Genomic DNA, 57,671 nt, shown 5'->3' on the forward strand with positions numbered 1-57,671 from the left:
CGAATTGTGATCTGCTCGACCACCGGCGTGCCTTGCCAATATAGACGGCTGGCCACAGAGCCGGCCAACTGGATGTAAGCCTGTGCCTGCTCAGAGTCAGGGGATGCCGCAACTGTTGGCTTACCGTTGTCGATATCTTCGCGAATTTTGATATGCAATGGTAACTGGGCAAGCAATGGAACCGCATATTCCTGCGCCATGCGCTCAGCCCCGCCGGTACCAAAAATAGGCTCGTGGTGGCCACAGTTACTACAGATGTGGTAGCTCATGTTCTCGACCACACCCAAAACAGGCACATCGACCTTATTGAACATGCTGACCCCTTTGATAGCATCAGCCAGTGCCAGATCTTGCGGTGTGGTCACTACGACCGCGCCGGTAACTGGGATCTGCTGGGCCAGTGTCAACTGGATATCACCTGTGCCCGGCGGCATATCGATAACCAGATAATCCAGCTCTGGCCACCAGGTCTCAGCGATGATCTGGGATAGCGCTTTCGAGGCCATCGGACCGCGCCAAATGGTCGCACTATCAGCAGGCACCAAGTACCCGACAGAGTTGGTGAACAGGCCGCATGACTCAATCGGCATCATCATCTTGCCATCCGGAGACTGGGGTTTCTCATCGACTGTACCCAGCATCATAGGCACTGATGGGCCGTAGATATCGGCATCGAGTAAGCCGACTTTGGCCCCTTGGGCTTGCAAACCCAACGCAAGGTTAACTGACGTGGTCGATTTGCCGACCCCGCCTTTGGCCGAGCTCACCACAATAATGTTCTTAACGCCATTGAGTGGCTGCTTGTCACCTGCGGCCAACGGTGCCACACGGCAGGAAATATCGAAATGAATGTCACTGGCAATATGATGGAGTTTTTGCTGGGTAATGATCCACTGCTCCAAAAGCTCTGCAACTTGGCTGGCGGCAAAAGGAAACGTCACCGATATTTTACCGTCAGCCGACACCGACACCACATTGGTCGTCTCGGCCCACTCCTCGTGTAGCCAAGGGTGCTCAAACTGGTTCAACCAACGGCAAATATCTGCCACGCTTTCGAAACGGGTAATTGAGTCATTGCTCATGATCTTTTAGCGCTCCACATTTATTGTTTACCTACATCCTAACACCGATGCTTATTTAGCGCCCCATTTTACGGTGATTTACAGCAGATCCTCCTAGGCAAGGTGCTATCCATCAGGTAGTATTTACAGCTACGTTTTTATTACCCATCACGAGCGAAATAAGACATTATGGCTGCAAATCCAAGAAAAATTCTGGTGACCTGCGCCCTACCGTACGCTAACGGTTCTATCCACTTGGGCCACATGCTTGAGCATGTACAAGCGGATATCTGGGTGCGCTATCAGCGCCTTCGCGGCAACGAAGTTCATTTCATCTGTGCAGACGATGCACACGGTACTCCAATCATGCTTAAGGCCCAGCAGATGGGTATGGAACCTGAGCAGATGATTGCCGAAGTGAGCAAAGAGCACCAGGCTGACTTTGCTGGCTTCGATATTAGCTTCGACAACTACCACAGCACGCACTCTGAAGAGAACCGCGAGCTGGCGTCATACGTTTACACCCAGCTGAAAGAAAACGGCTACATCACCAACCGTACTATTTCTCAGCTGTTTGACCCTGAGAAAGAAATGTTCCTGCCGGACCGTTTCGTAAAAGGTACTTGTCCTAAGTGTAAGTCTGAAGATCAGTACGGCGACAACTGTGACAACTGTGGTGAAACCTACAGCCCAACAGAGTTGATCAACCCGAAATCTGCTGTATCTGGCGCAACACCTGTTATGAAGGACTCTGAGCACTTCTTCTTCGACCTGCCTCAGTTCGAAGGCATGCTCAAAGAGTGGACCAAGTCTGGTGCCCTTCAGGATGAAACTGCCAACAAGATGCAGGAGTGGTTCGAGTCTGGCCTACAGCAGTGGGACATCTCTCGTGACGCACCTTACTTTGGTTTTGAAATCCCAGGTGAAACTGGCAAGTACTTCTACGTATGGCTGGACGCACCTATCGGTTACATGGGCTCATTCAAGAACCTGTGTGACAAGCGCGATGACCTGAACTTCGACGAGTTCTGGAACAAAGACAGCTCTACCGAGCTTTACCACTTCATCGGTAAAGACATCGTTTACTTCCACAGCCTATTCTGGCCTGCCATGCTAGAAGGCGCCGGTTTCCGCAAGCCGAACAACGTCTTCGTTCACGGCTACGTCACCGTAAACGGTGCCAAAATGTCCAAGTCTAAAGGTACCTTCATCAAGGCCGGTACTTACCTGGAACACCTAGACCCAGAATGCCTACGCTACTACTACGCAGCGAAGCTGAACAGCCGTATCGATGATCTGGATCTTAACCTTGAAGATTTCACCCAGCGCGTTAACAGCGACGTGGTGAACAAGATTGTTAACCTGGCATCGCGTAACGCAGGCTTCATCGCCAAGCGCTTCGACGGCAAGCTGTCTGACAACTTCGCCGAGCCTGAGCTATACGCAGAGTTCGTTGCTGCTGCAGATCGTATCGCAGAGCTATACGAAACCCGTGAATTCAGCCGTGCAATTCGTGAAATCACGGCACTGGCTGACAAAGCTAACCAGTATGTTGACGAAAAAGCCCCTTGGGTTGTGGCTAAGCAAGAAGGCAAAGATCAGGAACTACAGGAAATCTGCTCGGTGGGTATCAACCTGTTCCGCGTACTGATGACTTACCTGAAACCTGTTATGCCTCAGCTGGCTGAGCGCACAGAAGGCTTCCTGAACGAAACGTTGACTTGGGATGGTATTGCCCAGCCGCTAACTGGCCACGAAGTGACTAAGTTCAAGGCGCTGTTCAACCGTATCGATGCTAAGAAAATTGAAGCTATGGTTGAATCTTCAAAAGAAGATGCGGCAGCTGAAATGGCAGCAAAAGAAAAAGCAGAAGCGGCCAAGACTGAAACTGAGCTAAGCAAAGAGCCTATCGCAGACGAAATCGAATTCGATGACTTTGCCAAGGTTGACTTGCGTATTGCCAAGATCGTGTCTTGCGAATCTGTACCAAAGGCTAACAAGCTACTGAAGCTTGAGCTGGACCTAGGCGGCGAAACTCGCCAGGTATTTGCGGGTATCAAGTCGGCTTACAGCCCTGAAGACCTGATCGGTAAGCACACTGTCATGGTGGCAAACCTGAAGCCGCGCAAGATGAAGTTCGGCATGTCTGAAGGTATGGTGCTGGCAGCTGGCCCGGGTGGCGAAGATCTGTGGATCCTTGAGCCACACGAAGGTGCCAAGCCGGGTATGCGCGTCATGTAAACCGCCTGTCTTAACAGACAGCAAAAACTAAACCAGCTCAATCGAGCTGGTTTTTTTATGTCTTAACCATTACTGCGTGCCTAATTGGGGCAGTTGGCGGCATGATGTCTGGTGGTATCTTGGGCATGTTTACCGGTGCAGCTTTTCTTTCTGCCGGATACCAAGTCTTCATGAAGTGGGTGGATTCGGAAAGTGATAGCGTTGTTTGACCAAAAAAACACCAACCAACGGTTTTCCCCCCTGCAAAATCCATTAACTTTTTTTACATGTGTTAAAAGACAAAATATTGGTGATATCTAATTTTTCAGTTTTGAAAACTGCCAAGTAGATCGCAAAAAGAAAAAACAATTACTGGTGGGTATTTTCACAGTGATATTCACAACAAAGACATAAACCAATAAAATCAAAATCTTAAACAAAATCCTCTCAATTTCATACCTATATCGCCCTCACCAACACCCATGATTAATCCGATAGATAGACTCGAATATCCCGATGTGACAGAAATCATTAGTTACAATTTGACATCAATTGATACAACAGTTTTGTACCAAATAAGCTACATAAGCCTAACCTAGGTAACTGTGCTTTGGATTTTCTCCCTGCCTTGGATGGGCAGGTAATTCACAAGCGGGCCAAAAAATGAGCGCAAGAAATTCATGGCTCTCATTGAAACACTCATCCCCCAGGCAGTTATCAAGGTATTGTGATGCCACAGAGTCTATTACGTTACACCAACATACTCAGTATCGTTGGTGATTTGATCAGGGTAGAAGTACCCAATCTCTCCTCTAGCAATGCAAAGGCCAAGTACGGCGATCTTGCGATGATTGAGCAAAACGGTGAAAACTACTCGCTTGCCCAGATCATCAAAATCGACAACGAAGAAGTCTCCCTTCAGGTTTTTGCCGGCTGTAAAGGTCTATCGACCAATGCCGCCGTGTGCTTCCTCGACCAACCGATGCAGGTCACCTATTCACCGAATATTTTAGGTCGCATCTTCAACGGCGCCGGCCAACCCATTGACCATGGCCCAGAGCTTGAAACCGATCCCAAGGTAGAAATCGACGGCCCTTCGGTCAACCCGGTTCGCCGTACACTGGCAACCCGTATGGTACGAACCAACGTACCAATGATTGATGTCTTCAACACCTTGGTAGAATCACAGAAAATCCCAATCTTCTCTGTTGCCGGTGAGCCGTACAACAAATTCCTTGCCCGTATCGCGATCCAGGCCGAAGCCGATGTCGTGGTCTTCGCCGGCATGGGGCTTATCTATGATGACTACCACTTTTTCAAAACCCAATTTGAAGAAGCCGGTGTGTCATCGCGTACCGTCATGTTCGTCAACCAAGCCTCGGACCCTACCGTAGAACGTTTGCTTGCACCGGACATGGCACTGTCAGTGGCCGAGCATTTCGCCGTTGACGAAAGCAAGAAGGTGTTGGTGCTGCTGACCGACATGACCTCTTATGCCGACGCCATGAAGGAAATCGGCGTATCAATGGACAAGATCCCAGCCAACCGAGGTTACATGGGCGATCTTTACTCCCAGCTGGCCAAACGCTACGAAAAAGCCTGTGACTACAAAGGGGCAGGCTCTGTCACCCTGCTGGCAGTGACCACCATGCCAGGCAATGACGTGACCCACCCGGTTCCGGATAACACCGGTTATATCACCGAAGGCCAGTTCTACCTTCATGATGGTGTGCTTGACCCATTCGGCTCCCTGTCCCGTCTTAAGCAGATGGTAGTCGGCAAGGAAACCCGTGAAGACCACAGCGCCATCATGAGCGTGATGATCCGCTTCTACTCAGACTCTGTCGAAGCCCAGCAGAAACAAGCCATGGCATTCGAACTGTCAGAGTATGACAAGAAGACGCTGAAGTTCGGCAAGTACTTCAAGGACAACTTCATGACGCTGGATGTCGACATGAGCCTGGAAGATGCGCTGGACTTCAGCTGGAAAATCCTCGCGGAGTGTTTTGATCCGGAAGAAACCCTGATCAAAGACAGCCTGCTGGAAATGTACTGGCCTTATCCAGAGCAGTTGGATCTGGATACAGAAGCAGTAGAGGGTTAACCAATGGCAAAGGTAGCACTGAACAAAAGCTCGCTAAACAAGCAAAAGCGGAGTTTAAAAACTTACAACCGCTACCTGCCTGCGTTGGAACTGAAGCGTCAACAATTAATGCTGGAGCGAAAGAAAGCCGAGAAAGCTTTGCACCAAGCCAAACAGCGCGTCGCCGATTTACGCGCCGTGGTTGAAGAAGCGATCCCGATGCTCGCGTGCAAGGAAATCAACGTCAACAACCTAGTCAAGGTCACTGACGTTAAGCTTGCCACCCAGAATATTGTTGGCTGCCGGGTCCCGGTCGTCGAGTCTATCGATGTCGAAGTGACCCCATACAGTTATCTTGCCCGTCCGCACTGGGTCGATAGTGTGGTGCGTCAGCTGAAGGAAATGGTTCGTTTGCGTGTAGAGCTGGCCGTCTACCAGCAGCGCTACGAATTGATCAGCGACGCCACGCGGATCACCAGCCAGCGTGTGAACTTGTTCTCGAAAGTGCTGATCCCTGATACCCAAGAAAGTATCAAGCGGATCGGTATCTACCTGTCAGACCAAGAGCGCGCGGCGGTAATGAACGCCAAGCTATCGAAACAAAAAGTGTTGGCTCAGCAAGAGAAAACGCAGGGAGGCCAATCATGAGTATCAAACAGTTAAAACGCTTAACACTCGGTGGCCAAGCCTCTCGCCGGGATGAGATCCTGATGGCGTTGCAAGCATTGGGGTGTATGCATCTTATTCCTCTCAGTCAGGATGATGCCGACGCCAATCATGCGATTGCAATGCAGCAGCCGACAGATGCCAGCGAGGCCCTTGCCTGGCTGAGCCGCGTCGAGCGCAGACGCCGTCCGGTCAAGGACAAGGATTTGGTGGATGTCGATGAATTGGTAGCCCAAATTCTCGAGAACAAGCGCCATATCCGCCAGCAGCAGGACAAACGTGACTTGCTCAAAGAGCGCCTGCAACTGCTGCGCCCTTGGGGGGAGTTTGAACTGCCTGACATCAGCACCATTAACAACTTGCGTTTCTGGTTTTATCTTCTGCCGTTGAAAAAGCTGTCTGCCATGGCCGACATCGATCTTCCTTGGCAAGAAGTTCACCGCGATCAGAAAAATGCTTATGTCGTCATTGTGTCTGAGTCCGAGCCCGATCCAGCGTTGCTTCCGGTCGATCGTTCGCACATTGGCGGCAGCAGCCTGTCCAAAGTAGAAGAGTATCTCGAGATTGCCGAACAGCACCTTGAGGATCTCATCGCAGAACGTGAAGCCCTCACTCGCTGGATATATCCGCTGAGTCAGTCACTGGCGGCAAGCCAGGACAAGGCCGAACTGCTACTTGCCTCTTCGGGCGTTCAGGACGAAGGCGAATTCTTCCTGATCCAGGGGTGGATGCCTGCCGATGCCCAGGACGCGGTGATTGAACTGGCTGATGTCTATGGCTCTGCGGTGTTGTTCGAAGATCCCAAAGATGATGACCAGCCACCGACGCTGCTGGAAAACTCCGAGCTAACCGGTGGCGGCGCTGAAGCCATGGGCTTCTTCCAAACGCCTAACTATCGAGCATGGGACCCGGGTAACCTGGTGTTCTATTCATTCTCGTTGTTCTTCGCAATGATCATGAATGATGCCATGTACAGTGCAATCCTCGGCCTGATCATCTTGTTCTTCCGTGAAAAGTTCGATGCCTCCGAAGAAGGCAAACGCCTGAAGAACATGGGCTTGTTCATGTCTGGACTGGGGATTTTCTGGGGGGTGTTAGCCGGTAGCTACTTTGGTATCACGCCAAGCGAAGGCAGCTTCTGGGACTTCTTCCACATCATCGACATGAACGATTACAACGCCATGATGCGGCTTTCGGTCTTTATCGGTGTGATGCACCTGATCATCGCCAACGTGATGACGGCTTATATCAACCGCACCCACAAGCGGGCGTTCGCGCCACTTGGCTGGGCGGCGCTGATGTTTGGCGGCATGTTGGTATGGTTCGGTGTGACTGGCGCGGTCTGGAGTTGGTTCGGTAAAGGGCTTGGCGGCCTTTTGATGCTCGGCGGTGCCGGTCTGGTCTGTGTATATAGCAGCGATCGTCCAATCAACAGCCGCAAGGACATGGCACTTCGGGTACTCGATGGCGCCAAGGCGATTTACAACATCACCAGCGCCTTCGGTGACATCCTGAGCTACATGCGTTTGTTTGCGCTTGGCCTGTCAGGTGCATCGCTGGCAATGACCTTTAACTCACTAGCCGGCCAAGTTGTCGAAGCCCAGCCTGTCTCTGGGGTGCTGTTTGGCGGCCTGATCTTATTGCTTGGCCATATTTTGAACTTCGCACTCTGTGTCATGAGTGGCGTGGTTCACGGTATGCGCCTGAACGTTATTGAATTTGTTAACTGGGGTCTATCCGACGAAGGATACCCATTCAAAGCTTTTCGGAAGAAAGAGGATTAAAACATGGAACAATTTGTAATTGCACTTGGTTGGTTGGGCGCGTTCGCTCCTGTTGCACTGGGTGCTATTGGTTCAGCTATCGGCTGTTCGGTAGCCGGTCAGGCAGCCTGTGGTGCCATGCTCGATGTTGAATCTGGCTACGGTAAATACATTGGCCTGTCAGCCATGCCATCCTCTCAGGTTATCTACGGTATCGTCATCATGTTTACCCTTGCCGGTATCGGTGTGGATGCACAAACTGCTGGCGGCCTATTCGGTGTTGGCCTGATGACCGGTCTGGCGCTGCTGTTCTCTGCTATCTACCAGGGCCAGGCAGTATCGGCTGCTATCAATGCCTCTAAGAACAAGCCTGAAGTATTCGGCCTATCGATTGCTCCAGCAGCGATTGTAGAAGGCTTCTCGGTATTCGCGTTCGTATTTGCCCTAGTAATGGGTGCCAACATCGGCGCTTAAGGAAAAGACCATGCCAGTAGAAAATCAAAATACCACGCCTGTCTCGGCAGGGATCAAGCAACTGGTCGACACCCTTCGCCAAGAAGGTGTGGATGCCGGTAAAGAAGCAGCGGATCAGATTATTGCTGAAGCGCGTGAGGAAGCCTCTACCATCGTGGCCGAAGCCCGAGATAAAGCTGGCCTGATCCTGGGTAATGCGCGCAAAGAAGCTGACTTTATTTCAACCGCAGGCAAGCAAGCGTTTGAAATGGCTAACCGCAACGCCATTTTGGAGCTGAAAGCGTTTTTGCAGGATGAATTTGCCAAGCAGATCCAGGCGACTGTCGGTACCCAGTTAACGGACGAGAAACTGCTGCAGCAGATGATCCTCGAAGTCGCTGGCCGCAATGCTATCCAATCCGATGAGCCTGTTGAAGTTATCTTGCCGACCCGCGTGGTAGGCGTGAACGATTTGAGTGCCAACCCTGAAGAACTCAAGGAAGGTACGCTGATCCATTTCGCGGTGGCGCAAGCCGCTGAAATGCTTCGCGAAGGGGTCACTTTCAACGTCAATGGAGATAACAAGAATGCCGTTGTGTTCCGCTTGAAAGATAAAGATATCGAAGTGGCACTGTCGGATGAGACCGTCACCCAGATGATGCTTAATCATCTCCAGCCACGCTTCCGCGCGTTGTTGGAAGGTATCGTTAAGTAAGTAAAGGAGGCAGGTTTGCCCTGCCTCTCCTTTAACAAGGAACGTATATGTCTGATAAAGCATATCATAGCTTGTTGACGTCACTGCCGCATATCGACTCGCTGTTTAACAGTAAAATCACGCCGATTTCGCGTTATCAGCTGGAACGCCGTTTGAGTGCCCTCACTTTTGATGAACGTAAGCACCTCAATATGATTGAGCAGCTGATGCACTGGGATCGCACCAAGGACGATGCCGATGATGCCGAACTGATCAAGTTCGCGACGCGGGCCCGCAATGAAGTCAAAAGCAAGGTACTCCGCGATCTGATTGACTGGCGTCTGGATATGCGAACGGTTGTAGCTGCCCTGCGCCGCAAAAAAGCCGGGGAAAAAGCACCGTCAGGGCCTCGCTGGAGCTTCGGTACGCGCTACGAGTTTGTCCGCCGCAATTGGAATGTGCCCTACTTTAACTTGCAGTTCTCTTTCCCATGGTTGCCGGATGTTGCCCGGTACATGGAACACGATCAGAGCCTCGAGCTCGAAAAAGCCTTACTAGAAGCGGTTTGGGATGAACTTGACCGCATCAGCACCAAAGAGCGCTTTAGCTTCGAAGCTGTCGTAATTTATCTCTTGCGCTGGAACTTGGTATTCCGCTGGACCACTTACAACAGCGAGATAGCCATCGAGCGGTTCGACCAACTGGTAGAAAATGCACTGGGTGAGTTTGCCAGTGATCTACCGCATTAATTTTGAAAACAGGTTGTTCAATGAGCACAGAATTAATCAATAAAACGCCGACAGCCCACGTTACGGCTGTCATTGGCGACACACTGACCATTCGCCTCAACCAAGGTGAAAAGGGCCAACTGGTAAAAAATGAAGTGGTCTATGTATTGCCGAGCCGCAAGCAAACGGACGGCCTTGATGAAATGCTAATGGCCGAAGTACTGCGCGTCCGTGGCGACTCTGCGGATATTCAGGTGTATGAAGACACCCGTGGTGTTGCCGTGGGTGACAGCATTATCCAAACCGGTGAAATGCTCAGTGTCGATCTGGGCCCTGGTATCCTGGCCCAAATCTATGATGGCCTGCAAAACCCGCTGGAGCGACTGGCACAGATCCACGGTAAGTTCCTCAAACGCGGTGTGCAGGTTGATGCGCTGGATAAAGCAGAGACCTGGGCCTTTACTGCCGTAGCCAAGAAAGGCGACAAACTCCGTGCCGGCCAATCGCTGGGCACCGTACAAGAAGGTCGCTTTACGCACCAGATCATGGTGCCCTTCTATATTAAAGGCGAAGTCGAAGTCACCTGGATTCAGGAAGGCAGCTTTACCATTGATACCGTGGTAGCCCACATTACCGATAACCACGGTAAAGAGCACAACCTGACCATGGTCCAGAAGTGGCCGGTCCGCCAGTCTATCGCCAATACCCTGACCAAAAACGGCGGCAAGACCCAGCGTAAATTCCCGAATGAGCCACTGGTTACAACCACCCGTACCATTGATACTTTCTTCCCGATTGCCCGTGGCGGAACTGGCTGTGTACCGGGGCCATTCGGCTCAGGGAAAACGGTTCTGCAGCACGGTATCTCCCGTTACTGTGATGCCGACATTGTTATCGTGGTTGCCTGTGGCGAGCGTGCTGGTGAAGTGGTTGAAACCATTGAAGAATTCCCTCACCTGCCGGATCCTAAGCACGGCGGTACCCTGATTGACCGTACCGTGATCATCTGCAATACCTCATCCATGCCGGTTGCTGCCCGTGAGGCCTCTATTTATACCGGCTTGACGCTGGGTGAATACTACCGCCAGATGGGCTACAACGTCCTGCTGTTGGCTGACTCAACCTCTCGTTGGGCACAGGCAATGCGTGAAACGTCGAACCGCCTGGAAGAGATCCCAGGAGAAGAAGGTTTCCCTGCTTACATGGACTCGGCGATCAAAGGCGTTTACGAGCGCTGTGGTGTCGTTGACAACGAAAACGGCACTGATGGGTCGTTGACGATGATCGGTTCGGTTTCCCCTGCCGGTGGTAACTTTGAAGAGCCGGTCACCCAGTCTACCCTAGGTACCGTTAAGACCTTCCTTGGCCTGTCGTATGACCGCGCCTACAAGCGCTTCTACCCGGCAATTGACCCGTTGATTTCCTGGTCACGTTACCTCGACCAGCTTGAAGACTGGTATGCCGAAAACCTTGGTCCAGAATGGGTGCCAACGGTTAAGGAAATGAAAGCACTGCTATCGACTGGTGACAGTATCGGGCAGATGATGCAGGTAACCGGTGAGGAAGGTATCTCGCTGGAAGACTATGTGGTTTACCAGAAAGCGCTGTTCCTTGACATGGTATACCTGCAGCAAGATGCTTTCGACGAGGTCGATGCGTCATGTAGCTTCGAGCGCCAGCAGTTTATCTTTGCCAAGGTGGTGAAAGTCATCCGCACTGAGTATGATTTTGCTGATAAAGCCGAAGCACGTAAGTACTTTACATCCATGACGCGTTACTTCCGTAACTTCCATTACGCCAAAGACAATACTGCCGAGTACCACGATTACGTTTCACGTATCGACATGCTGTTGGAAGATACCGTCACCGCGGCAGTATAAGCTTTAAAATCAAACGTTAAGTCTAGCAACCAGCATATCTGTGTTCAGATAGTGCTGGTTTGCTACGCCCAGAAAAACTTACCGGAAAAACACATTCGGGATAAATATATATTCCAATACAACCCTGCGAAACATCCCACCCAGATCAAGGTAAAAGATTAGAATTAATCACCACAAACATGGCTTTACCAGAGCGAATTTAACCTTCCCGTCACACCTAATCCTTTACAGGCATTCTACCCCATGAAATCCTGCAAAACTGAATGTTAACAGCGGCTTTTCCTAGTGCTTAAAATCAAGTGTAAACTCGGCGAAACCTTAGCATATTTTCGCTCAAATCGATTTATCAGCACAAAAAACGGCCAAAGACCGCCGAATGCGTTAAAATTCAGTTAATAAATATGTTTTCGGAATATCGTACTGCCTAAAAAAGTGTGATCTGAAACATATCTTTGATTATTTCAAGGCATTTTACTTCGCTTTAACACGTGAAGTGCTGTTAACCTGCTCCGCGCTCTGGTGAAAGATTTTCAGAGTGAATAATTATAAGGAGTGTTTTATTCATGCAAGCACAAAAGAAAAAAATGTCCCTGACCGGCCGCGTTATTCTGGGTATGGTTCTGGGCATCTTGACAGGATTCATTATTCGTTCGCTTTTTGCTGAATCATCTTTTGTCCACGAATATATAGTGAATGGCCTGTTCGAGGTTGGCGGTGCAATTTTCATCGCAAGCTTGAAGATGCTAGTTGTGCCATTGGTATTTGTCTCGCTGGTATGTGGTACCAGTACGCTTAAAGACATCAGCACACTGGGTCGCCTAGGCGGTAAAACATTGGCGTTTTACCTGACTACTACAGCCATTGCCATTTCACTGGCGTTGGTCATGGGTAACCTGTTCAAGCCAGGGGCAGGCGCAGACCTTTCTGCTGCTACCTCATTTGCTTCCAAGGAAGCGCCGTCACTGGGCCAGGTCATTATCGACATGTTCCCGACCAACCCAATCAGCTCGATGGCTAACGGTAACACGCTGCAAATCATCGTGTTCGCTATCCTGTTCGGTATAGCCATCAGTGCGGCGGGTAAGCCGGGCGAGCGTATTGCAGGGATCTTTGCTGATCTCAACGAAGTGATCATGAAGCTGGTTGCCCTGCTGATGAACATTGCCCCATTCGGTGTATTCTTCCTGATGGCAAAACTGTTCACAGGCCTTGGTCTTGATGCAATTTTCAACCTGTTCGGTTACTTCCTGGTACTGACTTGTACCCTGCTGCTGCACGGTATCGTGGTATACGGTACACTGTTCAAGATCTTCACCGGTTTGAGCCCGAAACTGTTCCTGAAGAAGATGGAAGATGCGATCATGTTCGCCTTCTCAACCGCTTCTTCCAACGCGACTATTCCAGTAACGATGGAAACAGCAACCAAGCGTCTTGGTGTTAAGAACCGTATCGCTTCGTTCACTGTACCGCTAGGCGCAACCATCAACATGGATGGTACGGCGATCATGCAAGGTGTGGCGACTGCCTTCATTGCTCAGGCATTCAACATCGACCTGACCATGGGTGACTACTTAATGGTCATTGCCACAGCAACTCTGGCATCAATCGGTACCGCTGGTGTACCAGGTGTGGGCCTAATCATGCTGGCAATGGTATTGAACCAGGTTGGCCTACCGGTTGAAGGTATCGCAATTATCATGGGTGTTGACCGTCTGCTAGATATGATCCGTACTGCAGTTAACATCACGGGTGACAGCTGTGTAACCTGTATCGTTGCGAAATCTGAAGGTGAGATGGATATCGACCGCTTCAACGACCCGCATGCGGGTGAGAAAGAAGAAGAAGTCCACCTACATCCAATTCACGATTAAATCGTGTCTTATAAAGGCTTCCATCTGGAAGCCTTTCTTATCTCTTTTCCACTCCACCATATGCACCATGATGTAGCATCTCTGCACCACCGCCGCACCATTATCGCCCCCATTTGATAAACCCACTAAAGACCACAGCATAACCAGCTGATAATAAAGGCTTAAATATTTCTGTCATTTGAACCATCATGGAATAGTGCTTGCAGCTTTGCTTACCAGAACCGGACTCGTGTGTTTAGGGAGGCTGCATGCTCTATTTTATTCTTACCCTCTGTCTAGTCGGCATTGCGCTTGGCACCGTCATCATTCGCTCCCGCCAGCAACGCGATTTACTGCAAAGCCGTTTTAACCAAATTATCGGCCTGCGCCAACTTATCCACTTACTGCGTTTTCACCGCCGCCAGTCACACCTAGCCTTAAAAAGCGCTCCGCCGCGAACAGAAAGCCTCAGTGAATCCATAGCGATCAAGACCTTGATCCATAGCCTGATCAACCAAGCTGAAACGGCCAACAAGCCGATGTACCGCATTCTCGACAAACAGCTCAGCACGATTTTGGATGAGTGGCCCAAATATTCTGTCCAGCGCAACCAGTCCACCCATGGCAAAGCAATCCGCCACGTGTTGTACCTTATTGATGATACGTTAACCCAGTGCCTCATCACATCTGAAAAGGACGAACTGTTCAAGCAGTACCAAGGTACCTGGCCTGTGATGCTCAATGCTATCGACAGCCTAAGCCGCTTTCGCTACGCAATTGAGAACTACAAGATGGGCAGTGACGTGATGGCAAGGGAGCTGAGCCTGCACGCCCAGATCCTCAAGCGTAGAATGGCACAATTGCATTTACCCGATGATCCTGCGGTACCGCCGCTCATCATCGATAACCTGTTCATCCAGTATGAAAATATAGATTTAAACGCTCACGACAAGGAGTTGGTCAAGCATCACCTCTACCAGTTTTCACTGGAAGCGTCAGATACCCTGTTCCACTTATTTGATCTGGTACTTAGCCATGTAGGCGGGGAGTTGTCGATTAAGCTGCCTGAGCTGACAGCAAGGGAAGATAAGAAAGTGGTACAAATAATTGCCCGGTATTGAGACCGGGCAATGGGGGAAGGAGCAGTTTGTCTTGTCTAACCTGAGTCTTTAGAAGATCAGGTGGGCAATCGCTACGATGATCGGCAATGTCACAAGCGTACGCAGGACAAAGATAGCCACCAGCTCAAGGAAGTTGATTGGCACCTTGCTGCTCAGGATCACCGAGCCAGTTTCTGACATGAAAATCAGCTGGGTAACAGACAGTGCAGCGACAACAAACTTGGTCAGCTCAGCATTGATGCTTGATGCTGCAATGATTGACGGCACATACATATCCGTGAAGCCTACCAACATGGTCTGTGCCGCCGCTTGCGCCTCAGCAACGTTCAGTAGCTCAAGTAGTGGAACAAACGGTGCGCCCAGTAGCGAGAACAGAGGTGTCGTTTCCGCCACAACTAGGCCAAGTGTACCGATGGCCATCACCACTGGCAGAACACCAATCACCATATCCAACGCATTGTGAATACCTTCTTTGGCAACAGAGCCAAGGCTCTTCACCTTATCAGCACGCTGCAGAGCCAAATCCATACCAAAGCTCATTGCTGACTGGCCTTCTGGTACCAGTTCGTCATCACGGTTTGGTGCCGTACCATCGATGTAGACATCTTTTTTGTATGACAGAGGCGGCAGGAACTGAATCACCATGGCAGCAACTACGCCTGACAAACAAATCGCGGCATAGAAAGGCACGAAGTAATTCTGCAGGCCAACCTGGGTCAATACCACCAGCGAGAAAGAAATACCAACCGGCGAGAACATGGTCGCAACGACAGCAGCTTCACGGGCTGTATACTTTTTCTGCTCGTACTGCTTACTGGTCAAGATAACCCCAACCGTACCGTCACCCAACCAAGATGAAATACAGTCAATCGCAGCACGACCCGGCAGCCTGAACACAGGACGCATAAACTTACTCAGCAAGGTACCTAGCAGCTCAAGTAAACCGAAGTTGAGCAGTAGCGGCAGTAGCAAACCGGCAAAGATGAAAGTAACAAACAGTGAAGGCAACAGATCATGCAGCACCAAACCACCGGTATTTTCATTCCAGAGCATTTCTGGACCTACCTGATGAAGCGCCGCCAGGGTAAATACCGCACCCAAACTACGAATAACCAACCACGTTGGGCTCAATACGAAAAGACGAGTCAGCAAAGGAGATTGAGTAACAAAAGTAGGCTTTGCAACACTTGCCAGTACTGAAACCACAGCAGACAAACAGATCACCGCCGTCACCAACGGCAGGATAGCGTCACCCAGCACAGCCTTGAAGCCTTTAGCCATAAGGGCTAGCGGGAAGGTAAAGTCACCGTTGACGGTCAGCGGCGCCAAGAAAAAGAACAAACCAAGTAAAGATGGAATGGCGAACATCAGCACATTCCGGCTGGTCTTGTGGTTGTTTTGCGCTAAAAGGGTATCTGTCATTCTACTGCTTCCTGAATGATTACACTCTCAATAAAAGTGAATAATTTCTCAATAGCGCGATTATATCGATATATCTTTCAGAGACAAGCCCAAACAGCAAAAAAAATCACATCAAGCGAATATAAATTCACACTTAATCCTAAAAAAATAGCCCGCTTAATAGCGGGCCGAATAGGAACTAGCAAACAAACACTAACAATGAAAATCAATGACTCGGTACTACGCAGTTTCTCCCCCTCGCAGCCAATTAACCTCTATCCAGTGGCTAATGTGCTGCGCCACATCATGCGGGCGCTCCATAGTGGCTAAATGGCCACAATCATTAAGTATGTGCAAGCTTACTTGCGGGATATGCTCTGCCATTTTCAAGTGGTTCGACACCGGACATAAAGCATCGTCCCTGCCGCAGATGACCAAACTCGGCACCCGAATATCCGCCAGCATCGGCCTGGCATCTGGCCGGGTTGCCAATGCCTTGGCATGGGCGATGAAAGCTTCGATACCGATGTTGTCGGCCATATCGCATATTGAGTCTGTCAGGGCTGTATCTACCAAGCGACTATGATGGATTAGGGCCGGGAGTAAAACCTCGCGGGTAATAGCAGGAAACTCGCCAGCGATAGCACGATCCACTAGGGCATCGCGCTTCTCGGTGACAGCAGGCTGTTCATCAGCTGCATTGGTATCTATCAGCACCAAGCCTTTCACCCTTTCCGGTGCCTGGCGATAGACTTCAAAGGCCAATATCCCCCCCATCGACAAGCCACCGAGAATGAAGGTTTCCGGTGCTTCCTCCAGTACCTTACTTGCAAGGACCTGCATAGAATCAGCGACATCCAAGTTTGCGCATTGGGGAGCAAGCCACTCAGGTAACAGTGCATTGACCGGCTCAAAGAGCTGCTGGTCGCACAATAGGCCAGGTAACCATAACAATGGGAGGGATTGGTTCATCACAACACCTCAGGCTTTTCTGGCTGATCACTGCCGAGGATGCAGTAAGTAAAGCTTTCGCCACGGACATTCGCTAGGCTTAGCTCCGCACCAACAGGCACATTCAAGACATCACCGGTCGTCAGCAAAACCTTGGCCGTTTCACCCTGGTGTTTAATTTCTATCTCGGTATCGCCACTGAAATTAATCAGTACCTGTTTCTCTTTGCGGGTATGCATAGGCAGCTTGGCTTGATTTTCCAACCTGTAGGCTTGGATGCTGACTTCATCGTGGCTCTTGACTTGGAAGTCATAGTTAGCCAGCGGGCTACCCGTCAGGGCAAATTGCTGGTAATCAACCCCGGCAAAATCATTGACCACCGGACGGTAGTCTTTGCTCAGAGCTACATACGGCATCATCTGCTCTGTGGTATAGGTGTCAAACTGCTGCATCTCCTGCTCTGTCAGCAATGGCATCAATTCATCTTCGGCCGGGACCTCATCACCTGCCTGAGTATCAGCCAGGCTACCGTCAGCTCGTAGGTACAGACCATGGCCCTGGCTGTTCTTGATCACTTCCGGGTGCCAGATCACACCACCGCCTGAATCATCCCCGCCTAGTACAGAATACATAAAGCCATAATCTCGCCCTACAACTTCGAAACCACGGAATAAATTGGTTGGGATAGATATCACGTCCCCCTTCGACAGCACAGCATCATATTCGCCATCGTTGCCCCAGTAGAGGCGGAACTGGCCCTTGAACACCACAAACAATTCAGCTGTTCGATGAGAGTGAAGGGAGTTTTTGATCCCCGGCGGCTGGCCTGCCGCGCCAATATTAAAACCAGCCGTATCGCGGATATGCACATGCTGGCGGCTACTTTCGGCTACACCGGCACCAATAATGCAAAAATTATCTTTCAGGTGGCTGCCCGGTGTGCGCGCATCAATAAACGCACTGGTACCCGGGATCAATTCCATGTAACGGACAAGTTGTTGATTAATTTCTTGTTGTAAGTTCATTTTCCATATCCTTTTGGTAACAGAGAGGATAGCTTGCAATTGAGCACTCGCCCTCACACTAGGCTCCCAGCGGGCGACCACCGTCTACCGCCAGTGTCGTACCGGTAGAAAACGTCATTTGCTCAGCAGCCACGACAACGGCTCTCGCCACTTCCTCTGCATTGGCCAGCCTTTTCAGTGGTGTTGATTGCTCTTGCTGGTCACGCCACTCACTATCCAGTCCTTTGACAAACTCGGTATCGACCAAGCCCGGTGCAACCGCAAGTACACGGATATCGGGGGCCAAGGCCCGTGCCAATGAACGGGTCATGTTTTCAACAGCAGCCTTGCTGGCACAGTAGGCGATATTACTGCCCATCGCTGTTTGTGCGGCGATAGAGGTAATATTGACCACACAGCCATTGTTCTCTTCAAGCAAAGGGCGCATGGCGCGAACCATGGCAAACGGAGCACGGACATTGACTTCGAAGATCCGATCAATCAACTCATCGGTCAACGAGACCAAATCATCGTGGGCCACATACTGGGTAGTCCCGGCACAGTTGACCAGCAGATCCACCCCCTGCCCGTCAGCCGCCAGTTGGTCAGCCAAAGACTGAATGCTTCGGCTATCGGACACATCGAGTTTGCAACTTCGATGCCCCTGCCCTGCCATGCCGGCTAGCACCTGGTTGGCCGCCTCGGCATTGGCATTGAAAGTCAGGATAACTTGGTAACCTGATTGGGCGAGGTGCTGGCTGATGGCGGCCCCCAGGCCGCCACTCCCACCCGTTACCAGAGCGAGTTTGCTCATGACAACGCGCCCTCCTCGTCCAGTTTCTTGTAACGGCGAACGCGGATATCTGCTTGCTCTTTATGGCCGGCAAAGCCTTCCAGTGCACATAAGCGCGAGCAGTATTCACCGACTTTCAACGAAGCCTCTGCAGTTACGCGCTGGTAAGTACAGGTCTTGATGAACTTGCCAACCCATAGGCCACCGGTATAACGAGCCGCTTTCTTGGTCGGTAGGGTATGGTTGGTACCGATACACTTGTCACCGTAGGAAACATTGGTTTCACGTCCTAGGAACAGCGCACCGTAGTTAGTCATATTCTCGAGGAAGTACTGTGGGTCGCGGGTCATTACCTGGACGTGCTCGGAGGCAATATCATCTGCAACTTCCACCATTTCTTCGTAGCTGTCACAGACAATCACCTGGCCGTAGTCATCCCACGCCTTACCAGCCACTTCCGCTGTCGGCAGGATAGTTAATTGGCGCTCGACTTCCTTGATAGTTTCAAGGGCAAATTGCTCCGAGTTAGTCAGCAGTACCGCTGGCGAGTTGTAACCATGCTCGGCCTGGCCCAGCAGATCAGCTGCAGCCAGTTCAGGGTCACAACCTTGCTCATCTGCAATAACTAATGTTTCAGTTGGACCTGCAAACAAGTCGATACCCACTCGGCCAAACAGTTGGCGCTTGGCTTCGGCAACAAAAGCGTTACCCGGACCGACAATCATATCAACAGGCAGGATTGACTCGGTTCCCAAGGCCATTGCACCAACGGCCTGGACACCACCAAAGCAATAGATTTCATCGGCTCCGGCCATCGCCATTGCGGCTACGATGGCAGGGTTCGGCTCACCGTTGAATGGAGGAGCACAGGCAATAACACGTTTAACACCGGCAACTTTGGCAGTCAGGACACTCATGTGTGCAGAAGCAACCAGCGGGTACTTACCGCCAGGGATGTAACAGCCAACACTGTTTACCGGTACGTTCTTGTGGCCCAGCACAACACCCGGCAGTGTTTCGACTTCAACATCTTTCATTGAATCACGCTGGATCTGGGCAAAGTTGCGGACCTGCTCTTGGGCAAACTCGATATCATGGCGCGTCGCATCGTCCAGGCTATCGATACAGGCCTGGATTTGCTCCTCTGACAAGCGGAACTGGGCTGGTGACCAGTTATCAAATTTTTCCGATAACTCACGCACAGCGCTGTCGCCACGCTGTTGGATATCCCCAAGGATCCCCTCAACGATACCGCGTACCTTTGCGTCATTGGATGCTGAAACTTCTTCTGTGATGCCTTCTTTCAGAAAACGAGCCATGTATGTTTCTCCTTGCTTCACTTTTGATTACGTATGCATTGTTATGAAAAATTTTTTTATCGTTCTGACTTTATTCCAGCTGTTTGGATAGGACTAAACAACCAAATGACTACGAATGCAAAATACATTAAACAAAAAATTTACAACAAGCAAACAAAAACATCACCAAACCAAAGATATTTTTTTATCCTGCTGATTTAACTGAATTTAAGTTAGTCATACCAGATCGTAAGCAGTTACATCCAGCACTATTTACCCGATTAACTCGATGTTTTCACCTCACCATTGTTGCCAAAAAGTTAATTTAAGGATATTTATCTTGCATACCTTTCCAATACAAAAACCAAGTAACAAGGAACCGTTATGCGCTTTTCATCACAACTTCAACAGCCAGTACAACTTGGGACTTTCGTTAAAACCCCGCATCCCCATATCATTGAAGTATTAGCTCTAGCCGAGCTGGATTTCCTGATCTTGGATGCCGAGCATTCACCTTATGACCGTGCTTCCTTGGATCTCTGCATCATGACCGCACGGCTATCAGGGCTACCTGCACTTGTCAGGATCCCGGATGCGGCACCGTCAACCATACTCAATGCCCTGGACTGCGGGGCAACAGGTATCCAGGTGCCCCATGTCTGCTCTGCCAGCCAAGCCGAGGAAATCGTCAAGCGCAGCCACTACGGTGAAAATGGTCGTGGCTATGCCGGCTCAACCCGTGCAGCCAACTATGCGACCAAGCCGATGGTCGAACACCTTGCTACGAGTAAAACAGCCACCACTGTTGTTGCCCAGATAGAGGACCCTGAAGGCGTCGATAATGTCGACGCTATTGCGGCAGTCGAGGGGATCGATGCCTTGTTCATCGGCCAGGTCGACCTTGCGGTAGCCTATGGGGCTCCCTCGGTACAAGCCGATGTGGTAAGGGACGCCAGCTTGAAAGTCATTGAGGCCGCCAAGCGAAACAACAAACCGGTAGGCATGTTCGTAGCTGATGCCAGTCAAATTTCTGCTTGGAAAGAGGCTGGGGTCTCTTTCTTTGGCCTGGCGTCTGAGCATAAAATGATTATTGATGGATTTAACCGACAACGCGCCGCCTTGTAAGGCGCGAAGTTTACACTAAGGAGGTCGTTATCAAGGCCAAAGTCACCTCGGTCGATGTTGCCAAAATGCTGGGCGTTTCCCAATCTACGGTATCAAGGGCATTCAACCCCAAGGCCAGTATTAGCGAAAAAAAACGCCAGATGGTGCTCGATGCGGCAAACAAGCTGGGTTATACCCCCAATGCCATCGCAAGAAGCCTGATCTCCAATCGCTCCGGCTTGGTTGCCATCGCCCTCGATAGCGAAAGCAACCCGATGTACGACTTGCAGACCCGGAAATTAGCCAGTGCCATCCAAAAACGCGGCGGGCAGGTTGTTCTCTGCCCGATCGACAAGGATGATCTGGATTTAGCAATATCCCGTGCCATCGAATATCAGGTCGATGGCCTTATCATCGCCACCAGCCGCCTGACCAGCCGGGCATTTGCCCAGTGTGAAAAATTCGGCGTCCATTTGTGCCTGATCAACCGCTACATAGAAGGGGTGACCGCCAACAGTGTTGGCTTGGACAACCTCCATGCCGGTATCCAAGCTGCCGATTACCTACACGGCAAAGGGTTCGAGCGGATGATATACATCAGCGGTGATGCTGGGTCGATGACCAGTGAGGAGCGCTGGAAGGGATTCTCCAAGCGGCTAAGCGAACTTGGTCTACCGGCCCCCGATTACATCCAGTGCCAGTATAACTTTGAGTCAGGCCTTGCTGCGGCCAATGAGATCCTTGCCAAGCCCCACCAGCCACAAGCTATCTTCTGCGCCAACGATATCCTCGCGCTCGGCGTGATAGACGGCCTGCGCCAAGCAGGAAAAGCCGTACCTGGCGACTATGCGATAATGGGCGTCGATGATATTCCGATGGCCAATTGGCCCGGCTACAGTTTGACGACTATTGCCCAGCCGCTGGATCAGATCACCCGCCTTGCCGTGGATGACCTGCTAGCCAGGATCCAAGATGAGAAAGAAGCCTGTGGTGATTACCTGATGCAACAAGGTGAAGTTATCGAAAGAAACAGTACCAAGTGCTGATGTAAACCGGCTCTTCAAAGCCACACCGTCTTATCAGCCAGCACCCAAAGTGCTGGCTTTTTTGTATCTGTACAGCGCCTTATCGTCCATTTCAGCTGTGTGTCCATAGCGATTGAAAGCTTCATTGCCTTCATCACCACTATCGCTAATACCAATATGCACCATAAAAAAACCAATATGATTCATGACATTAGATTAAAACCCCATTAATATTCCACCCCGGAATAATAATTCAAGCATTTATGCAATCACTTTTTAGCACAAAAAAGCACCAAATGTTAAAAACCTGATCCTCAGCACGCATTTCAAACACACCTAAAACAGTTTATTGACATCTTTGCAACACAAGCTAATTTGGATACGTAACCAAAAACATAACAACTTATTAACTTGTCAGACTGATAGGAGGTATTTATGGCCATGGCCGGCTTTGATCCAAGATGGCGTGATTTTCCAGATTACATTCTTGGTATTACCAAGGAGATTTGGGAAGACCGGGGGCTGCATACCCTCCACCATTACTATTCATCCGATATTATCGTCCGCTCCCCAAGCGGTATCTCAACCGGTAATGAAGGCGTCATCAGCGCTACCATGGCGACACTGGCAGAGTTCCCTGATCGTACCCTACTCGGGGAAGATGTAATTTGGAGCGGCAGCCCAGAGCAAGGGATGCTCTCCTCGCACCGAATTACTTCCACCGCCACCCACCTTGGTGATGGGGTTTACGGTAAGGCCAGCGGTACCAAACTTCGTTATCGCATTATTGCCGACTGCCATGCTATCAATAACCAGATCAACGATGAGTGGCTGATCCGCGACCAAGGTGCCATCGCCAAGCAATTAGGCCTTAGTGCAGAAGAATACGCCCACCAGTTAATCGAACGTGAAGGTGGCATAGAAAAGAGCCCATTCCCATTCACACCAGCACAAGATATCGAAGGCCCATACCTCGGGGTAGGCAATGACAACGAGTGGGGCAGCCGCTTCGAGGATATCCTGCGTAAGCTAATGAACGCCGAGTTCTCCACCGTTGCCCAAGATTATGACCGTGCCTGCATGGCCGAATACCCTGGTGGTACTTCCGCCCTTTCCCATCACCAAGTTGACCAGTTTTGGATGCAACTCCGTGCTGCCTTTCCCAATGCCAAGTTTACCGTCCATCACCGTATTGGCCGCGAAGACCCAATGATGGCACCTCGCGCTGCAATCCGTTGGTCGCTGCAAGGCAAGCATGAAGGCTATGGCGCCTTTGGCAAACCTACCGGTGCCGATGTGCATGTGATGGGGATCAGCCATGCTGAATTTGGCCCATGGGGACTGCGCCGCGAGTTCACGCTATATGACCAGACTGCGGTGTGGAAACAAATCCTATTACAACAGGGGTAAACCGCTACTCAGCCTGTTAAATCCATTTCAAAAAGACAACAAGGGCCAGCAGGCCCGCCCAGACTCAACACTGTAAGGATGCAAAATGTCACTGAATATCATCGAGAAGTTCTACCAAAATTACTTCACTGCCAGCCAGTCCGAGCAAGCAGAGGTTGCCAGCAACGCCCTTAATGCCGATGTTAAATGGTGTGTTGCCCACCCTGTCAATGACCTAAACGGCCCGCAGGCTGCCCACGAAGCGTTTCTTGCCCCACTCAAGCATGCCCTTCCCGATGCGGAGCGCCGCCCGTTGATTGTGATGGATGGTGAGTATGAAGGACGTACTTGGTACAACTCGACCGGTTATTTTGTCGGGACATTCGAAAACAGCCTGTTTGGCATTCCGGCCACTGGGAAAACCCTTTACCTTCGCTATACCGAGATGGTCTGCGTCGAGAACGGCCAGATCACCGAGTCTTATCTTATCCCCGACTTTATCGATGCAATGAACCAGGCCCGTGTCAATCCGATGCGCCGCAGCCTTGGCCACGATGGATTGGTCATGGCACCGGCCACCGCCGATGGTTTCAACCACGGTGAAGTGTGTCCCGAGCGCAGCGAAAAGAGCAAACAGCTGGTCGAGGATATGCTGGGATGCCTTGGCCGCTTCGATGGCAAAGATCTCTACTCGATGGATCTGGAAAACTACTGGCACAGTGACTTCATGTGGTACGGCCCGGCAGCTATCGGTACAACACGGGGAATAAAAGGTTTTCGCAACCATCACCAAGCCCCGTTTGTTTTCGCCTTCCCAGACCGTAGCGTCGACATCGAACTGAATATTTTGGCCCAAAATGACTACGTAAGCACAGGTGGCTGGCCACACATGCACGGCACCCATACAGGCCATAGCGGTTGGCTGGGATTAGCCCCGACAGGCAAGCATATTGAGCTAAGGGTTATGGATATTTGGCGCCGTGACGGTGAACTGCTCAAAGAAAACTGGGTCGCTATCGATATTGCCCACATTATGCTGCAGCTGGGCTATGACCTGTTCGGCCAGATGAAAGAGCAACTAGAGGGCCCTGCTTATGCATGAATTCGGACTATTAAACTGGACTATTCTGGGCGGCTACATCGTTCTCACCCTGATTTTGGGTGCCGTCATCGGTAAGAAAGTAACCTCGGCAAAGCAGTTCGCACTCGGTGACAAAAATATCCCATGGTGGGCCATTGGTATCTCGGTTGTCAGTACCTATGTCAGCGCGATGTCGTTCCTAGGCGGCCCGGCATGGTCATACACCGAAGGGTTGTCGGTGATTGCTATCCACCTCAACTATCCACTGGTGATTTTCTTCATCGTGTCGGTGTTCATGCCATTCTTCTACAACAATGGCCTAACGTCGATTTACGAGTACCAGGAACGCCGCTTTGGTAAAGCGTCCCGGTTGACCCTGTCGATCATCTTCTTGATGAAACAGGCGTTGAGCTCGGCTGCTGTACTTTATGCAACAGCGATGATCTTGGAGTTTATTACGGGTATCGATGTGGTTTACTGCATCATGATTGTTACTGCCATCGCACTGGTATATACCGTCATGGGCGGGATTGCCGCGGTTATCTGGACTGACGTTATCCAAGCCTTCATCCTGTTTATCGGGGCCTTCATTATCATCGAAGCGGTGTGGAACGGTATGCCTGCTCCTATGACCGAAGTGCTTGCCGACCTCAAGGCCCAGGGCATGACCGACGCGCTCAAGACCAATATGGATCTCACTCAGGTCACCACGGTTTGGGCCGGGGTGATTGCCATGACCATGTTCCACACCACTGTCTATGGCGGTAACCAGATGATGGTCCAGCGTTGTATGGCAGCCAAGAGCATGGGCGATGCCAAGAAATCCATGCTGATGATGGGCTATGTCGCTTTCTTCATCTACTTCCTGTTTATCGTACTGGGTGTGCTGTTCAACGCCTACTACGAAGGCAAGCCTTTTGAAAACGGCAATACCATTATCCTGCACTATGCCAGTGAATACGGCGTACCGGGCTTGATGGGGATTATTGCAGCAGCGATCTTGGCCGCCAGTATGTCGAGCCTCGATTCCGCATTCAACTCGATGGCGACAGTGTCGGTAGCCGACTTCTACAAGCGCTTTTACAAGCAGAACGAGTCCGAAGAACACTACCTTAAAGTATCCCGCTTCTTCACCGTCACCTGGGCACTGCTGGTTATCATCCCTGCCTTGATGTTTGCTACCAGCACAGGTTCGGTACTAGAGGTATTGAGTAAAGCCGGTTCATACTTTGTCGGTGCCAGCTTCTGTATGTTCGTGCTAGGCTTCTACTCCAAACACATTACCGAGAAAGGACTGCTGATTGGTGTCGCGGCCAGCTTCCTGGCTATCTGGTATGTTGCCGTCGCTACAGACATTTCATGGCCTTGGTACTGCGTGATCGGCGTGGTGGTCAACAGTGTGGTCGCCTGGGTTGCCAGCCTTGCACTGACAGGCAAGCAAACCGAGATGCACCGCTATACCGTCAAGGGCCAGCAAGATGAATATCAGCGCCTGAACAAGCCAACTATGGACAATGGCTGGTATTTAGTACCGGGTAAAGTCGATAAAGCCAGCTACGGCCTGCTGGTGATGTTCGTCGTCTCGCTCGCCTTCTTGTACCTATTCAACGCGCTGATCGACAACAGCAATGCGCTGGTCATCTTCGGCTATGCTTGCGCCTATGTCTTCGGTGGCAGCCTGACATTGTCACTGATGGCGTTGAAGTACCGCTCTTTTTCAGGCAAGAGCTATGTAGTAGGCACTGCCAGTACCATGACCCTGATGTTAGTGATGCTTTCACTGTTTGATATCTCAGGCTTCTGGTTCTTTGCCGCAGGCTTGCTGCTTAGCCCAGCCTCGGTATGGGCCGCCCAGAAAATGTCGTCAGCACCGGCAGAAAGCACCAAAGACGATGTTGCTGAATCAAAACCAGCCTCCGCCAGTTCGCGCTAGCTCAGGGCGGTTCTGCGGGACCGCCTTTGCAACGAAAAACAGCTATGCAAGTAAGAAAAAACCCAGCCAATTGGCTGGGTTTTTGTTGGTGTTCTGTTTGAACGTCCGCGTATCGGATTAACCGATGTGAGTCACGTTGTTCATGTACTTGCGAAGTACTTCAGGGATACGGATACGACCGTCAGCTTCCTGGTTGTTCTCTAGGATAGCGACCATAGTACGGCCAACCGCTAGACCAGAACCGTTCAGGGTGTGAACAAGCTCAGGCTTCTTCTCACCTTTACGACGGAAACGCGCTTGCATACGACGAGCCTGGAAGTCACCACAGTTAGAACAAGAAGAGATCTCACGGTAAGTTTCCTGTGCAGGAACCCATACTTCTAGGTCGTAAGTCTTCACAGCGCCGAAGCCCATGTCACCAGTACATAGGATCACCTTACGGTAAGGCAGTTCAAGCAGCTGAAGTACTTTCTCAGCGTGACCTGTTAGCTCTTCAAGTGCATCCATTGAATCTTCTGGACGAGTGATCTGTACTAGCTCAACTTTGTCGAACTGGTGCATACGGATAAGACCACGTGTGTCACGACCGTAAGAACCGGCTTCTGAACGGAAACAAGGCGTGTGCGCTGTCATCTTAACAGGCAGGTCTGCTTCTTCAGAAATCGTGTCACGCAGCATGTTAGTAACTGGCACTTCTGCTGTCGGGATCAAAGACAGAGTACGTGGCTCTTCGTCATTCACTTTCTCAGTCAGCGGCTGAGTGTGGAACAAGTCAGCACCGAACTTAGGCAGCTGGCCTGTACCGAATAGGCTGTCAGAGTTCACTAGGTACGGTACGTACATCTCTGTGTAGCCGTGCTCGTCAGTGTGAAGATCCAACATAAACTGGGCAATTGCACGGTGCAGACGAGCAAACTGGCCTTTCATCACGATGAAACGTGCGCCAGACAACTTAACTGCGCTTGCGAAATCAAGACCGTCAGCCAGTTCACCTAGGTCAACGTGGTCTTTCACTTCGAAATCGTAAGATTGAGGCTGACCCCAGCGAGAGATTTCTACGTTCTCGTTTTCGTCTTTACCAGCAGGAACAGAATCGTCCGGCAGGTTTGGAATCGTTTGTACGATAGCGTCTAGCTCAGAATGAAGCGCAGCCAGTGCTTTTTTCGCGTCGTCCAGCTCAGAGCCTAGGTTGCCAACTTCAGCAAGGATACGCTCAGCTTCTTCGTGATCGCCCTTCGCTTTCGCTTGGCCAATGGACTTCGATCGGGAGTTACGCAGTGCCTGAAGCTCTTCAGTTTTGATCTGAAGTGACTTACGTTTTTCTTCTAGGGAACGTAGTAGCTCTACATCAAGAGTGTAACCACGGCGCGCTAATTTTTCGGCTGTTGCGTCCAGCTCAGTTCGAAGTAATTTAGAATCTAGCATGCTAATCCTGTGCTCATAATGTTCTAAAGTGCACACTATTTAACCAAATTGATGGCTAAATAATTTATTATTCAGAAGGCGTTAGGCAACCTAACGCTGATCCTTCAACAATACCCAAAAAGCCCTATTATTGATAGCGCTTTGAGGCGCTTTTTGCATCTAAAGAAGCAAGATAATCTAACTTTTCGGAAATTTTGGTCTCTAAGCCCCGGTTTGTCGGCTGATAGTAGCGAGTGCCCGCTAACTCCGGTGGGAAATAGCTCTCGCCAGCCGCATAGGCGCCGGGCTCGTCGTGGGCATAACGATATTCCTCGCCATAGCCCATTTCCTTCATCAGTTTGGTCGGCGCATTACGCAAGTGATGTGGCACTTCATAATCAGGATAGTTAGCCGCATCCAACTTGGCTTGTTTAAAGGCCGTATAGACCGAATTGCTTTTCGGCGCACAGGCCAAGTAAACAATCGCTTGGGCAATCGCCCGCTCGCCTTCATAAGCGCCCACTCGGGTAAAACAATCCCAAGCAGAGACTGCGACCTGCATCGCACGTGGGTCGGCATTGCCGATGTCTTCCGAGGCAATCGCCAGCAAGCGGCGGGCGACGTAGAGCGGATCACAACCAGCCTGCAGCATACGGGCATACCAATATAGTCCGCCGTCTGGGCTCGAGCCACGGATTGACTTGTGAACCGCCGAAATCATGTCGTACCACAAATCGCCCTTGTTATCGAAGCGAGCAATTTTCTCGCCGGCGACTTCAGCCAGCAACGCCAAGGTGATCTGCTTGTTGCCCTGCGTGTCCTCATCGGCCATATCAATCAGCTGTTCAAGATAGTTCAGTGACATACGGGCATCACCGCCAACCAACTCGGCCAAGCGCTCTTTGACTTCATCGACAAAAACCAGGTTGCTCTCGGTAACGCCGCGCTCTTTATCTGCAAGTGCTTGCTCGATCACCTCAAGGATTTCATCAGTATCCAAAGATTTAAGCTTGTACACCCGGGCGCGAGACAACAATGCGTTGTTAAGCTCAAAAGATGGGTTTTCTGTCGTTGCGCCGATGAAGGTCACTGTACCGTCTTCAATGTGAGGCAAGAAGGCATCCTGTTGGCTCTTGTTGAAGCGGTGGACCTCATCAACGAACAGGATAGTACGACGGCCAGCCATCTTGTTATCACGGGCCTTGTCGATGGCAGCGCGGATATCTTTCACCCCTGATGTCACCGCTGACACACGCTCGACTTCGGCATTGGCATAGTGGGCAGCCACCTCTGCCAATGTGGTTTTACCGGTACCCGGTGGACCCCATAGGATCATCGAGTGCAGGTGCCCCGCTTCCAGCGCACGCCTCAGCGGCTTGCCTTCGGCTAAAATATGCTTTTGGCCGATATATTCCTGCACGGTACGCGGACGCATTCTCGCCGCCAGCGGGCGGAAATCCGATGAAAAGTCCAGGCTGAAATTACTCAAAATCTCCGCTCCTTAAAACAAAATTAGGTGGTACAAGCGTACCACCTAAGTAATCAGTTCACTGCTAGCGGCCTTGGTGAGCCGCCTAGTTTAATCCGCAATCCAAGTTTTTACACAAGCCTAGTTGCGCTGGTCATCCAACTCTACGCCTTGCGGTGGCGTGAAAGTAAACAGGCTAGACGCAGGCGTTGCTTTATTGAACTTGGACAGCTTGAAGTTGCTGCGCTGGCCGTCTTGCTCGACCACCGAGAAACTACGTACCTCGCCTGACTTGGCAACCGTTACAATGAATTTGCCCATTGAAGAGGCACCGCTTTTCGGCGTCAGGGTAAAGGTATCTGCGGTTTGCGAGACATTATAGTTGGCCCAGTCAGCGGCACTATTGCGGGTCAGCAACACAAACGGGGTTTGATCCGTGGCATCGTTGAGCCACATCGCTGTCACTTGCTCGATGAACGGGCTGTAGTACCACAGTGTCTTACCGTCAGAGATCAAGATGTTCTCATCCGGCGTTTCAGTATTCCAGCGGAACAGGTTTGGACGCTTGATCGATACATCACCAGCACCTTCTACCAGCAGGCTGCCCTCAGGGCTTACAACAGTTTGGGTAAAGTCGGCACTGAATGCATTCACTTTACCTAGACGGGTGCTCAGTTCCTGCTGTGGATTTGCCAGAGCCTGTCCTGCCATCAGCAACGGACCGGCAACCAACATACTCAAAAGCACTTTTTTAATCATTGTGTTAAACCCTTTTCAAATGCCTGCCCTTTGATCGTAGCAGGCATGGTAATTACTGTTGTCTTGTGTTTTATCAGTGGTTAATCGCGAGGCGGCGGCGGTGGTGCCAGCACTTCACGGTTACCATTGTGACCCGGCGCACTAACAATGCCGTGGGCTTCAAGTTGCTCGACAATACGCGCGGCACGGTTATAACCAATCTTGAAGCGGCGCTGGACACCAGACACTGAACCGCGGCGCGACTCGGCAACAAACGCGGCCACTTCGTCAAACAACTGATCCAAATCGTCATCGCCACCTGTCGGGGTTTCACCCGGCAACAGGCCATCGGCACCTTGGTCAGCTTCAAGAATACCCTCGATATACTGAGGTTTACCTCTAGCTTTCCAATCATTGACCACGTTATGTACATCTTCATCCGAGGCAAACGCACCGTGAACACGAACAGGGTGGTTACTACCCGCAGGCAAGTAAAGCATGTCACCCATACCAAGCAAGGATTCTGCACCGCCTTGGTCTAGGATGGTACGCGAATCGGTTTTGGTCGAAACGGTAAACGCCATACGGCTCGGGATATTGGCCTTGATAAGGCCGGTGATCACATCCACCGATGGACGCTGGGTTGCCAGCACCAAGTGGATCCCCGCCGCACGCGCCTTCTGTGCCAATCGGGCAATCAGCTCTTCAACCTTCTTACCAACGACCATCATCAGATCGGCAAATTCATCGACGATAACCACAATGCTTGGCATTTTTTCCAGCAGTGGCGGGTACTCATCCATGCTATCGCCCGGCTTCCAAAGCGGGTCATGAATTGGGTGACCGGCAGCTGCCGCCTCTTCTAGCTTGGCATTGAAGCCTGCCAGGTTACGTACCCCACAAGCTGCCATCAACTTGTAGCGACGCTCCATCTCACCGACACACCAGCGCAAGGCATTGCTGGCATCTTTCATATCGGTAACCACTTCGGTCAATAGATGCGGAATACCTTCGTAGATAGACAGTTCCAGCATTTTCGGGTCAATCATGATGAAGCGGCAATCTTCAGGCTTACATTTGTACAGCAAGCTCAAAATCATCACGTTCACACCCACCGACTTACCAGAACCGGTCGTACCGGCAACCAGCAAGTGAGGCATCTTGCTCAGATCAGCCACAACGGCTTCACCAGCAATGTCGTAACCCAATACAATCGGCAACGCACCTTTCTTGTGCTGGAAGTTATCACTCGCGACTACCTCAGACATATAAACCGTTTCACGGTTCACGTTCGGTAGCTCCAAGCCGATATATGGCTTGCCCGGAATCACTTCAACCACACGGACCGCAGAAGCTGACAATGCACGCGCCAAGTCTTTGGCAAGGCCAGAAATCCGGCTCACTTTAACGCCCGGAGCAAGATCTAGCTCATAGCGGGTGATCACAGGCCCAGGATAGACCCCAACCACTTTGGCCTTGATCTTATAGTCAGCCAGTTTGGCTTCCACCAGCATGGCTGTTTGTTTCAGCTCTTCCTCGGTGGTCGGCTGCACGTTTTGCTTCGGCGGTGCCAACAACTCAATCGTTGGCATTGGCGATGTCGGAGCCGGTAAATCGGCTTCGCGCTTCATCAAGAACGGATTATCCAAACCTGCCGCTTGCGCCTGCGCCTTCTGGGCATCACGAATTTTCTTGAGGAAGGCTTCTTCGTCGCTTAAGCCTGCCTCGCTGTTACCTTCTCCATCAGCCGGTGCAATTTCTCGCTCGGCACGCTCCAGCTCGGACATTCCATCCTGAACACCAATTTCAATATCGTGTGCCATTTCAGCATTGCCAGCAGCTGTTGTCGCTGTTGGTATCTCTGGCTGGACTTCAACCACTGTGCTTTGCTCTTGGTATACAGGCTCTGGCTCAACGACAGGCTCGAAAGTACCGGTTTGAACGACAGGGCCTGATTGAGCAACATCAGGCTCTGTTGTAACAGGTTCGAAATGAACCGGCGATGAATGTGTTTCGGTTGCTTCAGGAACAAAATCATCATTGTTGAATGACATGCCCGCCGACAGCTCTGGCTCTGATGCAGTTTGAGAGTCTGAAGAGCCTGGCTCCTTAGCAACAGATACCTCAGCAATAGGCAACTCAGAAACGGAAACCTCAGAAATCGCCTCTTCAGCGATAGCTGTATCTGTAGCAGCTAGCGCAGCCGTCGCCGCAATCGCTTCATTATTCACCGCGGTATCCATTACAACTGCAGAAGCAGGAGTTGGACTCTGCCCCTCATCAACATACACCGTGAAGTTCTCATCAATATCAAGCTGCCTTTCAAGCTCGGCAATCGTCATGCCTTTTGCTTGCTGAGTTGATTGCACATCAACAACCTCTTCGACAACAGGCTGGCTGACCGGCGGCTCTGCGACCTCCGCTGCCGACTCAGTACTCGCTTCAGCTTGTGCAGCAGCAACAGTCGAAGTCGTCGCTGCCAAAGCCGCTGCAGCTGGGGCGGTCGCTGTCATTTGTGCCTGGGCTTGGCGATGACGCTCAGGCATAACAATCTTAGGTTCGCTGGAATCCATCAATGGATCGGCTTCAAGCCCTACCCCATCCAGTAACGGATCACGCTGTCCCGACTGGCCGAAACTCGGCTCCTGACGGGCAAATCGATTTCTGTCATCAACAGGCTCAGAAGAGGCACGGCTATTGGACGCCAGCAACACATCATCGGCATCCGGCTCGGATTCGGTTTGCTGCATGGCCAGTTGGCGGCCAAACTCGGTCTGGTGTTCATCAGGGATATCAGCCGCAAATGGCGTTAATGTCTCTGACTTGTCTGAGCGAACCTTGTTCAGTAGCCACGCCATCGAGCCGAGTACCGTCTCGCCAATGATATCAACAATAGTCAGCCACGAGATCCCGGTAAACAGGGTAAAGCCGACTGCCCAAGCGAACATTAGAACTAACGTGGCACCCAGCAAATTAAATAGCGGCAGTGCCATATTCGACACCACATCGCCAATCACACCGCCGGAAGAGAAATACCAGATATCGTCAAAGTTGAGATCGGCAAGCCCGCAGCTGGCAACAAAGATGATTAACAACCCGAGCAGTCGGGTTCCATAAATCATGTAGTCCAGTTTGAGAGGTTGCTGGCGGCGGCGGAAAAGCACCCATGCGGCAAGAATAATGACGGCAGGTAACGGATAGGCCAGAGAGCCAAACGTAAAAAATAAGGTATCGGCCACCAAGGCGCCGAGTGCCCCTGCTTTATTCTGTACCGGCCCTTCCCATGCGGTTTGCGACCATGAAGGATCGGCGGGATCGAAACTCAACAGCGCAACCATGATGAAAATCGCCGACAAAATGCCGATGATTAGGAAACTTTCCAGTAAGCGCTGTCCCCCGGAAAGGCGCATTTTAGGCTGCTTTTTGCCCTTTACTTTCCTCAAAAAAACACTCCGATGTAACAAATTGCTCTAACGCCAACCCTTCTGCCTTTACTATAGATGTCGGGGTACATGCGCTGAATCTTTTTTAACTATTAGAACAAGGACATCCCTGCTCGTTGTTATTATTATGCCAATGGTTAATGGCGTGTCAGGCGCCAGTAAAACTAATGCCTATCTTATACTAAATAGCGTCATATTTTGCCATTTTGATAAGTCGGATATAGGACGGGACGGTGATATTTTGTCTGGATGTGCTGAAAATCCCAGCACTTAGAGTTAGCAATGACTAACTTAGCTGTTCATTTGATAGCGTGAAGCTTTCACTACCTTAACGGCAGTAAACAAAACAAGGTGCCAGAAACAAAACAAGCGGCTGACTGGCCGCTTGTTTGAACTACCCAAAAATTAGGATGTATTTTATTTCAGCAGTGAAGCTTAACGCGTTTTGATCACAAGGTTGTTGGTCTGCTTCACTTCTTCCATTACCACATAGGTACGGGTGTCATTAACACCCGGAAGACGTAGCAAGGTTTCACCCAACAGCTTACGGTACGCAGACATATCTGATACACGGGTTTTCAGCAAGTAGTCGAAATCACCAGATACCAAGTGGCATTCTTGGATATCTTCCAGCTCTTGCACAGACTTGTTGAACTGCTCAAATACATCAGGCGCACCACGGTTTAGCGTGATTTCAACGAAAACCAATAGGGATGCATCAAGATACTGAGGATTTAGCAGCGCGGTGTAGCCACTGATGTAGCCCTGACGCTCTAGACGTCGTACACGCTCAAGACATGGTGTTGGAGACAAGCCTACACGCTTGGATAACTCTACATTTGAAATACGGCCATCTTTTTGAAGTTCATTCAAAATGTTACGGTCAATACGATCCAATTCCTTGGATGGTTTTTTCTTGGTATCTACCATTTTTTATTCCACCTTCTTACTTCCTTGCAAAAAAATATACTACATCTTTCTATTTTTTAGAATCAAATACTCTGCTAGTCAAACTATACTGCCATTAGATCTGCATTTACATCCTTGTCAATAGCCAATCATACTGGATGCCAAGGGAGGAGCAGCATGATTATTGGAGTCCCCAAAGAAATCAAAAATCACGAATACCGTGTTGGCTTGGTAACCAGCAGTGTCCGTGAGCTCACATCACTCGGTCATCAAGTCCTGGTCGAGACCCAAGCCAGTGTCGGGATCGGGCTGTCAGACTCAGACTATGAGAACGCTGGCGCTACAATTATTTCTAACGCTAAAGAAGTTTTTACCAGATCAGAGATGATTGTCAAAGTAAAAGAGCCTCAAGCAGTAGAAAGAGCCATGCTAAGTGAAGGGCAAATTTTATTCACTTATCTCCATCTTGCACCAGATTTTCCGCAAACAAAAGACCTGATTGACAGCAAAGCTGTCTGTATTGCTTACGAAACCGTCACTGATTCCTCAGGCAAATTACCGCTTCTAGCCCCGATGTCTGAAGTTGCTGGCAGAATGTCTATCCAAGCAGGTGCCCAAACGCTAGAGAATTCTAACGGCGGACGGGGTCTGTTACTGAGTGGGGTACCCGGTGTCGAGCCAGCCAATGTGCTTATATTAGGCGGTGGTGTCGTCGGCTCCAATGCCGCCAGGATGGCCGTAGGGATGCGGGCCAATGTCACTCTGCTGGACCGCAATGTCGATACCTTGAGAGCGCTGGATTGCGAGTTCAAGGGGGCGGTGAATCTAGTTTACTCAACCTCTGAAATCATTGACCAGTTAGTGCCTGAAGCCGACATTATTATTGGCGCGGTGCTGATCCCAGGGGCCGCCGCTCCCAAGCTGATCACCGCAGAGCACGTCAAGAAGATGAAGCCAGGGTCTGCACTGGTTGATGTTGCGATAGACCAAGGCGGGTGCTTCGAAACCTCACGCCCTACCACCCATACAGAGCCTACTTATATCATTGATAATGTGGTGCATTATTGTGTTGCCAACATGCCGGGAGCCGTGGCGAGGACATCGGCTTTTGCGCTTAATAATGCCACCCTGCCCTATGTGATTAAGCTGGCCAACCTAGGATATAAAAAAGCGTTATTGGACGACCCCGGATTCCTTGCAGGTATGAATGTGATATATGGTAAAGTGACCTGCAAAGAGGTCGCTGATAGCTTCGATTTGCACTATACCGATCCAACTGTCGCCATTAGCATGCACTAGCACATGATTTATATATAACCTTTGGCTATCACTTATAGCAAATACATCTAAATAAATTATCACCGCTGCTGGGAATCCACCTCGGCAGCGTGCCTTTACAGGGAAATCGCCGCGCTACAATCCCCTCTTTCCATAGCGCCTCAATTTACCTACAATCACCCATCACAAGATCAAAAATCTCATTCAGCCTGGAGAAGTAATGGGTAACGTAAGACATTGTAAACTGCTCATCCTTGGTTCTGGTCCTGCTGGCTATACGGCAGCAGTTTATGCTGCACGCGCCAACCTAAACCCGGTAATGATCACGGGTATGCAGCAAGGTGGTCAGCTCACCACCACCACAGAAGTTGAAAACTGGCCGGGTGACGCCGAAGGTCTAACTGGCCCAGCGCTGATGGATCGCATGAAAGAACACGCTGAGCGATTCGAAACCGAAATCATTTTTGATCACATCAATGAAACTGATTTTAGCCAGCGTCCTTTCCGTCTCAAAGGCGACAGCGGCGAATACACCTGTGATGCATTGATCATCTCTACAGGTGCTTCTGCCAAGTACCTCGGCTTGGAGTCGGAAGAAAACTTCAAGGGTCGCGGCGTATCAGCCTGTGCAACCTGTGACGGCTTCTTCTACCGCAACCAGAAAGTCGCTGTAGTCGGTGGGGGTAACACTGCCGTTGAAGAGGCGCTTTACCTGTCTAACATCGCCTCGGAAGTGCACCTTATTCACCGTCGTGATACCTTCCGCTCAGAGAAGATCCTGATCAAGCGACTGATGGACAAGGTAGAGAACGGCAATATCATCCTGCACACAGACCGCGTTCTGGATGAGGTACTGGGTGACGAAATGGGTGTGACAGCCGTACGCATCAAAGATACCCAATCTGATGCGACTGAGACTCTGGACGTAATGGGTGCATTCATCGCAATCGGCCACCAGCCAAACACGGGTATTTTTGAAGGCCAGCTTGAAATGAGCAACGGCTACATCAAAGTACAATCAGGTACCGAAGGTAATGCCACCCAAACCAGCGTCGAAGGTATCTTCGCGGCGGGTGATGTTATGGATCATACCTACCGTCAGGCCATTACATCTGCAGGCACAGGCTGTATGGCAGCCCTTGACGCCGAGCGCTTCCTTGACGCGCTAGAAGAACAAAAATAATACTTATGGCCACCTTTTAAGGTGGCCTTTTTAGCCTTCACCTTTAAGCCGGCTGCCCTTAGCGGCTCAAGAATTTAATATGGATAAACAATTACAACGCGATTTAACCAAATGGTTGAAATCACAGAGTAAGCTTGCCAAGCGCTGGCTCATGCTCAGTGTCGGCCTGGGGTTCTTGTCGGGGTTGCTACTCGTTGGCCAAGCGGCTTTGCTTGCTCATATCCTGCACCAACTCATTATTGAACACACAGATAAATACCAGCTGGTTTCCAGTTTCGTCGGCCTGTTCGTCGTCGTCGGCCTGCGTGCAGCCTGTAGCTGGGGCCGTGAGATTTTCGGCTACCGCTGCGGCGAGCAAATCCGGCTACATATCCGCCAGCTGATCCTTCAACGCTTACAACAGTTAGGCCCAGCCTATATCAAAGGCAAGCCTGCAGGCGTCTGGGCCAGCCTGGTGCTTGAGCAGGTAGAAGAGATGCAAGACTTCTTCTCCCGCTATATCCCACAGATGTCGATTGCGGTACTGGTTCCCTTGGTGATCCTGTTTGCCGTCTTCCCGCTGAACTGGGCTGCAGGCCTGATCTTCCTCATCACCGCACCGCTGGTTCCTATGTTTATGGCACTGGTCGGCCTGGGTGCTGCTGATGCCAACCGCCGTAACTTCAAGGCGCTACAACGCCTGTCTGGTCACTTCTATGACCGCTTGCAAGGCCTGTCGACCCTGCGCTTGTTCAACCGTGCCGAGGCTGAAGCCGAAAACCTTCACGCCGCTTCGCATGTACTGCGCAAGCGCACAATGGAAGTATTGCGGATGGCCTTCCTGTCATCGGCAGTATTGGAGTTCTTCTCGGCAATCTCAGTCGCAATCGTGGCGGTATACTTTGGTTTTTCATTCATAGGTGAGCTGAATTTCGGCCACTACGGCGTACCTATCAGCCTGTTTACCGGTCTGTTCATCTTGGTACTGGCACCGGAGTTCTACCAGCCGCTGCGCGATTTGGGCACCTTTTATCATGCCAAAGCGCAAGCCATCGGTGCGGCGGAGTCCATTGTTGAGTTCCTCGATAGCGAAGCCGATGGTATGAGCCAAGGCCAGACCAACCTCGACTCGCCTGAGACTATCTCCATCAGTGCCGAGCAACTGGAAGTACTGAGTCCTCAAGGCCAAGTCTTGGCAGGCCCACTGAACTTCACTATCAATGCCCATGAGCAAGTGGCACTGGTTGGCCCAAGCGGTGCCGGTAAAACCAGTCTGCTCAATGCCCTATTGGGTTTCCTACCTTACCGTGGCAGTTTGAAAATCAACGGCACAGAGCTTAGCGAGCTTGACCATAGCCAATGGCGCCAGGCCATCAGCTGGGTGGGACAAAATCCACTATTGTTGCACGGTACCGTCCGCGACAACATCACCCTGGGCAACCCATTGGCGACCGAAGAGCACATCAAGCAAGTCTCGCAGCAAGCCTATGCTGATGAATTTATCCAGCGTCTGGAGAAGGGTTACCAGCATCAGGTTGGAGACCGTTCCGGTGGTCTGTCTGTTGGCCAGGCGCAGCGTATCGCCGTCGCCCGTGCGATGCTGCAAAGTGGCGCCTTCTGGATCCTGGATGAGCCAACAGCCAGCCTTGATGCCAACTCTGAACATTTGGTCCTAGAAAGTTTGAAAAATGCGGTTAATGGCCAAACCACCCTTATGGTCAGCCACCGCCTAGATCAACTGGCCGCCATGGACCGTGTCTTGGTGATGGAAAATGGGAAGTTGGTCCAGAATGGTCCTTTCGAACAGATCCGCCAGCAAGGCCTGCTGGCTGATATGCTAGCCCATACCGACAAGAGGGATCTCGATGCGTGATTTAATCCCTTATCTCAAGCTATACCGTAAACACTGGTTTGGCCTAACACTGGGTATGCTGCTGGGGCTAGGTACCCTACTGGCTGCTATGAGCCTATTGACCCTATCAGGCTGGTTTATTGCCGCTTCTGCGGTAGCTGGCCTGACAATTGCCCGCGAAACCTTCAACTACATGTTGCCGGGTGCTGGCGTGCGTGGCTTCTCAATTGCCCGAACCGCAGGACGCTGGGGTGAGCGTGTGGTCAGCCACAATGCGACCTTCAAGCTGCTGGCGGATTTACGCTTGTTCTTCTTCCGCAAGCTGACACCGTTGATCCCGGGTCGCCAGACCAACTTGCGTGATGCTGACCTGCTTAATCGCTTGGTGGCTGATGTTGATGCCATGGACCACGTCTATCTGCGCCTTGTCAGCCCATTACTGATTGGCGTTATTGGCCTGTTGGCAATTACCGGTTTCTTGGCTTGGTTCGACCCAACAATCGGCCTGACTTTGGGTGCCATTTTGCTTTCCCTGATGTTGATCCTACCGATCATCTTCTATCGCCTGGGTAAAGCCAACGGTGAAACCCTGACTATGGCCAAGGCCAACTACCGGGTGAAGATGCTCGATTGGATCCAGGGCAATGCCGAACTATTACTGTTCAATGCCGAGGACCGTTACTATCAAGCCGCCCTTGATGAGCAACAATCACTACTGAATGCCCAGCGCAAGATGGCTAACCTGACCGGCCTTGCCAATGCCATCTTAATGGCGGCAACCGGTTGGACTCTGGTGTTGATCACCTGGATGGCTGCCGATGGTATTGCCGGCCAAGCACCGGATCCGTTTGTTGCTATGGTGGCTTTCGCGACCATGGCCAGCTTCGAGCTGATGATGCCTGTCGCTGGCGCATTCCAGTACCTAGGTCAAACCCTGACGTCAGCCCGCCGCCTCAATGAAATCATTGAAGCAACGCCAGATACCCCGTTTGATGCCAACGGCCATAGTGCCGAGGTTAAAGGGGCGCTGGATCTCCAGAACATCAGCTACACCTACTACGGTAGCGATGAGCCGGTACTGAAGAATATCTCTTTGGCTATCGGTGCTGGTGAGAAGGTTGCGTTACTTGGCAGAACGGGCTGTGGTAAGTCGACCTTGTTGCAGCTCATCACCCGTAACTGGGATCCGCAGCAAGGGCAGATCACCCTCGATGGTGTCTCGCTACCACAGTGGCAGGAAGCTCCTTTGCGCCAAGCCATTACTGTCGTCAGCCAGCGCGTTGATGTTTTCAACGGTTCGCTGCGAGAAAACCTGCTGCTTGCCAAACCAGCTGGAACTGATGAAGAGTTCTGCGAAGTGCTTGAGAAAGTAGGCCTTGGAGCCCTGCAGGAAGGCAAAGGTTTGGATACATGGCTTGGCGAAGGTGGCCGCCAGATTTCGGGTGGTGAACGCCGCCGTATCGGTATCGCCCGCGCGCTGCTGCATGATGCGCCAATCCTATTGATGGATGAGCCGACCGAAGGTCTTGATCGCCGTACCGAGCAGCAGATAATGAGCTTGTTGCTGGAACACGCCAAAGACAAGACGGTACTGTTCATTACCCACCGACTGGTTGGCCTAGAGCAAATGGATCACATCTGTTTGATGGATGAAGGCGAGATCATCGAGCAAGGCAAGCACCAAGCCCTGCTGGGCCAAAATGGTCGCTACACCGAGCTTTGGCAGCGTATTTAAGCATTACTTTATTGGATATGCCTATAACCAAAACGAGAGCCACTTGGCTCTCGTTTTTTGTTTGCGACATGAGTCATCGATAGCTTGGGATCAAATCGGCATCGTCCAATCTTCATTGATACAAGCGGTCAGGATATGGTCTTCCCATTTACCGTTGATCAGCAAATAGTCCTTCGCCTCTCCTTCAATCTCAAAACCGCATTTTTTCAGCACCGCAGCACTCTTGGCATTGCGGGGCATATAAGCCGCCATAATGCGGTGGAAACTCTGATCCTCGAACATCCAGCGGTTGGCAGCAGCCAGCGATCTGCTCATTAAGCCCTGCCCCTGGCAATCCTGATCCAGCGAATAACCAACATGGCAAGCATGGAATGGATGCCGTACGAGGTTACTGTAATTGACCACACCGCAGATCTCGTCGCTGCCTTTTTGTTGGATCACAAAGTAGTAAGCCATTTTATGTTTGTGTAACTGCATCAGTTGCTCAAGGCGACGATGCCACCCGGTTTCGGTAAAAAAAGCTTCTTCACGCAGCGGCTCCCAAGGCTGAAGGAATGCCCTGTTACGTTGGTAGTATGCGGTAATGGCCGCCACATCTTTGGTGGTAATAAGCCGAACAGTCGCATCGCCAATATCGATTGAGGTTGCCCGGCTGATAATAGAATGAAACAACAGCACATCATCCTTATGCTACATGCGATGTAGAAACGTTAGCACAGCCAATCAGCGATGAATACACCCGGACGATAAACTTATTTCAGGACAAAGATTTGCCCCTATGTTTGAGCTATCATTGTGATAGCCGCGCCGCGTTTGACGCTAACCAACACAGTGATGATTATGTATTACGACCACCTTGATACGGTATTGGGAAAGATATACTTATTAGCAGACGAGCAGGGATTACGACAACTCACTATCGCCAGTGGCGGATTTTCCCCCGACAGCCACTGGGAGCATGACCCGGACTTCATGGCTCCTTATATCATCCAGCTAGCTGAATACCTCGACGGAAAAAGAAAACAATTCACCATTCCCCTCGCACCTCCCGGTACCGACTTCCAGCAACAAGTGTGGCAAGCCATTCGCGAAATCCCCTACAACAGCCATCGCTCTTACCAACAAATCGCCACCCATATCGAGCATTCGACTGCCGTCCTCGCCATCGGCATGGCCAAAAACGTCAACCCTATCCCGATTATCATCCCGTGCCACCGGGTCGCCACCGAAGTCGAAGCGCAGCAAAGCTGCCGCTATGGCCAAGACCTGATCTGCCAGCTAAGAGAGCTGGAGCAAGGGAAGTTGACGTTGTTGAAGTAAACAGGCGATAGGCGATAGGCGATAGGCGATAGGCGATAGGCGATAGGCGATAGGCGATAGGCGATTCGAGTTAAAAAACCCTTTGTGTCAAGCTCTTGCTTTTGCTTTATTCATGCTTCTTCGCTCTTCCACTAGCCTATGGCCGCTCTTGCCTGAAGCCGGAAAACAAAACGCCCGGAGGTGTTCACCGGGCGTTTGCGTTAAGGCGTTATATCCATCACTAAATCGACAACTTAATGTTTTCCGATCCCATACTCACGTAGCTTGTTGGCAACGGCGGTGTGCGAGACACCTAGCCTTTTCGCCAGCTTACGGGTCGACGGATAGCTACGGTAGAGGCTGTTGAGGATCCCCGACTCATAGCGCTTCATGATTTCATCCAGCGAGCCATCCAAGGTTTCCTCGCTGATCACCGTTGCCGACTCGTTTTCCGGCAACTGAATATCATCCACGCTGATTTCCGTCCCCTCAAGCTGGGTCATGGCGCGGAACAGGACATTGCGCAGTTGGCGAATATTGCCCGGCCACGCATACTGACTCAGATACTGGGCGACCTCTGGCGAGATAGACGGCTTGGGCTGCTGCAACTCCTGGGCAAACTGGCTCAGGAACAGATCGGCGAGTGGCACAATATCAGCGGTTCGCTCGCGAAGCGGCGGTACGTTCAACGCCAGAACATTGAGACGGTAGTAGAGATCTTCCCGAAATTGCCCTGTCGCGACCAATTCAGGTAACTTCTTCTGGGTCGAGCAAATTACCCGTACATCGACCTTCATTTCCTTCTCTTCGCCGACACGGCGGAAGGTACCATCCTGCAGGAAGCGAAGCAGTTTGATTTGCAGATGCTCGGACATCTCGCCGACTTCGTACAGGAAGGCGATACCGCCATCTGCCTGCTCGAAAATACCTTTCTTACCCGGCTCGGTGGCTGTTGCCGCCATACCGAACAGTTCAGTTTCTGCCGCGTTGTCCGGCATCGACATACAGTTAACTAGCAAGAACGGATTATCGCGGCGCAGCGAGCGTTGATGACAGGCTCGCGCCAGCATTTCCTTACCCGTGCCGGTTTCACCCTGGATAAGCAGCGGTGCATCCAGCATCGCCAGCTTCTTGGCCTGCGAAACCAACTGCTTGAAGCGAGATGACTGGCCCACGAGGTGCTCGAAGCCGTTGTCGCCGCTAAGCTGGCGCATTGCCAATGGCATCTTGGCTTCCGATAGGGATTTCAGTAAGATAACCGCACTGGCCAGTACCTGCTCCTCGGTCTCGTCGGTGACATACACCGGCATGATTTCCATCATGTAATCAAGGCCGGACAACACCACCAGCTCACTGCGACGGCTCGCCTTCTCTTTCTCTAGCCAATTGTGAATATTGAAACCCACAAAGGTCTGAATATGTTCACCGACAATCTCTTCTCGGCTTTTGCCAAGCAGTACCTCTGCAGCATCATTGGCGAGGTCAATCTTGCCTTGCAAGCTAACAGAGAAAAACGGATCAGGTAAGGCTTCCAGCAATGCTTTTAGTTCTTTGTGTTCACGCTCACTCGGCATGAACTGGATCTTTCTGACATCTGTTACCCCGTCCAATTGGCGGATCTGCGACATCAACTGGCTGAACTGCTCGAATTCAATTTCAGGGCAATTCAGGTAAATAATCCCAACCCGGTCAATTTCAATGCCCCGCAAGTCAATTTGCCGGCTCGCAAGGATATCCAGCAACTCTCGGGTCATGCCAAGTCGGTCTTCACAAAAGACTTGTAGCCTCATATTTATTATCTTCCAAGGTGTCAGGAATTGTTGACACAAGAAGTTTGCGCTTTACCCGTAGTGGAGTCAAGTCATTGACGTCCGTACCTGAGAGGTTGCGCACTATCAATCCATCGCCAGAAAAATAAAGGCCCGTAATGGGCCTTCATGTTTTATCTTGGTCTTAGTCTTGGCGTTCCTTATGGGTCAACCTGCTCAGCAGATCCTTGCGGATTTCACTCAGTTTAGGTTGCTGCTCAGGCTGCCACGGCATTGGGCGCATCAGGCTGATCGCCTTGAGCCCCAAACGGCCAGTCAACAAACCCACCCCGACACCTTGCGCAACCCGGGTAGACATTCTTCCCGCCAAGTCCATCGACAGCATATCCATTCCGCTATCGGCAATCACCTCACTGGCACCGGCTACAGCCATGTTGGCCAACACCAGTTTCACCAATTTGATCCGCGACCAATAGCCCAGCTCAACGCCATACACTTTGGAGATCTGGTCAATCAAGCGGAAGTTTCGCCATGCCACCAGCAACATATCGGCCAAAGCAAGTGGGCTGACCGCGACCATCACAGCGGCTTCGCTGGCGTACTTCGCCACCAATTTACGTGCAAGCTTATCTTGCTGGCCCAATACCATACGGTCGTATAGTTGCATCACTTCACGGTCATTATGGGTGGCCGCCAAAGAGCTGAGCCATTTGTCATAGCCAGCATGCTCCTCCATGATCTTGCCCTGTTTCGCCAGCTTGGTACAAAACGCCTTGGCCTGGCCGATACCGTCGGCTTCGAGCAATGCCTGCGCCTGCTCGCGCTCACCCTGACGCTGCTTTAAGCGGCGGAGGCTAAGTAGCTCACGACCCAACGCGATAATCCCGGTGCCAGCAATACCGGCAACAATCACACTCCAACCAAGGGCCAGCCAATCCCCGCCCTGATAGGCCGTCACAACGTAATCTACCGTCTGCCAGCCCACCATTGCAGCACCTGCGACCATCAGCCCCTTTAGCCAACCTGAGCGGCGTTTGGGCTTGCCACGCAAAGCCCTACCGAGTTCAACTTCGACATCGGCTTGGCCGCTATCTGTTGCTTCTGGCAAGAAGCTCTTTTCCTGCTCGGCAAACTGGAGCTGAGAGGCCAACTCGACCTCAGCGGCAGCCGGCTCGGGGTTGACCGGTTCATCAAACACAATTTTACTTTTCAGCGGCTCACTCATTGCAACTTGTCCCCTAGCAGATACTCCATCGCCTTATCCATTCGGATATGCGGCAAGGGCTCGTCGCTTTGCATTTCAAGCGGACGGAAATTAATAAAATCAAAGCCTGACTGCTGCCAAAAAGCATCATTCGGCAATCGGCGCGGCACTTCACCAGGGAACAATGTCTTGGCCTGCCCATCGAGCTGGTGTCCTCTCAACGCGGGAACCTGACGGCCGTGGTAGTCAACAAAGCCCGGCTCGGTCGCCTGGATCGACGACAGGCTGACGCAGTCCATCTTGATCCCTTCAAATGAAGCCGTCTGCCATGCTTCGTTCACCATCTGCTGAAGCAAGCTAACCAAGTTAGGATGCTGCTCCGGCGTAACATGATCAGCCTTGGTCGCGGCAAACAGCACCTTATCTATTCGTGGCGAGAACAAACGCTTTAACATCGAGCTGCGGCCGTAACGGAAGCTTTGCATTAACTGATCCAGAGCCTGACGCATATCATTGAAAGACTCAGGCCCGGCATTGAGCGGCTGCAAGCAGTCAACCAGGATGATCTGGCGGTCAAACTTAGAAAAATGCTCTTTGTAGAAGGCCTTCACCACGTGCTGCTGGTAATAACGGTAGCGGCTCTTGAGCATGCCCAGGTTGGTTTCGTCACTGGCATCATTCCACTGCTGTTCAGTGATTTTCTCCAACCAGACCATAGGGAAGAACTGCAGTACCGGCGCACCAGCCAGTTCGCCCGGCAATACAAAGCGCCCAGGCTGAACCCAGTGCAGGCCGCCCTCGGCTTTGCATTTGTACAAGTATTGGGTAAATCGCGCCGAAATATACTCAATCATTGACTCATCCGCCGGAGCCAGGGGATCAAACCCCTCGGCCATCGCCAACCAGTCTGCTGCCAGCTCTGCACGCTTGCCTTTCAAGATCTGGGCTTGCTGGCGCGACCACGCCATGAAATCAAGCTCCAGCAGCGGCAAATCCAACAGCCACTCACCAGGGTAGTCAACAATATCCAGATACAAGGTAGCGGTATCCTGCAACAGCTTCATCGGCCCACGCTGCGGCTTGTAGCGCAGGGCCAAGCGGGTCTGCCCAACATCCCGGGTCGGCTCGGGCCAGCTTGGCGGTGCCGATAGCAAAGCGCCCATGCCCTCTTCATAGGCAAACTTCGGCACATGCATATCAATTTGAGGCACCCGCTTGGCGCCCAATAGCTGACCATCCCTGACAGCGGTGAAAAGTGGCAACCTTGGATTGGTGCTCACATGCATAAGCTGATTGACCAGTGAAGTAATGAAAGCAGTCTTACCCGCCCGGGACAGTCCCGTCACCGCCAGTCGGACATGGCGGTCTAAACTCCGGTTCACCAGTTTGTTCAACTCATTGCTAAATCGATTCATACACTTTCCTGAAAAAAATCACTCACAGCACGAAACAGCTTACAACCAAACTATACGCCGGCCGTTATTAACCCTTGATGAACCATCACGCTCACCTAGTACAAACTCTTTGTCTACAGGGAACAGACGATGTTCCTTGCCGGAAAAAGAAAAGCAGGCGATTGCCTGCTTTAACTGCTTCAATGACGGCTATAAGTTGCGGAATTCGCGATCGACCTTGAAAGCCGAAGAGGTCACATAGGCCTCCATATCCCGCAAATCCTGCTCCATTTTGTCGAGTTCGGTTTCGACATTATGAAGGATCTGACCTGCCGGCCTTCCCGCTTGCCAAGGTTTTTGCTTGACCTGATGCTCGCGGAAGATGGTCTGCTGCTGACTCCGTTCTTCCGGCATCTTCTCAAGGATGAAACAGGCTGCGATGTAGGCCAGGGTGACAAAGAATCCCACCCCAAGTAAAAATGCTGACACAGTGAGGATCCTCACCAACCAGATTTCCATACCAAAGTATTCGGCAATACCAGCACAAACGCCACCTAGCTTGCCGTTTTTCGGATCGCGATAGAGGGTCTTATTCATGATTTGCGCCTCCACTGCGGCACTTCCGCATCCAGAATCCGCTCCAAAGTCACAATCCGCTCTTGCATCTGCTCTGCGCGAGCCACCAGCTCCTGCAGTTTCTGCTGGTCATCACCAGACAGGCCTTCACTTGCGTGCTTCTTGCTACGATAGTGGAGGATCAACCACAGCGGGGCAACAAAGATCATGAATACGACTAACGGCCCAACAATAAACCCCATAGACATTATTTTTCTCCTTTTATTCGCGCAGATTCAATTCATTAGATTGTCACAATAGCCGCAGCCATCATAACAACCAACATCCATCAAGGTGAATTACTCTTTGTCCTTGAGGTTGGCTTTCATGCGCTCGAGCTCTTTTTCGATTTCGTCTTGCGCTTGCAGATCGGCAAACTCGTCTTGCAGGTTCTTGCCGCGACCGATGCTGTAGCTATCAGCTTCCGCTTCCATCTCATCGATACGACGCTCGTACTGCTCGAATTTTGATAGCGCTTCATCTACCTTGCCAGTGTCCAGCTGGCGACGCACATCACGGCGGGTGTCAGCAGCTTTGTGACGCATCACCAACGCCTGCTGGCGGGCTCGGGTTTCCTGCAGCTTACGTTCTAGCTCAGCCACTTCTGCCGCCAACTTTTCGATGGTTTCTTCCACCAGCTTATATTCTTCGTGCAAAGTCAGCGCAACATCGTTCAGCTTCTGCTTTTCAATCAAAGCGGCACGAGCAAGATCTTCACGACCTTTCTGAATCGCCAGAGTGGCTTTTTCCTGCCAATCACGGCTTTGTGATTCGATAGCCTGAATACGGCGCTGTAATTCTTTCTTGTCAGCCAAAGCACGTGCTGAAGAAGTACGAACTTCTACCAGTGTGTCTTCCATCTCCTGGATGATAAGGCGGATCATTTTCTGAGGGTCTTCAGCCTTATCCAGCAAGGAATTGACGTTGGCGTTAACAATGTCGGCAAAGCGTGAAAAAATGCCCATAATAATTATCTCCTAAAATAAATATGGTCCCGTGGTCCCGTGGTCCTGTGGTCCTGGGTCCTGGGTCCTGGGTCCTGGGTCCTGGGTCCTGCAGCCAGCTTGGCTGGCCAAAAACTAGTGTCAGCTCTTGCTCTATCAGATTTAGCTCTCCCGCTCCTTCCAGGAACTAGGATCTGCTCTTCCAAGGGCCATGTTCTTCATATATCAACAAGCATGCCAACTTTTTGTCTGTTATAGATCATAGAGTTACCTTTGCACCTCGACGGCCCGCCTGCTAAGGTGTAACTAATTACGCCAACTATTAGCGAGATTAACCATGCGCAAAACAGATAACCTGATCGGCGAGTCAGAGGCTTTTCTCACGGTTCTGGATCAAACTTCCCGTCTTGCCCCACTGGATCGTCCAATCCTGATCATCGGCGAGCGGGGAACCGGTAAAGAGCTGATTGCCCAACGCCTGCATTATCTGTCCCGCCGCTGGGACCAACCACTGGTTTCGCTTAACTGCGCGGCATTAAGTGAAGGCGTAATTGATTCCGAACTGTTCGGCCATGAAGCAGGCTCATTTACCGGTGCGAAAGGCCGCCACCAAGGACGTTTCGAACGGGCAGAGAACGGCACTTTATTTCTCGATGAGTTGGCGACAGCGCCGATGGGCGTGCAAGAGAAACTGCTGAGGGTGATTGAATACGGTGAATACGAGCGTGTCGGCGGCAGCAAAACCTGCCAAGCCAATGTCCGCTTGATCTGCGCGACGAACGAAAACCTGCCGCAACTGGCTGCTGACGGAAAATTCCGCTCGGACTTACTCGACCGCCTGGCCTTCGACATCATCCACCTGCCTCCCCTCCGTGAGCGTCAGGAAGACATCCTGCCACTGGCTGAATACTACGCGGTGAAGATGTGCCGCGAGCTCAACTTCAGCTTTTTTGCCGGTTTCAGCCAGCATGCTCAACAGCAACTGCAGGGCTACCCGTGGCCGGGCAATATCCGTGAGTTGAAAAATGTGGTGGAGCGCTCGGTGTTTCGCCATAGCCTGGAAGATGAGCCGGTCGATACCATTATCATCGACCCGTTCCGGCCGCCTTGGGCACAAGAAGATGAGCCAAACAGCACATCTCTTGGCCAGTCAGCAGCTGGGGCATCAAACAAGGCAAGCAGCGCAGACTGGACATTCCCCCTCGATTTCCGCCAGTGGCAACAAGATCAGGAGGTTGCCATATTGAAGCAGGCTCTTGAACAGGCACAGTTTAATCAACGCAAGGCCGCTGAATTACTCAGCTTGAGCTACCATCAACTGAGGGGGCTGCTGCGCAAATACCAACTGGTTGGTAACGAGTAAGCCCCACGCAAACACTATTGTTGATAGGGCTGCGAGATATGCCGTCTGGCATAGAAGCACAATTTGCACACTTTCTGGCCATAAAGAACCCAGAAATAACAGGTATTTTAGCGAGGTGGCTTGGTGACAGAGTGGGTTAATGGTAAATTTATAATCTTGTTTCCAAAAAATTTCCTTATCCTATGAGCGCCTATACTCGTCTTTTGCTTGTGTGCGTCAGCCTTGCCAGCCTGATTGGCTGTAGTGATGACCCGCAGCAGGATAGCGATATTCGCAGCCGCGGCTTCGTCTATTGCGGACAAGATAAGCCAACCACCTTTAATCCACAGTTAATCGACGGTGGATTGACGGCTGATACCTTGGCTGCGCAACTCTTCGATCGCCTGTTACTGCTTGATCCTGTCAGCCATCAACCCCTGCCCTCACTGGCCATTGGCTGGACTATCAGCGACGACGGCCTGGTGTATACCTTTACCCTGCGAGAAGGTATCGAGTTTCAGACGACCGATTGGTTTACACCGACGCGCCAGTTCAATGCTCAGGATGTCGTGTTTAGCTTTAAGCGAGTCATCAAGCCTGATCACCCTTTTCATTCAGTCTCCGGCGGTCGCTACCCGTGGTTTGACAGCCAGGGGTTTGCCAACCTGATTGAAGATATCGAAGTGGTTGACCCGCTTACAGTAAGATTTACCCTCAGCCGACCTGACAACGCCTTTTTGTCCAACTTAGCGACAACCTATGCCGTGATCCACTCGCAGGAATACGCCGAGCAGATCCTTCGAGCCGGCAAACCCGATCGGCTGGACTCTCTCCCGGTCGGTACCGGACCGTTTTACCTCGACAGCTACCAAGCCAATGACTTTGTCCGCCTCAACCGCCATGAAGGCTACTGGCTGGGTGCCGCGCCGATGGAGCAGGTGGTGTTCGATATTGCCAGCCGCGGTACCGGAACACTGGCAAAATTGCTGAGCAATGAGTGTGATGTATTGTCATCGCCGGTCGCCAGCCAACTGCCTATCATCAGCGCGGACGATGACTTCAACCTCAATGCCCAAACCGGCATGAATGTGGCTTTCTTGGCGCTGGATAACAACCAGCCAGAGCTCAGCGATGTCCGGGTCCGCAAGGCGATCAACCATGCGATTAACCGTGAGAACCTGCTCAATTCGGTATACTACGGAACAGGCACCAAGGCCCGCAGTATCCTGCCGCCGATGTCCTGGGCTTATAACCATGGTAGCCAGGCACTGGACTATGACCCGGTTAAAGCCCGAACCTTGCTCAAAGAAGCAGGTTTTGAGAAGAACCTCAGCCTAACCCTATGGGTACCACTTGAACCTCGCCCGTATAACCCGAGCCCGAGAAAAACCGCAGAGTTAATCCAAGCAGATCTCAATGCAGTCGGAGTCAAGGTTGACATTATTATCCAAGATACGGTCAATCGTTTCAGTGCCATCGACAAATTCAACAGTGATCTGATCCTGACCGGTTGGGTAGCAGACAACGGCGATCCGGATAACTTCCTACGCCCGCTGCTCTCTTGCGATGCCAAGCAAGCCGGCCTGAATGTGGCGAACTGGTGCAACCTCAGTTTTGATAACCTGCTGGAGCTGGCCTCTCGTACCCCGAAACTTAACCAGCGCCTCAATTACTACCACCTTGCCCAAGATATCTTGGACACCGAGGTCCCGATTGTCCCGCTGGCCCATGGCGTCCACTTCCAGGTTCATCACCGCTCCCTTGAGGGATTGCAGATGAGTCCATTTGGCACCCGCTCCTTCTCGACAGTCTTCCGCCGGAGCGAGATCTAATATGTTTATCTATACCATCCGTAGGCTAAACCTTTTCCTGATCACCCTGCTGATCTTAACCTTGATCGGCTATAGTATCTTGCGCCTCGATAGTGCGTCACTCTGGAGCACCCAACCCTTTTTCTCCGGTTGGGCAATCTACCTCGACAACCTGATGTCAGGTCACTTGGGGCTGAACCTTCAGGGCGACCCTATCGTCAACGAGGTCATGGCAGTCTTTCCGGCCACCCTTGAACTGAGCTTCTTCGCCTTTGCGCTATCACTGATCATAGGTATCCCTGTTGGTACCCTTGCCGGTGTCAAGCGCGGTAAGTACATTGATACCGCCATCTCATCGATTACTCTGGTCGGCTACTCTATCCCGCTGTTCTGGCTCGCAATGCTGCTGATCATGCTGTTCTCGTTGGAGCTAGGCTGGCTACCTGTATCTGGTCGCTACAGCCTGCTGTATGAAATTGACCACGTCACCGGTGTAGCACTTATCGATGTGATGCTGTCTGACAAGCCGTATCGTGCCCAAGCCTTGATGGACACCATCAGACACCTCGTGTTGCCAACCGTGGTACTGGCAATGGCACCGACCACCGAAGTGATCCGCCTGACCCGAGCCTCGGTATCGGACGTCATGGAGCAGAACTTTATCAAGGTGGCGCAAACCAAAGGCCTGTCGATGTTTGAAATCATCACCCGCCATGTACTGAGAAACGCCATTCCGCCGATTATCCCGAAACTGGGTATGCAATTTTCGACCATGATGACCTTCGCCATGCTGACTGAATCTATTTTCAACTGGCCGGGGATCGGCCGCTGGTTGCTCGATGCCATCTCAACCCAGAACTATGTCGCTATCCAAGCCGGTGTGATCACCGTCGGTAGCTTTATTCTGATTGCCAACATCCTGTCTGACTTGACCGGTGCCTTTGTCAATCCACTGGTTCGGAAGGAATGGTATGCTATCAAATAACATCTATCAGGAGACTAAGATCCCGACCCAGCTCGAACGAGCTTGGCAAAATTTCAGAAACAACTCCCTGGCAATGTTTGGCCTGTGGTGTTTGGTGCTACTCACCCTGATCACGCTACTGGCCCCTTGGCTGACACCTTATGATTCGTTCAGCCAGGTCGGCGAACTCCTGATGCCACCGTCATGGGATACCGCAGGTAAAGTCGAATACTTCTTCGGTACCGACGATCTCGGCCGCGATATGCTCAGCCGCTTGCTGCTCGGCTCGCGCCTGACGTTTGGTTATGCGGTTTTGGTAGCGTTGGCATCGGCTGCCATCGGTATCCTGATCGGTGTTTTGGCTGGTATGACCCGAGGGTTGAAGTCTAGTTTCCTCAACCACGTGCTTGATACCGTGCTGTCTATTCCTTCCCTACTGCTGGCCATTATTGTTGTCGCGTACATGGGACCGGGTGAGACCAATATCTTGCTTGCTATCTGGTTAGCGTTGATCCCACGATTCATCCGTGCGGTCTACACGGCAGTACACAACGAGGTAGAAAAAGACTACATCATGGCCGCCCGCCTAGATGGCGCCAACGATTTCTACCTGCTGTACAACTCTATTTTACCCAATATCCTGACCGTGCTGACCAATGAGTTCACCCGGGCGATTTCCATCGCCATCCTCGATATTGCCGCACTGGGCTTCCTTGGTCTTGGTGCCCAAGCCCCGATGCCGGAATGGGGTGCGATGCTAGGCGACTCCATTGAACTGATTTACCTTGCACCATGGACCGTCACCTTACCCGGACTGGCCATTACGTTCAGTGTATTGGTAGTAAACTTAGTAGGAGAAGGACTCCGCCAAGCCATTAACGCGGGGATTGACTGATGCCACTATTAGATATTCGTAACCTGACTATTGAAATCGATACACCACAGGGCATGGTGAAAGCGGTAGACCGCATGAGCCTGACGATTAACGAAGGTGAGATCCGTGGTCTGGTGGGCGAATCCGGTTCAGGTAAGAGCTTGGTCGCCAAAGCCATTGCCGGAGTGACCAAGAGCAACTGGCGTGTGACTGCCGACCGCCTCCGCCTGGGGGACATCGATCTTTTGACCCTGTCACCGCGTGAACGCCGCCGCGTAGTCGGGCGCGAGATTGCGATGATTTTCCAGGAGCCGTCCTCCTGTCTTGATCCGTCTGAAAAAGTCGGTGAGCAGTTGGAAGAGGCGATCCCGTCGTCATCATTCGACGGTTATTTCTGGCAGCGCTTTCAGTGGCGCCAGAAGCAGGCGATTGCCCTGCTGCACAAAGTCGGGATCAAAGATCACCGCCGCGTGATGCGCAGTTACCCCTACGAGCTAACCGACGGTGAATGCCAGAAGGTCATGATTGCCATGGCCATTGCCAACCGCCCGCGCCTGCTGATCGCCGATGAGCCGACCAATGACCTTGATCCTATCACCCAGGCGCAGATTTTCCGCTTGCTCAGCCGGATGAACCAGCTTGGCAATACTACGATTTTGTTGGTCAGTCACGATCTGACTACCGTGACCCAGTGGGCTGACAGGATCACCGTGATGTACTGCGGACAGTCGGTTGAGTCAGCGAATCGCCAGCAGCTACTGGAGTCACCGCACCACCCGTACACCGAAGCACTGCTACGGGCCATGCCTGACTTCAACCTCGACAAGCTTGCTCACAAGAGCAAACTGGAAACTCTGCCGGGTTCAATCCCGCCACTGCAGCATTTGCCAATCGGTTGCCGGCTGGGGCCTCGCTGCCCGCACGCCCAGCGTAAATGTGTCGAAGTACCGAAACGCAGAAAGATCAAGAATCACAAGTTCAGCTGCCACTTCCCGCTGAACATGGAGAGCAATACCAAATGAGTGCGTTACTTGAAGTCGAGAACCTGAAGAAAGACTACCACTACCGCTCAGGACTATTCCGCCGCCGAACTATTGAGGCCGTAAAACCGGTCTCATTCAACTTAGAGGCAGGCGAAACTATTGCCTTTATGGGTGAAAACGGCTCGGGTAAATCAACCCTGGCACGAATGCTTGCTGGGGTGGTTGAGCCGACCGAAGGCGTGATCCGGGTGAACGGCGAGCCGTTGGCTCACCGGGATTACCAGACCCGCTGCAAGCTGATCAGGATGATCTTCCAGGATCCCAACACCTCGCTCAATCCGCGGATCCAAATCGGCAAGATCCTCGAGGGACCACTGAAGCGAAATACCAACATGACACCGCAAGCCCGTGAGCGCCGGATCATGGAAACGCTAAAACGAGTCGGTTTGCTGCCGGAGCATGCGTATTTCTATCCGCAAATGCTGGCTACCGGTCAGAAGCAACGTGTCTCGCTCGCCCGTGCACTTATCCTTCAACCTTGTATCATTGTTGCCGACGAAGCACTGAACGGGCTGGACATGTCGATGCGCTCGCAAATCCTTAACCTGTTGCTAGAGCTTCAGGAAGAGATGGGCCTGTCTTACATCTATGTGTCCCAGCATATGGGTGTGATCAAGCACTTCTCGGATAAAATCATTGTGATGCAGCATGGCGAAATTGTTGAGCAAGGTAAAACGGATGAGGTGTTCAGCAGCCCGCAACACGCGTTAACCCAAAAGCTGCTTGATAGCCATTTCTCAGCACCGTCCCATGACCGAAGCAACCGGATCAGCCGGGCAACGCCAAAAATCGAGTGCTAACAAAGCAGGAAACATAACTAAACGGGCTACATGCCCGTTTATGTTATCTAGTTACTCAAACCAGAACCACTGCCAGGCCACCCAGCAACACCGCTCCAATAACGGGCAAGGCAACATATTTGCGCATGCCCTGCTCACCGATGAACCAAGCCATCCCCATTTTCACCAAGCTGTTAATGGCTGCGGCAATAAAGATCCCCATCGCAGCAAGGGCAAGCATCTCGCCACCGGCACTTTGTCTTCCAAGAGCCAGGGTGATGGCATCAACATCGGTGATCCCCGAAATCGCAGCCAGCGCAAGCGTACCGGTATCACCAAACCACTCCTGAAGGCCATTGGCCAGCAGAATAATCAACATCAAAATCAAGCCGAATCCGAGGGCGGACGTCAGTGCCAACGGATTTTGCTTCATTTCAGGGCTAGTCTGGCCCTCGCCCTTGTTACGCTGCCATATCCACCAGGCTGGAAGATAGAAGCCTAGCATCATCAGTAGCATAGGTAGCCAAAGCAACTCAATCAGTTGCCGGTTAACCACCGAGCAGACGAACAAGATACGGGGAAACATGGTACCGCAGCTGAGCAAGATGCCACTCGCCAGCAACCCATTGAGCTGGGGCTGCTGTTTTGACAGATGGGAGAATTGCAAAGTCAGTGCTGTCGATGAGCTAAGCCCCGCGAATAGGCATGTCAGCAGGATCCCCTTTTGTGCACCACCGATTTTCATGGCGAAGTAGCCGACAAAAGAGATCCCAGCAATCAACACCACCATCCACCAAATCTCATAGGGGTTTATCGCTCCCCATGGCCCCATTGACTCATTGGGTAACAGCGGCAGCATTACCACAGAGATCAGTAGTAAACGAAGCGCTGCATCAAGCTCATACTCCTGCAATCGTTGCAGTGCATTGTGCAGCTCTTGTTTGTTGTCGAGGATAATGGCGGTGATCACCGCAGCAGAGATCGCCAGCGCAGGCTCCCCAACAATCGCCAACGCGCCGAGGAGGAAGGTAATTAAGGTGCCCACCAAGCCAGTGATACTGAGGTTGGTTTGCCATTTGAGCCGTTGCGAGTAGGCGACAGTCAGTACTATCGTCAGGGCAACAAACGATAAGCCCAAAAAAAGCTCAGAAAACATCTCGGCCAGCAGGCCGCAAACTCCACCGAGCAGGCCGACCAGCGAGTAAGTCCTGATCCCGGCGATACGACTCCCGGCCGCTTCGTTTCGATCAACCCAGCCTCGTTGGATACCAATGATAGCACCAAGCAACAAGGCGATGCCCAACCGGATATAGGGGGAAGTTAACGCAAGCTCCGAGTCCATGTCAGTGACCTCAATGACCCACACTTTTTAGTTTAGGTCTGTCTGTAAAAGGTAACTGCCTGGTTTGTCACGTTTTTGATTGACATAAAAAAACAGGCCCTCGATGAGGACCTGTCTTCTCGGATATTTGTTAGCAGGTGCTTACGCTAGCGTCTTGTTGATTTCTGCCAGTACCGCTGCCGGATCAGCCGCTTTAGTGATAGGTCGGCCGATCACCAAGTAATCAGAGCCAGCCTGAACGGCTTCAACAGGGGTCATTACTCGACGTTGGTCACCTGCAGCGCTGCCTGCAGGACGAATACCTGGAGTAACCAGCTTGAACTCACTGCCCAGCTCAGTCTTCAGCATAGTCGACTCGTGTGCCGAGCACACCACCCCATCAAGGCCACTGTTTTTGGTCAGGCGTGCCAGGTTCAAAACGTGATCTTTCGGCTCAGCCGTAATGCCAATCCCCTGAAGGTCTGCAGCTTCCATACTGGTCAAGACAGTCACACCGATAAGCAGCGGGCGGTCTTTGCCAAACGGCTCAAGGATTTCACGAGACGCCGTCATCATACGCTCGCCACCGCTGGCGTGGACATTCACCATCCACACACCCAGATCTGCAGCTGCCGCCACAGCGCGTGAGCAAGTGTTCGGAATATCGTGGAATTTCAAATCGAGAAATACAGAATGGCCCCGCTCATGCAGTTTACGCACAAAGTCAGGGCCAAAAAAAGTAAACATCTCTTTGCCAACTTTCAATCGGCAACTTCCCGGTTCAATCCGGTCAACAAAGGCTAACGCTTCGTCTTGGCTTGGGTAGTCGAGAGCGACAATTACTTTTGGATCTAACATGGCATCTCCTGCTTAGTTATAAGGTCAAACTAGCCCAGCTTGCTGAGCGCGCTCAGGATTGTACAGCAAAATAGTTTTTTATCGAGCATTAATTAACAAACCGCACCAAACAGCCAAAAACCACACCCAACACCAACAGCCAATCGTTTCATTTGCCAACTAAATTTTTCAACATCTTTTTCGATGATCAAAAGCAGTCCAAAAAAATCTAGTTAAATAATTCGACCTAAAAATCCCTACTTTTGACATAAAAAAACCCACTTGAACTACAAGCGGGCTTTTAATGGCAATTTAACCATGTAAACTTTGGCTTATTCGCCGTCCAAACCGCGAATTGGCTTGATCGAACCCCACCCTTTGCAGGAAGGACATTGCCAATACAAGGAATGGGTAGCAAAGCCACATTGGCGACAACGGTAATGAGGCTTAATTTTAAGCTGCTCTCCCACCAAGCCACGCAGTGTGGTCAAACTGTCTTTTGCCCTGCCGTCCTCGGCCTCGTCCAGGTGATAGTCCATCAACTGATAGAAACCCTTCATCGTTGGGTTCTTCTGCAATTGACGGGTCATGAACGTCTGGGCCATCGTCGGGCCTTCGCGCTTGGCAATCTCGTCGGCCAGCATCAGCTCGGCGGTCGACCCTGCCTTTTGCTCTACACAGTAGCGCAGGTACTTGAGCCAGCCAGACTCATTATCCATCGCTTCGTAGCACTCCAGCAGCAGCGGCAGCGCTTCACCGATGAATTCGATATCCTGCTCGGCAACACGCTCCAATTGCTTAGCAGCAGCTTTGAAGTCCTCTTCGGCAATCAAGATCTTTGCCAGCATGATACTGGCCCTGACACAGGTTTTATCCGCGGACAGCGATTTTTTGAGGAGTTGCTTGGCCTTATCCGGGTTCTGCGCGCTCATCTCCAGCATCGCCATTTCACACCAGTAATGGGCGATATCGTGTTTGAGCCTGCTCT

The 57,671-nt window shown here is 51.4% G+C and carries 47 protein-coding genes and 2 pseudogenes (2 of these 49 only partly in view); 27 read left to right on the top strand and 22 right to left on the bottom strand.

Annotated elements, in window-relative coordinates; all coding sequences use genetic code 11:
• Positions 1-1,082, bottom strand: the 5' portion of a protein-coding gene (gene apbC, locus R2X38_RS10225; protein ID WP_317522115.1) for an iron-sulfur cluster carrier protein ApbC. It extends 10 nt beyond the left edge of the window; the window shows 1,082 of its 1,092 coding nt (coding positions 1-1,082); its start codon is at positions 1,080-1,082; its stop codon lies off the left edge, out of view.
• 168 nt (positions 1,083-1,250) lie between these two features.
• Here apbC and metG point away from each other — a divergent pair, with 168 nt between their 5' ends.
• The 11 genes and pseudogenes from metG (at position 1,251) to R2X38_RS10280 (ending at position 14,519) form a co-directional block, all read left to right on the top strand.
• Entirely contained in the window at positions 1,251-3,302 is a 2,052-nt protein-coding gene (gene metG / locus R2X38_RS10230; RefSeq protein WP_317522116.1) for a methionine--tRNA ligase, read from the top strand.
• Between the two features lie 80 nt (positions 3,303-3,382).
• Positions 3,383-3,511, top strand: a pseudogene (locus R2X38_RS10235) (AI-2E family transporter); the annotation flags it as partial.
• 500 nt (positions 3,512-4,011) lie between these two features.
• Entirely contained in the window at positions 4,012-5,385 is a 1,374-nt protein-coding gene (locus R2X38_RS10240; RefSeq protein WP_317522117.1) for a V-type ATP synthase subunit B, read from the top strand.
• Between the two features lie 3 nt (positions 5,386-5,388).
• A complete protein-coding gene (locus tag R2X38_RS10245) occupies positions 5,389-6,012 on the top strand; it encodes a V-type ATP synthase subunit D (RefSeq protein ID WP_317522118.1) in 624 nt (207 codons plus the stop codon).
• Positions 6,009-7,814 carry a hypothetical protein gene (locus tag R2X38_RS10250; protein WP_317522119.1) on the top strand — a complete coding sequence of 602 codons (1,806 nt, stop codon included), beginning with the start codon at positions 6,009-6,011 and terminating at the stop codon, positions 7,812-7,814. Before R2X38_RS10245 ends, R2X38_RS10250 begins: the two co-directional genes overlap by 4 nt.
• Before the next feature lie 3 nt (positions 7,815-7,817).
• Entirely contained in the window at positions 7,818-8,267 is a 450-nt protein-coding gene (locus R2X38_RS10255; RefSeq protein ID WP_317522120.1) for an ATP synthase subunit C, read from the top strand.
• A gap of 10 nt (positions 8,268-8,277) precedes the next feature.
• Positions 8,278-8,961: a hypothetical protein gene (locus R2X38_RS10260; protein WP_317522121.1), complete on the top strand. Its 684-nt coding sequence runs from the start codon at positions 8,278-8,280 to the stop codon at positions 8,959-8,961.
• Between the two features lie 47 nt (positions 8,962-9,008).
• Positions 9,009-9,689 (top strand): DUF2764 family protein, encoded by a 681-nt coding sequence (locus tag R2X38_RS10265; protein ID WP_317522122.1) that lies wholly within the window; start codon positions 9,009-9,011, stop codon positions 9,687-9,689.
• 20 nt (positions 9,690-9,709) lie between these two features.
• On the top strand, positions 9,710-11,548 hold the full coding sequence (locus R2X38_RS10270) for a V-type ATP synthase subunit A (RefSeq protein WP_317522123.1): 1,839 nt from the start codon (positions 9,710-9,712) through the stop codon (positions 11,546-11,548).
• Positions 11,549-12,111: 563 nt separating this feature from the next.
• A complete protein-coding gene (locus R2X38_RS10275) occupies positions 12,112-13,419 on the top strand; it encodes a dicarboxylate/amino acid:cation symporter (RefSeq protein WP_317522124.1) in 1,308 nt (435 codons plus the stop codon).
• A gap of 248 nt (positions 13,420-13,667) precedes the next feature.
• Positions 13,668-14,519, top strand: coding sequence for a hypothetical protein (locus R2X38_RS10280; RefSeq protein ID WP_317522125.1), 852 nt, complete (start codon positions 13,668-13,670; stop codon positions 14,517-14,519).
• Between the two features lie 48 nt (positions 14,520-14,567).
• Here the strand turns inward: R2X38_RS10280 and R2X38_RS10285 are convergent, their stop codons facing one another.
• The 5 genes from R2X38_RS10285 to hisD form a co-directional block, all read right to left on the bottom strand.
• Positions 14,568-15,941: a YjiH family protein gene (locus tag R2X38_RS10285; RefSeq protein WP_317522126.1), complete on the bottom strand. Its 1,374-nt coding sequence runs from the start codon at positions 15,939-15,941 to the stop codon at positions 14,568-14,570.
• A gap of 219 nt (positions 15,942-16,160) precedes the next feature.
• The gene (locus R2X38_RS10290; protein ID WP_317522127.1) at positions 16,161-16,892 is read right to left on the bottom strand and encodes an alpha/beta hydrolase; all 732 of its coding nucleotides are present in this window, start codon (positions 16,890-16,892) and stop codon (positions 16,161-16,163) included.
• Entirely contained in the window at positions 16,892-17,896 is a 1,005-nt protein-coding gene (locus R2X38_RS10295; RefSeq protein WP_317522128.1) for a cupin domain-containing protein, read from the bottom strand. The genes R2X38_RS10290 and R2X38_RS10295 overlap by 1 nt, the downstream gene beginning before the upstream one ends.
• A gap of 58 nt (positions 17,897-17,954) precedes the next feature.
• A complete protein-coding gene (locus R2X38_RS10300) occupies positions 17,955-18,689 on the bottom strand; it encodes an SDR family oxidoreductase (protein ID WP_317522129.1) in 735 nt (244 codons plus the stop codon).
• Complete coding sequence (gene hisD / locus R2X38_RS10305; RefSeq protein ID WP_317522130.1) at positions 18,686-19,987, bottom strand: histidinol dehydrogenase; 1,302 nt, start codon at positions 19,985-19,987, stop codon at positions 18,686-18,688. The genes R2X38_RS10300 and hisD overlap by 4 nt, the downstream gene beginning before the upstream one ends.
• 363 nt (positions 19,988-20,350) lie before the next feature.
• Here hisD and R2X38_RS10310 point away from each other — a divergent pair, with 363 nt between their 5' ends.
• Both R2X38_RS10310 and R2X38_RS10315 read left to right on the top strand, forming a co-directional pair.
• The gene (locus R2X38_RS10310) at positions 20,351-21,091 is read left to right on the top strand and encodes an HpcH/HpaI aldolase family protein (protein WP_317522131.1); all 741 of its coding nucleotides are present in this window, start codon (positions 20,351-20,353) and stop codon (positions 21,089-21,091) included.
• Positions 21,092-21,156: 65 nt separating this feature from the next.
• Positions 21,157-22,116, top strand: coding sequence for a LacI family DNA-binding transcriptional regulator (locus R2X38_RS10315; protein WP_317522132.1), 960 nt, complete (start codon positions 21,157-21,159; stop codon positions 22,114-22,116).
• 33 nt (positions 22,117-22,149) lie between these two features.
• Here the strand turns inward: R2X38_RS10315 and R2X38_RS10320 are convergent, their stop codons facing one another.
• A complete protein-coding gene (locus R2X38_RS10320; RefSeq protein WP_317522133.1) occupies positions 22,150-22,302 on the bottom strand; it encodes a hypothetical protein in 153 nt (50 codons plus the stop codon).
• A gap of 228 nt (positions 22,303-22,530) precedes the next feature.
• On the opposite strand from R2X38_RS10320, the gene R2X38_RS10325 reads away from it, so the two are divergent.
• The 3 genes and pseudogenes from R2X38_RS10325 to R2X38_RS10335 all read left to right on the top strand — a co-directional run.
• Positions 22,531-23,505, top strand: coding sequence for an ester cyclase (locus R2X38_RS10325; RefSeq protein ID WP_317522134.1), 975 nt, complete (start codon positions 22,531-22,533; stop codon positions 23,503-23,505).
• An 85-nt stretch (positions 23,506-23,590) separates the two neighbouring features.
• Positions 23,591-24,586 (top strand): ester cyclase, encoded by a 996-nt coding sequence (locus R2X38_RS10330; RefSeq protein ID WP_317522135.1) that lies wholly within the window; start codon positions 23,591-23,593, stop codon positions 24,584-24,586.
• Positions 24,579-26,163 (top strand): annotated as a pseudogene (locus R2X38_RS10335) (sodium:solute symporter family transporter); the annotation flags it as partial. The gene R2X38_RS10330 and the pseudogene R2X38_RS10335, both read left to right, overlap by 8 nt.
• Positions 26,164-26,615: 452 nt before the next feature.
• Here R2X38_RS10335 and serS read toward each other — a convergent pair.
• The 5 genes from serS to lrp form a co-directional block, all read right to left on the bottom strand.
• Entirely contained in the window at positions 26,616-27,923 is a 1,308-nt protein-coding gene (gene serS / locus R2X38_RS10340) for a serine--tRNA ligase (protein WP_317522136.1), read from the bottom strand.
• A 127-nt stretch (positions 27,924-28,050) separates the two neighbouring features.
• Positions 28,051-29,391 carry a replication-associated recombination protein A gene (locus tag R2X38_RS10345; protein WP_317522137.1) on the bottom strand — a complete coding sequence of 447 codons (1,341 nt, stop codon included), beginning with the start codon at positions 29,389-29,391 and terminating at the stop codon, positions 28,051-28,053.
• A 120-nt stretch (positions 29,392-29,511) separates the two neighbouring features.
• The gene (gene lolA, locus R2X38_RS10350; RefSeq protein WP_411185024.1) at positions 29,512-30,126 is read right to left on the bottom strand and encodes an outer membrane lipoprotein chaperone LolA; all 615 of its coding nucleotides are present in this window, start codon (positions 30,124-30,126) and stop codon (positions 29,512-29,514) included.
• An 83-nt stretch (positions 30,127-30,209) separates the two neighbouring features.
• Positions 30,210-33,551 carry a DNA translocase FtsK 4TM domain-containing protein gene (locus R2X38_RS10355; protein ID WP_411184971.1) on the bottom strand — a complete coding sequence of 1,114 codons (3,342 nt, stop codon included), beginning with the start codon at positions 33,549-33,551 and terminating at the stop codon, positions 30,210-30,212.
• 435 nt (positions 33,552-33,986) lie between these two features.
• On the bottom strand, positions 33,987-34,481 hold the full coding sequence (gene lrp / locus R2X38_RS10360; protein ID WP_036832575.1) for a leucine-responsive transcriptional regulator Lrp: 495 nt from the start codon (positions 34,479-34,481) through the stop codon (positions 33,987-33,989).
• A 156-nt stretch (positions 34,482-34,637) separates the two neighbouring features.
• Between lrp and ald the strand changes: the two genes are divergently transcribed.
• The 4 genes from ald (at position 34,638) to cydC (ending at position 40,487) form a co-directional block, all read left to right on the top strand.
• The gene (gene ald / locus R2X38_RS10365) at positions 34,638-35,759 is read left to right on the top strand and encodes an alanine dehydrogenase (protein ID WP_317522139.1); all 1,122 of its coding nucleotides are present in this window, start codon (positions 34,638-34,640) and stop codon (positions 35,757-35,759) included.
• A 199-nt stretch (positions 35,760-35,958) separates the two neighbouring features.
• Positions 35,959-36,921: a thioredoxin-disulfide reductase gene (trxB, locus tag R2X38_RS10370; protein ID WP_317522140.1), complete on the top strand. Its 963-nt coding sequence runs from the start codon at positions 35,959-35,961 to the stop codon at positions 36,919-36,921.
• 79 nt (positions 36,922-37,000) lie between these two features.
• Positions 37,001-38,773 (top strand): heme ABC transporter permease/ATP-binding protein CydD, encoded by a 1,773-nt coding sequence (cydD, locus tag R2X38_RS10375; RefSeq protein ID WP_317522141.1) that lies wholly within the window; start codon positions 37,001-37,003, stop codon positions 38,771-38,773.
• Positions 38,766-40,487, top strand: coding sequence for a heme ABC transporter ATP-binding protein/permease CydC (cydC, locus tag R2X38_RS10380; RefSeq protein WP_317522142.1), 1,722 nt, complete (start codon positions 38,766-38,768; stop codon positions 40,485-40,487). Before cydD ends, cydC begins: the two co-directional genes overlap by 8 nt.
• Positions 40,488-40,577: 90 nt before the next feature.
• Here cydC and rimJ read toward each other — a convergent pair whose 3' ends face one another.
• Positions 40,578-41,159 carry a ribosomal protein S5-alanine N-acetyltransferase gene (rimJ, locus tag R2X38_RS10385; RefSeq protein WP_317522143.1) on the bottom strand — a complete coding sequence of 194 codons (582 nt, stop codon included), beginning with the start codon at positions 41,157-41,159 and terminating at the stop codon, positions 40,578-40,580.
• A 168-nt stretch (positions 41,160-41,327) separates the two neighbouring features.
• On the opposite strand from rimJ, the gene R2X38_RS10390 reads away from it, so the two are divergent.
• The gene (locus R2X38_RS10390; RefSeq protein ID WP_317522144.1) at positions 41,328-41,807 is read left to right on the top strand and encodes a methylated-DNA--[protein]-cysteine S-methyltransferase; all 480 of its coding nucleotides are present in this window, start codon (positions 41,328-41,330) and stop codon (positions 41,805-41,807) included.
• Positions 41,808-42,040: 233 nt separating this feature from the next.
• Here R2X38_RS10390 and tyrR read toward each other — a convergent pair whose 3' ends face one another.
• The 6 genes from tyrR to pspA all read right to left on the bottom strand — a co-directional run bounded on the left by tyrR (position 42,041) and on the right by pspA (position 47,733).
• Positions 42,041-43,576 carry a transcriptional regulator TyrR gene (gene tyrR, locus R2X38_RS10395; protein WP_317522145.1) on the bottom strand — a complete coding sequence of 512 codons (1,536 nt, stop codon included), beginning with the start codon at positions 43,574-43,576 and terminating at the stop codon, positions 42,041-42,043.
• A gap of 163 nt (positions 43,577-43,739) precedes the next feature.
• The gene (locus R2X38_RS10400) at positions 43,740-44,780 is read right to left on the bottom strand and encodes a TIGR01620 family protein (protein ID WP_317522146.1); all 1,041 of its coding nucleotides are present in this window, start codon (positions 44,778-44,780) and stop codon (positions 43,740-43,742) included.
• The gene (locus R2X38_RS10405; RefSeq protein WP_317522147.1) at positions 44,777-46,174 is read right to left on the bottom strand and encodes a YcjX family protein; all 1,398 of its coding nucleotides are present in this window, start codon (positions 46,172-46,174) and stop codon (positions 44,777-44,779) included. Before R2X38_RS10405 ends, R2X38_RS10400 begins: the two co-directional genes overlap by 4 nt.
• A gap of 189 nt (positions 46,175-46,363) precedes the next feature.
• Positions 46,364-46,750 carry an envelope stress response membrane protein PspC gene (pspC, locus tag R2X38_RS10410; protein WP_317522148.1) on the bottom strand — a complete coding sequence of 129 codons (387 nt, stop codon included), beginning with the start codon at positions 46,748-46,750 and terminating at the stop codon, positions 46,364-46,366.
• On the bottom strand, positions 46,747-46,977 hold the full coding sequence (gene pspB, locus R2X38_RS10415) for an envelope stress response membrane protein PspB (RefSeq protein WP_317522149.1): 231 nt from the start codon (positions 46,975-46,977) through the stop codon (positions 46,747-46,749). Before pspB ends, pspC begins: the two co-directional genes overlap by 4 nt.
• A 90-nt stretch (positions 46,978-47,067) precedes the next feature.
• Positions 47,068-47,733 (bottom strand): phage shock protein PspA, encoded by a 666-nt coding sequence (pspA, locus tag R2X38_RS10420; RefSeq protein ID WP_317522150.1) that lies wholly within the window; start codon positions 47,731-47,733, stop codon positions 47,068-47,070.
• Positions 47,734-48,049: 316 nt separating this feature from the next.
• On the opposite strand from pspA, the gene pspF reads away from it, so the two are divergent.
• The 6 genes from pspF (at position 48,050) to R2X38_RS10450 (ending at position 54,546) form a co-directional block, all read left to right on the top strand.
• Complete coding sequence (gene pspF, locus R2X38_RS10425) at positions 48,050-49,075, top strand: phage shock protein operon transcriptional activator (RefSeq protein WP_317522151.1); 1,026 nt, start codon at positions 48,050-48,052, stop codon at positions 49,073-49,075.
• 182 nt (positions 49,076-49,257) lie between these two features.
• Positions 49,258-50,886, top strand: a complete 1,629-nt coding sequence (sapA, locus tag R2X38_RS10430) for an ABC transporter substrate-binding protein SapA (RefSeq protein ID WP_317522152.1) — start codon at positions 49,258-49,260, stop codon at positions 50,884-50,886.
• A gap of 1 nt (position 50,887) precedes the next feature.
• Positions 50,888-51,850: an ABC transporter permease gene (locus tag R2X38_RS10435; protein WP_317522153.1), complete on the top strand. Its 963-nt coding sequence runs from the start codon at positions 50,888-50,890 to the stop codon at positions 51,848-51,850.
• A complete protein-coding gene (sapC, locus tag R2X38_RS10440) occupies positions 51,837-52,724 on the top strand; it encodes a putrescine export ABC transporter permease SapC (protein ID WP_317522154.1) in 888 nt (295 codons plus the stop codon). Before R2X38_RS10435 ends, sapC begins: the two co-directional genes overlap by 14 nt.
• A complete protein-coding gene (locus tag R2X38_RS10445; protein WP_317522155.1) occupies positions 52,724-53,725 on the top strand; it encodes an oligopeptide/dipeptide ABC transporter ATP-binding protein in 1,002 nt (333 codons plus the stop codon). Before sapC ends, R2X38_RS10445 begins: the two co-directional genes overlap by 1 nt.
• Entirely contained in the window at positions 53,722-54,546 is an 825-nt protein-coding gene (locus R2X38_RS10450; RefSeq protein ID WP_317522156.1) for an ATP-binding cassette domain-containing protein, read from the top strand. Before R2X38_RS10445 ends, R2X38_RS10450 begins: the two co-directional genes overlap by 4 nt.
• A gap of 55 nt (positions 54,547-54,601) precedes the next feature.
• Here R2X38_RS10450 and R2X38_RS10455 read toward each other — a convergent pair whose 3' ends face one another.
• The 3 genes from R2X38_RS10455 to lapB all read right to left on the bottom strand — a co-directional run.
• Positions 54,602-55,867, bottom strand: coding sequence for an MgtC/SapB family protein (locus R2X38_RS10455; protein WP_317522157.1), 1,266 nt, complete (start codon positions 55,865-55,867; stop codon positions 54,602-54,604).
• Positions 55,868-56,008: 141 nt separating this feature from the next.
• On the bottom strand, positions 56,009-56,704 hold the full coding sequence (pyrF, locus tag R2X38_RS10460; protein ID WP_317522158.1) for an orotidine-5'-phosphate decarboxylase: 696 nt from the start codon (positions 56,702-56,704) through the stop codon (positions 56,009-56,011).
• Positions 56,705-57,015: 311 nt separating this feature from the next.
• Positions 57,016-57,671 carry the 3' portion of a lipopolysaccharide assembly protein LapB gene (lapB, locus tag R2X38_RS10465; protein ID WP_317522159.1) on the bottom strand. 514 nt of this gene lie beyond the right edge of the window, so the window shows 656 of its 1,170 coding nt (coding positions 515-1,170); its start codon lies off the right edge, out of view; its stop codon occupies positions 57,016-57,018.

The sequence above is a fragment of the Photobacterium rosenbergii genome (assembly GCF_033022775.1).
Lineage (GTDB): Bacteria > Pseudomonadota > Gammaproteobacteria > Enterobacterales > Vibrionaceae > Photobacterium > Photobacterium rosenbergii_A.

Bases quoted from the DNA above. Each gene is read 5' to 3' on its own strand.
- R2X38_RS10265 (WP_317522122.1), top strand. From the start codon at position 9,009: ATGTCTGATAAAGCATATCATAGCTTGTTGACGTCACTGCCGCATATC.
- lrp (WP_036832575.1), bottom strand. From the start codon at position 34,481: ATGGTAGATACCAAGAAAAAACCATCCAAGGAATTGGATCGTATTGAC.
- R2X38_RS10320 (WP_317522133.1), bottom strand. From the start codon at position 22,302: ATGAATCATATTGGTTTTTTTATGGTGCATATTGGTATTAGCGATAGT.
- R2X38_RS10270 (WP_317522123.1), top strand. From the start codon at position 9,710: ATGAGCACAGAATTAATCAATAAAACGCCGACAGCCCACGTTACGGCT.
- R2X38_RS10310 (WP_317522131.1), top strand. From the start codon at position 20,351: ATGCGCTTTTCATCACAACTTCAACAGCCAGTACAACTTGGGACTTTC.
- R2X38_RS10255 (WP_317522120.1), top strand. From the start codon at position 7,818: ATGGAACAATTTGTAATTGCACTTGGTTGGTTGGGCGCGTTCGCTCCT.
- R2X38_RS10315 (WP_317522132.1), top strand. From the start codon at position 21,157: ATGCTGGGCGTTTCCCAATCTACGGTATCAAGGGCATTCAACCCCAAG.
- R2X38_RS10405 (WP_317522147.1), bottom strand. From the start codon at position 46,174: ATGAATCGATTTAGCAATGAGTTGAACAAACTGGTGAACCGGAGTTTA.
- R2X38_RS10275 (WP_317522124.1), top strand. From the start codon at position 12,112: ATGCAAGCACAAAAGAAAAAAATGTCCCTGACCGGCCGCGTTATTCTG.
- R2X38_RS10300 (WP_317522129.1), bottom strand. From the start codon at position 18,689: ATGAGCAAACTCGCTCTGGTAACGGGTGGGAGTGGCGGCCTGGGGGCC.
- R2X38_RS10245 (WP_317522118.1), top strand. From the start codon at position 5,389: ATGGCAAAGGTAGCACTGAACAAAAGCTCGCTAAACAAGCAAAAGCGG.
- cydD (WP_317522141.1), top strand. From the start codon at position 37,001: ATGGATAAACAATTACAACGCGATTTAACCAAATGGTTGAAATCACAG.
- R2X38_RS10240 (WP_317522117.1), top strand. From the start codon at position 4,012: ATGCCACAGAGTCTATTACGTTACACCAACATACTCAGTATCGTTGGT.
- R2X38_RS10455 (WP_317522157.1), bottom strand. From the start codon at position 55,867: ATGGACTCGGAGCTTGCGTTAACTTCCCCCTATATCCGGTTGGGCATC.
- R2X38_RS10330 (WP_317522135.1), top strand. From the start codon at position 23,591: ATGTCACTGAATATCATCGAGAAGTTCTACCAAAATTACTTCACTGCC.
- serS (WP_317522136.1), bottom strand. From the start codon at position 27,923: ATGCTAGATTCTAAATTACTTCGAACTGAGCTGGACGCAACAGCCGAA.
- hisD (WP_317522130.1), bottom strand. From the start codon at position 19,987: ATGGCTCGTTTTCTGAAAGAAGGCATCACAGAAGAAGTTTCAGCATCC.
- R2X38_RS10280 (WP_317522125.1), top strand. From the start codon at position 13,668: ATGCTCTATTTTATTCTTACCCTCTGTCTAGTCGGCATTGCGCTTGGC.
- pspB (WP_317522149.1), bottom strand. From the start codon at position 46,977: ATGTCTATGGGGTTTATTGTTGGGCCGTTAGTCGTATTCATGATCTTT.
- pspF (WP_317522151.1), top strand. From the start codon at position 48,050: ATGCGCAAAACAGATAACCTGATCGGCGAGTCAGAGGCTTTTCTCACG.
- R2X38_RS10445 (WP_317522155.1), top strand. From the start codon at position 52,724: ATGCCACTATTAGATATTCGTAACCTGACTATTGAAATCGATACACCA.
- trxB (WP_317522140.1), top strand. From the start codon at position 35,959: ATGGGTAACGTAAGACATTGTAAACTGCTCATCCTTGGTTCTGGTCCT.
- R2X38_RS10290 (WP_317522127.1), bottom strand. From the start codon at position 16,892: ATGAACCAATCCCTCCCATTGTTATGGTTACCTGGCCTATTGTGCGAC.
- ald (WP_317522139.1), top strand. From the start codon at position 34,638: ATGATTATTGGAGTCCCCAAAGAAATCAAAAATCACGAATACCGTGTT.
- pspA (WP_317522150.1), bottom strand. From the start codon at position 47,733: ATGGGCATTTTTTCACGCTTTGCCGACATTGTTAACGCCAACGTCAAT.
- pspC (WP_317522148.1), bottom strand. From the start codon at position 46,750: ATGAATAAGACCCTCTATCGCGATCCGAAAAACGGCAAGCTAGGTGGC.
- R2X38_RS10450 (WP_317522156.1), top strand. From the start codon at position 53,722: ATGAGTGCGTTACTTGAAGTCGAGAACCTGAAGAAAGACTACCACTAC.
- tyrR (WP_317522145.1), bottom strand. From the start codon at position 43,576: ATGAGGCTACAAGTCTTTTGTGAAGACCGACTTGGCATGACCCGAGAG.
- sapC (WP_317522154.1), top strand. From the start codon at position 51,837: ATGCTATCAAATAACATCTATCAGGAGACTAAGATCCCGACCCAGCTC.
- metG (WP_317522116.1), top strand. From the start codon at position 1,251: ATGGCTGCAAATCCAAGAAAAATTCTGGTGACCTGCGCCCTACCGTAC.
- cydC (WP_317522142.1), top strand. From the start codon at position 38,766: ATGCGTGATTTAATCCCTTATCTCAAGCTATACCGTAAACACTGGTTT.
- sapA (WP_317522152.1), top strand. From the start codon at position 49,258: ATGAGCGCCTATACTCGTCTTTTGCTTGTGTGCGTCAGCCTTGCCAGC.
- R2X38_RS10250 (WP_317522119.1), top strand. From the start codon at position 6,009: ATGAGTATCAAACAGTTAAAACGCTTAACACTCGGTGGCCAAGCCTCT.
- R2X38_RS10260 (WP_317522121.1), top strand. From the start codon at position 8,278: ATGCCAGTAGAAAATCAAAATACCACGCCTGTCTCGGCAGGGATCAAG.
- R2X38_RS10400 (WP_317522146.1), bottom strand. From the start codon at position 44,780: ATGAGTGAGCCGCTGAAAAGTAAAATTGTGTTTGATGAACCGGTCAAC.
- pyrF (WP_317522158.1), bottom strand. From the start codon at position 56,704: ATGTTAGATCCAAAAGTAATTGTCGCTCTCGACTACCCAAGCCAAGAC.
- R2X38_RS10295 (WP_317522128.1), bottom strand. From the start codon at position 17,896: ATGAACTTACAACAAGAAATTAATCAACAACTTGTCCGTTACATGGAA.
- R2X38_RS10390 (WP_317522144.1), top strand. From the start codon at position 41,328: ATGTATTACGACCACCTTGATACGGTATTGGGAAAGATATACTTATTA.
- R2X38_RS10435 (WP_317522153.1), top strand. From the start codon at position 50,888: ATGTTTATCTATACCATCCGTAGGCTAAACCTTTTCCTGATCACCCTG.
- R2X38_RS10285 (WP_317522126.1), bottom strand. From the start codon at position 15,941: ATGACAGATACCCTTTTAGCGCAAAACAACCACAAGACCAGCCGGAAT.
- R2X38_RS10325 (WP_317522134.1), top strand. From the start codon at position 22,531: ATGGCCATGGCCGGCTTTGATCCAAGATGGCGTGATTTTCCAGATTAC.